We start from the raw sequence: 56,529 nt of genomic DNA on the forward strand, positions 1-56,529 counted from the left end.
TGGAAGTATGGCGACATATGGAGCGGACAAATACTAATCGATCGAGGACTTAACCTTTTAATCTGGTTTTCGTTACTTTGTAACTCAACACTTTTCTTCTCTAGTTTTGAGAGAACAACGTTCTTTCTTTCATTGTCTGGTAGTTATGGCGAGAAGGTCACACCCGTTCCCATCCCGAACACGGTAGTTAAGCTTCTCTGCGCCGATGGTAGTTGGGGGCTTCCCCCTGTGAGAGTAGGTCGCTGCCGGGCAATGATTTTGGAGGTTTAGCTCAGCTGGGAGAGCATCTGCCTTACAAGCAGAGGGTCAGCGGTTCGATCCCGTTAACCTCCACCATTTTTATGCCGGCTTAGCTCAGTTGGTAGAGCAACTGATTTGTAATCAGTAGGTCGCGAGTTCGACTCTTGCAGCCGGCACCATCTTTTTCTTAATCAGTCTTACATACATTAGTATAAAGAGCCGTTAGCTCAGTTGGTAGAGCAACTGATTTGTAATCAGTAGGTCGCGAGTTCGACTCTTGCAGCCGGCACCATCTTTTTCTTAATCAGTCTTACATACATTAGTATAAAGAGCCGTTAGCTCAGTTGGTAGAGCATCTGACTTTTAATCAGAGGGTCGCAGGTTCGAACCCTGCACGGCTCACTCTTTGCGGGTGTGGCGGAATTGGCAGACGCACCAGATTTAGGATCTGGCGCCGCGAGGCGTGGGGGTTCAAGTCCCTTCACCCGCACTTATATTTATGCGGAAGTAGTTCAGTGGTAGAACATCACCTTGCCAAGGTGGGGGTCGCGGGTTCGAACCCCGTCTTCCGCTTAAGTTTCTTTTTATGCCCTTGCCGGGGTGGCGGAACTGGCAGACGCACAGGACTTAAAATCCTGCGGGTAGTGATACCCGTACCGGTTCGATTCCGGTCCTCGGCACCATTTCTATATTGCGCCCATAGCTCAACTGGATAGAGTACCTGACTACGAATCAGGCGGTTGGAGGTTCGACTCCTTCTGGGCGCGCTTATTTTACGGGAAGTAGCTCAGCTTGGTAGAGCACTTGGTTTGGGACCAAGGGGTCGCAGGTTCAAATCCTGTCTTCCCGACCATTATTAAATTCTATAATTTGGGGCCTTAGCTCAGCTGGGAGAGCGCCTGCTTTGCACGCAGGAGGTCAGCGGTTCGATCCCGCTAGGCTCCACCAAATTTTAAATTAAATCTTTATTAATGTGGCGGCGTAGCTCAGCTGGCTAGAGCGTTCGGTTCATACCCGAGAGGTCGTGGGTTCGATTCCCTCCGCCGCTATCTTTAAAATTTGGACCTTTAGCTCAGTTGGTTAGAGCAGACGGCTCATAACCGTCCGGTCGCAGGTTCGAGTCCTGCAAGGTCCACTTAGCACTTTTTATTATTATATCGTGGAGGAATACCCAAGTCTGGCTGAAGGGATCGGTCTTGAAAACCGACAGGGGTGTAAAAGCTCGCGGGGGTTCGAATCCCTCTTCCTCCGTTTTTTATTTGTGACTAAGTGGGCCAATTTAATATTATTATCGCGGGGTGGAGCAGTCTGGTAGCTCGTCGGGCTCATAACCCGAAGGTCGCAGGTTCAAATCCTGTCCCCGCAATCGTGGTTCCGTGGTGTAGGGGTTAACATGCCTGCCTGTCACGCAGGAGATCGCGGGTTCAAATCCCGTCGGGACCGCCATTTGGCTTGGTAGCTCAGTTGGTAGAGCACTTGATTGAAGCTCAAGGTGTCGGCAGTTCGATTCTGTCCCAAGCCACTTTTATGTGTATTATGCGGGTGTAGTTTAGTGGTAAAACCACAGCCTTCCAAGCTGTTGTCGGGAGTTCGATTCTCCTCACCCGCTTTTTTGGGCCTATAGCTCAGCTGGTTAGAGCGCACGCCTGATAAGCGTGAGGTCGATGGTTCGAGTCCATTTAGGCCCATTTTATTCCACAGTAGCTCAGTTGGTAGAGCAATCGGCTGTTAACCGATCGGTCGCAGGTTCGAGTCCTGCCTGTGGAGTTTATATTTTATACTGGAGAAGTACTCAAGTGGCTGAAGAGGCGCCCCTGCTAAGGGTGTAGGTCGTTAACGCGGCGCGAGGGTTCAAATCCCTCCTTCTCCGCCAGTAAGGCCCGTTGGTCAAGCGGTTAAGACACCGCCCTTTCACGGCGGTAACACGGGTTCGAATCCCGTACGGGTCATCATTATAAGTATAAGAACAATGCAGAGGCATTGTTCTTATTTTGGTTGGAAATTGGAGGGCTGGATTGGATGCGAAATAGGAGGAAGTTTTGGATTTTGACGGTTATAGTGGCGATTTCGGGGCTGTCACAAGGGCTTTTGTTGCCGCTGATTGCGATTATTTTTGAAGGAATGGGGATTAGTTCGAGTGTGAATGGATTTCATGCGACGGGGATTTATATTGGAGTTTTGTTGGTGTCGCCATTTATTGAAGCGCCGCTACATAAATTTGGATTTAAGCCGATTATTGTGGTTGGCGGGGGATTAGTTGCGGTGGCGCTATTTTTGTTCCCGATGTGGTTTAATTTGTATTTTTGGTTTTTGCTGCGTCTTGTTATTGGTGTGGGGGATCATATGCTACATTTTTCGTCGCAAACTTGGATTGGAGCTACGACGGAACCGAGCAAACGTGGCAGGAATATGGCGATTTATGGCTTGTTTTTTTCACTTGGATTTGCGGTTGGACCGCAGCTTGTGAATTTGATGGATGTAAGTCCTAATTTGCCATTTTATATTTCCGGTGTGTTAGTTCTCTTGGCGTGGGGATTAATTTTGACGCTGAAAAATGAATTTATTTCGGAAGGGACGGAAATTCGCAAAATTTCTTTTTTCGATAGTATGAAGCGTTTTTCTGATGTGATGAAAATTGCTTGAGTAGCGATGATACCACCCTTTTTATATGGTGTTTTGGAGACGGGTTTAAACGCGACTTTCCCAATTGTGGGGCTTAGGTTTGGGATTGAAACATATATGATTACGTTTATTATTTCTGCTTTCTCGGTAGGGACGATTTTGTTTCAGGTTCCAATTGGGATTTTTAGTGATCGGATGGGGCGCGGGCGCGTGTTGCCAATTTTAACGTTTTTAGGTGGTCTCGTTTTCTTCCTAACAGCATTTGTTTCGAGTAGTGTGCTTTTTATTGTGATTTTCTTTGTGCTCGGGATACTTGTGGGATCGCTTTATTCACTTGGGCTTTCATATATGACGGATTTGACGCCGCTTGATCTTCTTCCTGCTGGAAATATTTTGGTGGGGATGTGTTTTAGTGTGGGGAGTATTTTGGGGCCGAGTGTAGCGGGGGCTTTGATTACTATGGTCGGCCCGAGGAGCTTTTATTTTACGATTGCTCTGCTTCTTATTTTGGGAGGAATTTTATTATTTTCAAAAAAAAGATTGACAGCATAGATTTATTTTTGGTATTATGATTTCAATACATTTGATATGTAAATTAAATATGAAACTCTTATAACGAGTGGTAGAGGGACTGGCCCGATGAAACCCGGCAACCTTTCAAGTTTTTTGAAAAGGTGCTAAATCCTGCAAAGCATGTTGCTTTGAAAGATAAGAGAGAACTAATTTTTCGTTTATTTTCGAATTATTTTAGCCTCTCTATCTAGGGAGGCTTTTTCGCGTCATAAAAAAGAGAGGATGAGGTAAATGGTAAAAGTACTTAGTTCAAATTTAGGGTATCCACGTCTTGGAGAGAATCGCGAATGGAAAAAATCGTTAGAAAATTTTTGGAATAACAAAATTTCAGAAGATACACTTCTTTCTGAAACAAAGGCGATTCGATTGGCTGCTTTAAACAAACAGAAAGAAAAAGGGATTGAGATTATTCCGGTCAATGATTTTACACTGTACGACCATGTGCTTGATTTGAGTGTGGCGTTTGGTGTGATTCCGAAACGTTTTGGGAATTTTACGAACGAGGTGTCGCTACGTACATATTTTGACATCGCGCGCGGGAACGATACGGCGGTTGCTTCTGAGATGACGAAATGGTTCAACACGAATTACCATTACATCGTTCCAGAGCTTGACGATGTGGAGCCGAAACTCTTAGAGAATAGGGCGCTAAAAGCTTATTTAGAAGCGAAAAAGGAGCTAGGTATTGATGGAAAGCCGGTCATCATTGGGCCAATTACTTATTTGAAACTTGGAAAAGGTGCCGATAAAAATGATTTCGCGAGTTTAGTTCAGAAGTTCTTACCGCTTTATAAAACGATTATTGAAGAGCTAGATGCGGCGGGCGCGAAATGGATTCAACTAGACGAACCAATTCTTGCGACGAGTTTAGCAAAAGAAGAAGTAGCACTTTTTGAAGAGGTGTACGCGGAATTACGCGCAGCGGCGCCACATGCGAAATTGATTTTGCAAACGTATTTTGAAAGTGTGGACGCGTATGAGGCGGTTGTAAAATTGCCGGTGGATGCGATTGGACTGGATTTCGTTCACGACCATGGTGAGACGCTTGAGAGAATTCAAAAATTTGGTTTTCCAGATAATAAATATTTGGCGGCGGGAATCATTGATGGGCGCAATGTTTGGCGGGCGGATGTTCAGGCGAAACGTGCGGAGCTTGAAATTTTAACGCGACTTGTGCAAAAGGATAAACTGATTGTACAGCCGGCGAGTTCGCTACTGCATGTTCCGGTGACGAAAAAAAGCGAGCCGAATTTGGATAAAGTGCTGTACGATGGTCTTTCTTTTGCGGATGAAAAATTGGATGAAGTCGTTCTTCTCGCGAAAGCTGTTTCAGACGGAGCGGAGGCGGTGTCTAGCGAGCTTGAAAAAGCAGAGCTTGCCGTTTCAGAATTGAATCGTTCGGAACATCGGAATAACAAGGCGGTTCAAACGGAGCTTTCAGAGCTTAGTAGCATTTCTGCTGAACGAAAAAGCCCATTTGAAACGCGGATTAAAGCCCAGCACGAATGGCTGAATTTGCCGCTTTTACCGACGACAACAATTGGGAGTTTCCCGCAGTCGCCTGAAGTTCGCAAAAAACGCGCGGCTTTCCTAAAAGGGGATATTACGAAAGCGGAGTACGAAACATACATTGAACAGGAAACGGAACGCTGGATTCGCATTCAAGAGGATCTGGACCTTGATGTTCTTGTGCACGGTGAATTTGAACGGACGGATATGGTCGAGTATTTTGGACAAAAATTAGCAGGCTTCCAGGCGACGAAATTTGGTTGGGTGCAGTCATATGGCTCGCGTGCGGTGCGTCCGCCACTTATTTACGGGGATGTGGCTTTTACGGAAAATATTACGGTGAAGGAAAGCAAATTTGCCCAGTCACTCACGAATCGTCCTGTGAAGGGGATGCTGACCGCCCCCGTAACCATCATCAATTGGAGCTTTGTGCGAGACGATATTCCAAGAAGCGATGTTTTCAACCAAGTGGGGCTTGCTCTTAGGAAGGAAGTTCTTGCATTAGAGGAAAATGGGATTCGAGTGATTCAGGTTGATGAGCCGGCGCTCCGCGAAGGGTTGCCGCTGAAGCGTTCGAGATGGGAAAAATACTTGAACGATGCGGTTTATGCTTTCAAGCTAACGACTTCCGGTGTCGCGGACGAAACGCAAATTCATACGCATATGTGCTACTCGGATTTTGATGACATTATCGATGCGATTAGTGCGCTAGACGCCGATGTTATCTCGATTGAAACGTCGCGTAGTCACGGGGAAATTATTTCCACGTTTGAAGCGTATCATTACGATAAGGAAATTGGGCTTGGTGTTTATGATATTCATAGCCCACGCGTTCCAAGTACGACTGAAATTAAAACGAATATTGAGCGCGCGCTTCGCGTGATTCCAGTTCAAAATTTCTGGATTAATCCGGATTGTGGGCTTAAAACGCGGAAGGAAGAAGAAACGGTTGCCGCGCTTCGTGATATGGTTTCCGCTACAAAGGAAATTCGCGAGGCCTATACCATTTTAGAAAAATAGAGAACGGGGGAAGCTCGATGGGAAAATTAAGTAAGCAGACGATTTCAGCACAAATTGGTAATAAAAAATGTGAGAAAACTGGTGCGGTCAACATGCCACTCTATTTCTCAACGGCTTACCGCCATACGGATATTGGGGTGGATACTGGGTACGATTATACGCGGACGGCAAACCCGACGCGCGATGTTTTACAGGAGGCGCTCGCAGAACTTGAAGACGGGAAATATGGTTTTGCTACAAGTTCTGGTATGAGCGCGGTTCAGCTTGTTTTTAAAAAGTTTAAAACGGGTGACCACATTATTAGTTTGCAAGATTTGTACGGTGGGACTTTTCGCTATTTTGGGACGCTTGAACGGCAGTATGCGATTGCATTTTCATATTGGGACGGAAAAGTGTTTGATGAGCTTGACGGGCTTTTACAGCCGAATACGAAAGCGATTTTTATTGAAACGCCGACAAATCCGCTTATGCAGGAAGTGGATATTGAAAAAGTGGCACAATTTGCGAGCGCGCATCAGCTTTTGCTCATTGTGGATAACACTTTTTATACGCCCATTTTGCAGCAGCCGTTAAATCTCGGGGCAGATATTGTCATTCACAGCGCTACGAAATATTTAGGCGGTCATAATGATGTTCTGGCGGGAGCAGTCATTGTGCGAAGTGATGAGCTCGGTGAGTTTTATGCGACGGCTTTAAATGAAACGGGCGAAGTGCTGTCACCATTTGATTCGTGGCTTTTAATTCGCGGGCTTAAAACGCTACCACTACGCATTAGAGAGCATGAAAGAAATGCTAAACGCGTCGTTCAGTTTCTCGAAAACCATGCTTTAGTCAAAGAAGTGAAGTATCCAGGGCGCGGTGGCATGATTAGCTTTTATATTGAAAATGCCGCGCTTATTTCACCGCTACTTAGAAGTGTTTCGCTTTTTACTTTTGCTGAAAGTTTAGGCGGCGTTGAAAGTTTAATTACGTATCCTGCTACGCAAACACATGCGGATATTCCGCGAGAACTGCGGGAATCATACGGCTTAACTGATGAGCTGTTGCGCATTTCAGTTGGCATTGAAGACGCGGACGATTTGGTGAACGATCTCAAAACGGCGTTCGAATGCGCTTCTAAGGAGGCGGTACGGCCATGAATTTGCGTAAAGATTTAAGTGAGAAAGTTTTAATTGCAGACGGGGCAATGGGAACTTTGCTTTATTCGTACGGTGTAGACCGTTCGTTTGAAGAATTAAATGTGACGCACCCAGATGACGTACTTGCTATTCACCGCGCTTACATTGAAGCGGGCGCGGATATTATCCAAACGAATACGTACGGCGCAAACTATATAAAGCTGAAGCGTTACGGCTTAGAAGATGAAATTAAACGGATAAATCAGGCGGCTATTAGGTTGGCGAAAAAAGCGACCAGTGGCACAGGGACTTATGTTTTTGGAACGATTGGCGGCATTAACGGGGCTAGTGATTCAAAAGTGGAACAGGCTCCACTTGAAGAAATCAAACGTAGTTTTCGGGAACAGTTGTATTGTTTTTTGCTGGAGGGCGTGGATGCGATTCTTCTTGAAACATTTTATGATCCTAACGAGCTTAAAACCGTATTAAAAATTGTACGGGAAAATACAGATTTGCCAGTTGTAGCGAATGTTTCGATGCATGAACCGGGGCTACTTCAAAACGGGGAGAAGCTACCTGATGTTTTGCAGGAATTGGCAAATCTAGGCGCAGATGTTGTAGGCGTGAATTGTCGGCTTGGTCCTTATCATATGGCACGCGCGCTTGAAACGGTGCCACTCCTAGATAACGCCTATTTGGCAGCATATCCGAATGCTAGTCTACCTGAAATGCAGGAAGGAAAAATCATTTATCAAGCGGAAACGGATTATTTTGAGGAATATGGTGAAATTTTCCGCAAGCAGGGCGCACGCATCATTGGCGGTTGTTGCGGGACGACACCAGACCATATTCGGGCGTTCCGGGCGGGACGTCGGTCAACTAAACCAGTTCGAACAAAGGAAGTTCGTCCCATCATCGAACTTGTTCCTGAAGAGCCAGACACGCATGAAGGTGTTCGTTTAGTGGATAAAGTGAAGAATGAGTGCACGGTGCTAGTCGAACTCGATCCGCCGCGGACGTTTGATACGGCGCAATTTTTTGAAGGCGCAAAGGCGCTCGATACGGCTGGAGCTGATGCGATTACGATTTCCGATAACTCGCTTGCGACGCCGCGCATTAGCAACATGGCGATTGCTTCGATCTTAAAGCACGAGCACAACATTAAGCCGCTCATTCATTTAACAACACGTGATCACAATCTCGTAGGCATGCATTCGCACATCATGGGTTTCCATAAGCTTGGCTTGCATGATGTTCTCGCTGTGACAGGCGATCCAACGAAAGTGGGCGATTTCCCGGGTGCTTCCTCTGTTTTTGATTTACGTTCGGTCGAGCTCATTCAACTCATTAAAAAGTTCAATGATGGAATTTCTTATACAGGCAAGTCGCTCAAGGAAAAGGCGCGTTTCAACGTCGCAGCTGCGTTCAACCCGAACGTTCTCAATGTGGAAAAAGCGGTCCGTTTGATTCAGCGAAAAGTGGAATACGGCGCGGACTACATCATTACACAGCCCATTTACGATGTGGAGAAGGCCGCCATCTTAAAAGAGGCGCTTGATGCGGCAGAAATCTCCGTCCCCATTTTTGTTGGCGTCATGCCACTTCTATCAAGCCGAAATGCGGAATTTTTGCACAATGAAGTTCCAGGTATCAGGCTGACAAATGAAGTCCGTGAACGAATGCGCGAAGCCGAAAAAGCGGGTCGTGGCAACGAAGAAGGCATGCTAATCTCAAAAGAAATCATTGATGCGATTCGTACGCATTTTAACGGAATTTACATTATTACGCCGTTTTTACGCTACGATTTATCGCTCGAATTATTGGAATATGCAAAATCAAAAAAACAGGTGCATGTCGTATAAATGCAGCCTGTTTTTTGCGCTAAACGAAAGGTCAGAAAATCGCGAAATGATTTTCTGAACTATTTTTAAAATAAATTCATTTGAAGCAAACTTAGTAAGTAACTAATCGCGAGTACGATACCAAAAATCGTAATGGCTTTCGATGTGGATTTCATTGCCGGTATCATAGTGATTGGTTCCGTTCTGCCGATGAAACGTCTGACGGAACGAATCGCTTCTGGAGCACTTATTAAAATGAGTAGGGTCCAGTACGGCGCACCTGCCCAGAAAATAAGCGAGATTTCAAAAGCATAAGCGAAAACATAGGCGAGGGCGAACAAAATTGTGGCGTTTCTTCTTCCAAGTAAGATGGCAAGTGTCAAGCGCCCATTTGCTTTATCTGGGTCTAAATCACGGATGCTGTTTGCGAGTAATAAATTGCCTACGAGAACCATGATTGGAATGGAGATATAAACGATTTGTGTGCCAATAAATTCCGCCTGAATGTAAAATGATATGAAAGTTATGACGCCACCCATGAAAAATCCGGCCATAATTTCACCAAAAGGGGTGTAAGCGATTGGATATGGGCCGCCAGTGTATAAGTAGCCAACGAGCATGCAAATTGCGCCGAGCAAGCCAACATACCAGTTTAGTTCCATCGATAAATAAACGCCGCCTAGAATGGAAAGTATGTAAAGGGTAATCGCTAGAAAAAGAATGAATCCCGGGCGTATACCATTTCTTACGATGGCTCCGCCGTTTCCAACCGAGTGTTCATCATCGTGCCCTTTTTTATAGTCGTAATATTCATTGAACAAGTTTGCTGATGTTTGAATGAAAAAGCATGCAACAAGCATCACGAGAAAACGTGTGAAATGAAGATTTGAGTAGAGCATTGCAACGGATGTACCTAAAAATACGGGCACAAAAGAGGCAACTAGAGTGTGGGGCCGAAGTAGCGTCCACCATTTTTTAAAACCAGATTGTCTGGCTAGAACTTGTCTTTCCTGCGCTGCCATTTTATTCGCTCCTTTTTTAAAATATCCTTTCTTCATTTTAGGGAAAATAGTGAGTTTCGTCAATGAATAAAGCCAAAATCGCAAAATGAGCAGGAAGATTTTATTTTTGATATAATAGAAGGAGTGTTAGTAAAGGAGCGATGAAAAAAATGGGAATTACATTACCTCTTGCTTTATTTGAACAAGCGAAACGTCATGCAACAAAAGATAAACCTGCTCTTCTGAGTTGGGTAACTGAATACTCACAAGATTTGGCGCCTCATATTTTGTATCAAAAAGCAAAAGATGCCTTTTCTGGCGAGCGTTTCTTTTGGCAAAATCCTGAGATGACGCTAACACTGGCTGGCTTTGGTGTAACCGAACAATATTTAGCTGCGGATAAAGCAAAGGATGCTTTTTCTGGTTTAGAAGATAAACTAAAGGCTTTAAAATTAAGAACGGTGACCAACGCGACTGAAAAAGAGACAGGGCCGCTTTATTTTGGTGGGTTCAAATTTGATCCAGAACGCGAAACAGATAAAGAATGGCAAGCTTTTAAAGATGGATTATTTTACTTGCCACTGTTTATGTTGACGAAAAAGAGCGAGAAAGTTTTTTTGACGGTTAACTTAGTCGTTTATCCTGACGATGAGCTTAAAAAATTGGAAGCCGTAAAAGGTCAGTGGGAAAAAATTATGGAAGCGAAACGTCCAGATATGGAAGTGAATTCGCTCATTACAGCTAAGGAATTAGAAACGGATGAATTTTTGGAAAATGCGCGTGATATTATTGCGCTGCTAAAAGATTCGGAAGACTTACATAAAGTGGTGTTATCCAGAAGAATGGGCTTGCGTTTTAGCAAACAAATTGATAGTGGTGCAGTTCTTCAAAAAATGATGGATACACAAGAAAATAGCTACTTTTTTGTGATGGAAAAAGGTGCTGCATTGTTCTTTGGTGCTACGCCAGAACGATTAGTAGCGGTTTCTGATGATAAAATCCACTCTTCTTGTGTAGCAGGGTCGGCCAAACGCGGCGAAACGGCAGAACAAGATGATAAACTCGGGAATGCTTTATTGAAAGATGCGAAAAATTTACGAGAACATCATTATGTTGTGGAAATGATTGAAGAAACCTTACAACAATTTGCAGATGACTTAACGATTTCCAGTGAACCGGTTCTTTTAAAAAATCGGGATATCCAACATCTTTATATGAATGTTCATGCGAAAAAGCGTGATGATGTAAATATTCTGCAAATTTTGCGGGCGCTGCATCCGACGCCGGCGCTTGGCGGTTCACCTAAAAATTTAGCGCGGGCGATTATTCGTATGAAGGAAACAAGTGACCGTGGTTTTTACGGTGGACCAATTGGGTTTATTGACACGGATTTTGATGGCGAATTCGCTGTAGCAATTCGTTCAGCGCTAGTCATTGACTCGCTTGGCGTGCTTTACGCAGGTTGCGGGATTGTGTCTGATTCCGTTCCAGAAGAAGAATTACAAGAAACAAAAGTCAAATTTCAACCGATGTTACGTGTTTTAGGAGGCAATGTCGAATGAGTCACCAAGAAACAATGACCGCATATTTAACTGCTTTTATCGAAGAATTAATTCAAGCAGGTGTCAAAGAAGCTGTTATTAGCCCAGGATCAAGATCAACTCCAATTGCGCTTTTAATGGCGGAACACCCGACGCTTAAAATTCATGTTCATGTGGACGAACGTTCGGCTGGTTTTTTCGCTCTTGGCATCGCAAAAGCTTCGAAAAATCCGGTTGTCCTACTCTGCACAAGTGGAACGGCTGCGGCCAATTATTTTCCGGCAGTGGCAGAAGCGAATTTATCCCAAATTCCGCTCATTGTTTTAACGGCAGATAGACCGCATGAACTGCGAAATGTTGGGGCGCCGCAAGCAATGGATCAAATTCAGTTGTTTGGCACCCACGTGAAAGATATGGTCGATATGGCGATACCAGAAGGAACAGATGAGATGCTACGCTATGCGAAATGGCACGGTAGTCGTTCAGTTGATATTGCGCTCAAAACGCCGCGGGGACCAGTACATTTGAACTTCCCACTACGGGAACCATTAACGCCGATTTTAGATCCTTCGCCGTTTACACAGACGGGTAAGAAGAAACATCACGTGCGGATTTATTATACGCATGAAGTTTTAGAGCAGGAAGCGCTAGATAAAATGTTCGCAGATTGTTCTGGGAAAAAAGGGGTCATCATTGCGGGACCGCTTGATAAGAAGAATTTGGAAGGAAAATTAGTTCAGGCGGCGCGAAAATTGGGTTGGCCAATCTTGGCGGACCCGCTGTCTGGTCTTCGGTCATACGGCGAAAAAGATACGGTTGTGGTGGATCAATATGATGCACTGCTAAAAAACGAGGCGTTTTGTTCGGCGATGGCACCTGAAATGGTCGTTCGTTTTGGGGCGATGCCAGTATCGAAGTCACTGAAAATTTGGCTAGAATCATTCGATGTGCGGACTTTCGTTGTTGATCCTGGGGCGGCTTGGCGGGACCCGGTGAAGGGTGTAACGGATATGATTCATTGCGATGAGCGTTTCCTACTTGAGGAGATGACTCAGGCGGAGTTTGCGGCTCCGGAGAATTGGCTTTCTGTGTGGCACAAACTAAACGCGTCTGCGCAAAACGTGCTTTCTTCCCATATAAAAGAAACAGCTGGCTTGGAGGAAGGGCAAATTGTGAGTGTGCTGCGGGAGCATCTGCCGGATCAGTCGGGTTTGTTTATTGGGAACAGCATGCCGATTCGGGATGTGGACACGTATTTCATGCAGACGGATAAGCGGGTGAAGATGCTTGCAAACCGCGGAGCAAACGGCATTGATGGTGTTGTTTCGGCCGCCCTTGGTGCGAGTACGATTGTTCAACCGATGTATTTGCTTATCGGCGATTTATCTTTTTATCATGATATGAACGGCCTACTGATGGCCAAAAAATACAACTTGAACTTGACGATTATTGTGGTGAACAACGATGGCGGCGGGATTTTCTCGTTTCTTCCTCAGGCGAAGACGCCGAAATATTTTGAGTCGCTATTTGGCACATCCACAAACCTTGATTTTCGCTATACGGCAGCACTTTATGGCGCGGGCTATGATGAAATTACACGATTATGTGATTTGGAAGATGCACTCGACAAAGCCGCTTATAACAAAGGGTTAGACATCATTGAAGTGCGCACAAATCGCCATGAAAATGTGGCACATCACCAAGCTCTTTTTGAGAAAATAGCGGTCCAAGTGGAGCGTGACCTGAAAAAATGAAGCTCTTTTTAAGTTTTATAAATCGTCATGCCAAGCTTGATATGATGTTGCTACACGGTTTTACGGGGACACATAAAACATTTGGACAGCTGGAACTAGGCGGGGCGAATTTAATTTTGCCGGATTTGCCTGGGCACGGCGCATCTTATTCGGCTGTTCCAGATGATTATTCGCTTGAGGCGACGGAAGCCGCATTAAACGCGCTTGTTAGAGCGGACAAGCCTACGGTTTTAGTTGGCTATTCGATGGGCGCACGAATTGCACTGGCGCTTACTATGCGGAACAAGGCAAAATACGGCGGGCTTGTTATGATAAGTGGTTCGCCGGGACTCAAGACGGATGAGGAGCGCGCAACTCGGCGGCACCGTGACGCGGACTTGGCGCAATTTATTACCGAAAAAGGTGTGCCGGAATTTGTGGCTTACTGGGAAAATTTGCCTTTGTTTGCTTCGCAAAAGTCGTTAGCTGCGGATAAGCAAGAACAAATTCGTGACGAGCGTTTGAGTCAAGCGGGAACAGGGCTTATATACAGTTTAGCTGGTGTTGGGACAGGTGAATTGCCTTCTTACTGGGCAGATTTGGTAGAGCTTGATATACCGGTTTTGCTTATAGCGGGTGAACTTGATGAAAAGTTTTGCCGTATTGCCAAGGAAGTGCAGAGTTTACTGCCTAATGCGACGTACGTTTCCGTGAAAGATGCGGGGCATGCGGTTCATCTTGAGGCACCCGAAGAAGTATCGAAAATGATAAATAACTGGTTAAATGACCATTTTTAGGAGGTTTTTTCTATGATTGAATGGAAAACGGAGAAAGTGTTTGAGGAAATTAAATATGAGTCGCACAACGGAATTGCGAAAGTAACGATTAATCGTCCGCATGTACATAATGCATTTACGCCTAAAACGGTGATGGAAATGATTGATGCGTTTAATTTGGCTCGCGATGATGAAAAAATTGGTGTCATCATTTTAACTGGTGAAGGCGACAAAGCGTTTTGTTCTGGGGGAGATCAGAAAGTGCGCGGGCACGGCGGTTATGTTGGCGATGACCAAATTCCACGTTTAAACGTGCTCGACTTACAGCGTCTCATTCGTATCATTCCAAAACCAGTTATTGCAATGGTTGCAGGCTGGTCAATTGGCGGCGGAAATGTGTTGCAACTTGTTTGTGACATTACAATTGCTGCTGACAATGCGAAGTTTGGTCAAACTGGACCGAACGTAGGAAGTTTTGACGCGGGGTATGGCTCTGGGTACTTGGCGCGCGTTATCGGGCATAAAAAAGCTAAGGAAGTTTGGTTTATGTGCCGCCAATATACGGCCGAGGAAGCGCTTGAAATGGGCTGGATTAATACGGTCGTACCCGTTTCTGAACTGGAAAATGAAACGGTCGCTTGGGCAGAAGAAATGCTTAAGAAAAGTCCGACAGCTTTGCGCTTTATTAAAGCGGCATTTAATGCCGATACAGATGGTTTGGCGGGAATTCAACAACTCGCAGGGGACGCAACACTTCTTTACTATACGACAGATGAAGCGAAAGAAGGCCGCGACGCCTTCAAGGAAAAACGCGACCCTGACTTCGATCAATTCCCGAAATTCCCATGATGAACTGGTTATTACAACGAGCGCAGGTTTCGCCACATGAAACTGCGCTTGTTTTCCGCGGAGAAAAATATTCGTTTGAAGAGGTGGCAGGGGACGCATTTTGTAACGCTGGAAAACTGGCCAGCCTGAACATTAAACCGGGCGATTTTGTGGCGCTTCTTGGAAAAAACAACAAGGAAACTTTTTTGATGATTCACGCTCTCCAATTGCTTGGCGCCATTCCGGTTTTTTTGAACAATCGGTTGACGGCTTCTGAAATGAATTTTGAGATTTTGGATAGCGGCGCCATTTGTACGCTTTTTGATGATGCCTTTGCTGATTTTTCGGTGGATTTAGACGGTGCGCGTCACGCATTTTCGGAAGTGGCTGCGCAAATCGCACGAGATTTTTCTGCCACAAAAAATGATTTTGATGACGTAGCATCGGTTATGTACACCTCTGGCACGACGGGAAACCCGAAAGGCGTTCTGCAAACTTACGGGAACCATTTCTTCAGCGCGACAGCTTCAGCACTAAATTTTGGCGTGAACCCACGTTCGGACGCGTGGCTTTGTGTGGTGCCAATTTTTCACATTAGCGGCCTGTCGATTTTGATGCGCTCGGTCATTTACGGGATTCCGGTTTTTTTGGAAGAAAAATTTGATGTGGTGCGCGTCACGAAACTACTAATGAGCGGGGACGTGACGCATGCTTCAGTCGTTCTGACAATGATTGAACGGCTACTTGCCCACAGTTCGGCGGCTTTCCACGAAAACGTGCGTGTTGTTTTGCTCGGCGGAAGTGCCGTTCGAAAAGACATGCTAGAAACCTGTTTTGCGCGCCGCATTCCAATTGTTCAGTCATATGGCATGACCGAAACGGCGTCACAAATTGTTGCGCTAAACCCGGCCGATGCGAAACGTAAAATCGGCTCCTCAGGCCGCATCTTGTTCCCCTCGGAATTGCATATTGAAAAGGCTAATGAGGCGGACGTTGACGGAGAAATCTGGCTGCGTGGGCCAACTGTTTTCAAGGGCTATCTGAACAACCCGGCTGCGACAGACGAAGCCACACAAAACGAATTCTTTCGTACCGGAGATATCGGCCACGTGGACGAAGAAGGCTTCCTATTTGTAGCAGAGCGCAAGGGTGACTTGATTATATCCGGCGGCGAAAACATCTACCCAACAGAAGTTGAACACGCCATTTTGAGTGATAAACACGTCTTAGAAGCCGCTGTTGTTGGAAAAAAAGACGCCAAATGGGGCGAAGTGCCAGTCGCACACCTCGTCGTCTTACCCACGTTCAGCGAGCCGCACCTAGTAGAAGCATTAAAGACCAAACTGGCCGCCTATAAAATTCCGAAAGCCTTCCACATCACGCCCGAGCTACCCAAAACCGCATCTGGCAAAATCAAGCGCCATCAACTAAAATAGCGGCTGAAAGGTGGAAAACCAATGTTCAAACATCAAATTGATGAGAAACTTACCATTCGCGTTTTAACTAAAAATGATGTAGACGACTATTTTGAACTGATTAAATCGGCCAAAAGTTATTTAAGAAACTGGCTGACGGTCAGCGATAAAGCTGAAACAAAAAGCGATACCGCGCGTAATATAGCGTATCAAATGAACGTTAATGAAGAAGTGCCAACTTTATTTATGATGGAATACGAAGGAAAACTCGTCGGCTCTATCAGTTTTCATACAATGGATAAAGTCAACCAGAGTGGCGAAATAGGTTATTGGTTAGCTGAACCGTTTCAAGGCCAAGGCCTGATGATTAAGTCGCTACGCTTTTTAATTGATTATGGCTTCCACACGCTTAAGTTACATAGAATTGAAATGAAAATTGCATCTAATAATGAGAAGAGCCAGTCCTTACCTGAAAAATTAGGCTTTAGAAAAGAAGGAATTTTGAAAGAGGCAAAATTTATCAATGGTCGCTTTGTTGATTATGTTGTGTACGGTTTATTGCTGGAAGAATACGAAAAAAAGTAGAAAATATTTTCTACTTTTTTTAATTCTTTAAAACTCTATTATAGAGTAAATAGATTAAGAAAGATTCATATATTCTCTGTAAATGTCATAAAATATACATATTTTTCGTTTAAAAAACTATTTTACTAGCCTATTTGTATATTTTTTGATGTTATTATGAGTATAACTGTTTATATTTTAGTTTAAATAAACAGTTATACTTTATAGCAAAGGAGGGACAACTGCGCGAATTTTTAGCTGTTCAGAAAAAGGCAATCAAGAAAAAACAAAATAATCTAAACGGTTCGTCAGAGTATGTAAAACTTATGAATAATCAATGGGGGACTTCTTGAGTACTACCCAACCTCACTTTAAATCAAAGTGAACTTACATATTTTCTAGATTGTAAAAAGGCGATTAGTTATGTTAATTTGGAAGATTGTCTTAACTAAGAAAAAGGGAGAGTGCAAACATGACTAGCAAAAAATCTAAGTTAAGGAAATTGAGCATTAGTGCCGTTTTGTCCACTGTTATTGCGTCAACTATTCTAACGACAGTACCTTATAATGCGGTAGCGATTGAAGCGAATCAGGAAGTAGTGGGTAATCAAGTTGTTAAAAATGTAAACGCTGCCATCGGAACTACAACAATTTGGGGAGGTGCCACTACAAAATCAACAATCGCTAAAGGTTTTGCAGAACCTGGTTCAGCCATTACGGTTACTAACAATGGTGTCCAAATTGGGACAGGACGCGCAGATTTTGAAGGCGGATATAGAATTAGCATTGCGGAACAAGCAGCTAATACGGTCATGACAGTGACAGCAACTAAAGATGGCAATACTTCGAGTGCTGATGCAACGGTCGTTTATACTGACCGTATTCCATTTGAAACGTATCCTGTTACCCCAAACTCAAACGTAATAAGTGGGACAGCGACGCCAGGAGCAGATATTGTTATTTCAGTGAATGATTCCGAGAACCAAATTGCGAGTGGTACAGTCAATACTAACGGTACATTTGCGTTTGTTATTCCAAAACAAGCAGCAGGTACTAAAATAAAAATATCATTAGCTTATCGCGAAATAGTAAATAATCAATCAACCATTGCTCTTAGTGTAGATTCTATCATTGTGAAAGAGGCAGATCTTGCTTTTACTACAATTAATAAGCTTACAACTGATTCGACGAGGGTGGAAGGAACAGCTGAACCTAACACTATAATTAGCATTAAAAATCAAAGCGGGACGCAACTGGCAGTTGGAAGCGTAGGTTCTGACGGTAGGTATAATTTAGCGATTCCCAAACAATTAGAAGGAACAATTATCACAGCTACTGTGACGGCAAAGGGACAAACCGAAAGTGCGTCCACAACAGTTGTGCGAGAGCGTATGGCACCCACAACCATTGAAGCAATAACAACGGATTCAGTAAGGGCAGAAGGAACCGCGGAACCAAATGCAGATATTGAATTGAAAAACCAAAGTGGTATTATCCTTGCGAGAGGCAAAGTTGCGACAGATGGCTACTACAGTTTGACCATTCCAAAGCAACCTGAGGGAACAATTATTACAGCTACAGCGACGGTAAGTGGTAAAACCGAAAGTGCATCCACAACGGTTAAACGCGAAAGTATTGCACCAACAACCATTAAGTCATTAACAACAGATTCAGTAAGGGCAGAAGGGACAGCAGAGCCAAATGCAGATATTGAATTGAAAAATCAAAGTGGTGTGGTGTTAGCAAGAGGTCGAGTGGCTTCTGATGGTGTGTATGTATTAACGATACAAAAACAAGCTGCGAATACGGTTATTATTGCAACGGCAACAGCAAATGGTAAAACGTCAAGTGCAAGCACAACTGTAGTACAAACTCAGACATCTACTGGTACAGTCAGCGTCAAAAAGGATTATCTTGTTGGCGTGGATAGCCGAATTCAAGCGGAAGTTACAGGAGATGTGACAAAAGTTTATCTAGAAGTAGATGGTGTGAGAAAATCAACTATTCCTGTGGCAAGTAGCTTTGAGTACTATGCCAAGAATGTCATTACTCACGTAAATCAAGATGTCTATTTAGTTGGACTTAATGCTTCTAATGAGCAGTTAGCACGCACAAAAGTGACCTTAAAAGATGGACAAATAAGAACAGGTACAGTTTCTCCTAAGAATTTTATTGTTGGGGCGGATGCTTATGTGAAAGGAACGTATACAGGAGATATCAAAAAAGTAGGTCTTTCAGTGAACGGCACGGTTCTTTACAGTATTCCAGTTGCAACAGATGGTAGTTTCCAGTACTATGCGCGGCCAAATATTACGAATGCCAATACGGATCAAGTATATGTTATTGGCTATAACTCAGAAGGCAATGAAGTTTCAAGAGTCAAAGTGACATTGTCCGGGACGAATAGTGAACTAGATGGCACTATTACAGCATATAACTACATATTAAATCAAGATAAATATGTGGTTGGAACGTATACAGGGAATGTAAAATACATTACTTTGAGAGTGAACGGAACGATTTTAAGTAGAATTCCGGTTGTAGACGGGAACTATACGTATTATGCACGTCCACAAATCACTTCGACAACAGATGTAGTTTCAGTCCTTGCATATAATAATGCAGGCAGTCTTATTGCTGAATCACCAGTCGCGGTAAGATAATCACGCAACAAAAAAGCATAGAACCAGTGAACTCCATTTTAAAAATGGGATTATGTCTGGTTTTATGCTTTTATTTTTTTGGTCCCATTTCACAATTAACAAAGTCTTCTTTTTCCGAAAAAGAAGCTAAAGGAAATTTTCTGTTTTCCGCTGGCTTGATTACATAAATAATATACTTTTTAAAAAATAAACGTAACATTTTATACATAAAATATGCAAAGAAAACTATTTTAGTATCCATTTCGTGTGTTTCTTTGATGGTATCATGATTATGTGTATTTTGATATTTCAAAACACATTCGTCATAATTCCCATCAAAGGAGGAGCATCCAAACGAATTTTTAATTATTTAGAAAAGATAATCATAAATAACAAGCGAGGCTAAACGGTGTGCTAAAGCATATAAAATCAATAACGGTATACTGTGAAAAGTTTTTTTTAAGATATACATGTTTTTAGATTTAAAGGCAGCTGTTAAATGACTATCTTAAACAAGGGAGAAGATAAATATGAAGAACAAAAAAGCTAAGTTAAGAAAGTTAAGTGTTAGTATTATTGCAGCTACAGTGTTTGTTGCAACAGTTATGACTACTTTACCACACGATGTGTTAGCGACAGAAACTAATCAAGAGGTTGTAAACGTTGACACGGAAACAAATACGAATGCTGCAGGCACAATCATTGTCAACCAAGACTTTTATGTTGGTACAGATAGTCGTATTCAAGCAGAGGCTACAGGTGCTGTGACAAGGGTTTATTTAGAAGTAGATGGTCTTAGAAAAGCGACTATTCCCATGGCTGGAAGCTTTGAATATTATGCGCGGCCTGAGATTACTGACGTAAACCAAGACGTGTATCTAGTTGGGCTTGATTCTTCTAATCAACAATTAGCACGCACGAAAGTCACGTTACGCAGCACAGATACTGTGACAGGAGGGGCTATTACAGTAAATCCTTATACAGTAGACCAAGATAGATACATAACAGGGACGTATACGGGCGATATAAAGTATGTTGCATTAGAAGTAAAGGGCATTGAACGAAGTAAAATGCCAGTTACAGGTGGCAGCTATGAATACTATGCCAGACTAACGGAGTCAGATGTAAATACAAATCAAGTGTACATCATTGCTTATGACTCGAAAAATGCCCAAATTGCAAGAGAGAAAGTTACATTACTTGGCACAGAAACAGGTAGTGACATAACGAGTACCCTTACAGTAAATCCCTTTACAGTAAACCAAGATAGAATCATAACAGGGACGTATACAGGTGATGTAAGATATGTTGCATTAGAAGTAAAGGGTGTTGAACGAAGTAAAGTTCCAGTTACAGGTGGTAGCTTTGAATGCTATGCCAGACTAACGGAGACAGATGTAAATACAGATCAAGTGTACATCGTTGCTTATGACTCGAAAATTGTCCGAACTACAAGAGAGAAAGTTACATTACTTGGCACAGAAACAGGTAGTGACATAACGAGTACCCTTACAGTAAATCCTTATATGATAAACCAAGATAGATATGTAACAGGAACGTATACAGGTGATGTAAAGTATGTGGCATTAGAAGTAAAAGGAGTTAAACGAAGTAAAGTTCCAGTTACAGGCGGTAGCTATCAGTACTATGCCAGATTAACGGAGACAGATGCAAATACAGATCAAATGTACATGATTGGTTATGATTCAAGTGGTGCTGAAGTTTCGAAAACAAAAGTTGCATTAAACGATACAAATAGTTCAACAGGTAGCATTAGCGCATATGATTATACGGTAAACCAAGATAAATATGTATCTGGAACGTATACGGGTGATGTGCAATATGTTTCTTTAGAGGTAAACGGAGCTACGCTAAGTAAAGTTCCAGTTGCAACAGATGGGAAGTATCGATATTACGCACGACCAAATATTACGAATGGAACTACAGATAAAGTGTATGTCATTGGTTATGACTCAAAAGGTACTGTCATTGCGAGAGAGGAAGTAAAATTATACAATTCTGGGAGTACAACTTGCACCATTACAGCAAACGATTATACAATAGACCAAGATAAATATGTATCTGGAACATATACGGGCAATGTAAGGTATGTGGCGTTAAAAGTAAATGGAGTTACTTTAAGCAAAGTTCCAGTTACAGCAGGAAACTATTCATATTACGCTCGCCCGCAAATTACTTCGATGACAGATATCGTTTCCATCATTGCGTATGATAGTGCAAGTATTAAAGTTTCTGAATCGACTGTTGCTATTCTAGTAAGGTAGTTTAGAAAGTTGTAGAAATACGCAATATGAGTTTTAAAAAGTAAAATCGATAAAGAAATAGTTTGTGCAATAACTTTTATGATGGTTGTTGCAACATTTTCAAATTATACACATAAAAAAATCAGGTAGTCGTCAGCTTTTAAACATGACGTGCTACCTGATTTTTAATAGTTTTCCTCGTTATCGGTCGTTTCTTTCCGGTCCCATTTCACAATTAGGAGCGCCTCTTTTTTCCGCGCGTTGATTTCATCGTAAGCTTCTGCGTAGAAGCCTCGCTGACTTTGAATTTGTTCCGCTAAAAACCCTGCTTCTAGTTTAAAAGTAGGATTTCCTTCCGCTAAAAAGCGCTTTTCGACCTGCTCACCGCTTAAAGTAATCCGTAACTCGTCTTTTTTCTCTTTCGTAAGCGTAAGTTCGCCGAAAGAAGCCTTTTTAAAAAATGCGCTTATTTCATCAAGAGAAGCTAAAGGAAATTTTCTTGCTAAATCTTTTCCGGCCCAGTAGAGGATATGTGGTGTTTCCTCGCCTAGTAGTTCAGGAATAAGATGGTCTCGCAACAATTCAAGGCCGAAGCTTGGAATTTGCGACTGAACGTCTTCATGAATTTCTTCTGTCATTGTGAATACCCCACTTTCTTCTTCACTATTATAACTAAAAGTAGCCCCAATTGGAAAGAGAGAAGGATAATTTTTGTAAAATACTTGCTAAAAGTGGGAAAAAATAAGAAAATGGAAACGTATAGATTTAAAATAGAAATTGAGGCGAGACCGTGAAACGAGCAATAGGATTTATTGATTCGGGGGTTGGGGGCTTAACCGTAGTAAAAGAAGTGTTAAAGCAACTTCCTCATGAAAACATTTATTATTTAGGTGATACAGCACGTTGTCCGTATGGTCCGCGTGATACAGAAGAAGTATTAAAATTCACTTGGGAAATGACGAATTTTTTAGTGGAGCGAAAGATCAAAATGTTAGTGATTGCTTGTAATACGGCAACTGCTGCGGCGTTAAAAGATATTCGCATGAAATTAGATATACCTGTCATTGGTGTTATTCAGCCTGGTTCTAGGGCGGCGCTTAAAGCATCGCGCAACAATCATATTGGTGTACTCGGGACGGTTGGAACCGTTCAAAGCATGGCGTATCCAAACGCTTTGAAGGGACTGAATAATCAAGTCAAAGTGGATTCACTTGCATGTCCAAAATTTGTTTCGATTGTGGAATCGGGCGAATATAAAAGCGCTATCGCGAAAAAAATTGTTGCAGAGTCACTTTTGCCGCTAAAAAGCACAAAAATTGATTCGCTTATTTTGGGCTGCACGCATTATCCGCTTTTAAAGCCGCTTATTGAAAACGTGATGGGCGAAGGCGTTGCGGTCATTAATTCTGGTGAGGAAACGGCCAGCGAAGTGAGCGCACTGCTCGATTATCATGATTTGCTCGAACGAAGAGGCGGCGAAACCGATCACCGTTTTTATACAACAGGTTCGGTCAAAATTTTCCATAATATCGCAAACGACTGGCTAAAACTACCTCAAATGGATGTCGAACACATCACTCTTGGGGAAAAATAAGGAAATCAGGTGTAAAAATGAGATTTGATGGTAGAAATAATGAAGAATTGCGTGAGATTAAGATAGAAAAAGACTACATCATGCATCCGGAAGGTTCGGTTTTAATTTCAGCTGGAAATACGAAGGTCATTTGTAACGCGAGCATTGAAGAAAAAGTTCCGCCGTTTATGCGTGGTGAAGGAAAAGGTTGGATTTCAGCTGAATACGCCATGCTGCCACGGGCGACAGGTTCAAGAAACATTCGCGAATCATCCAAAGGAAAAGTGAGCGGACGGACGATGGAAATCCAACGCCTGATCGGCCGCGCATTACGTGCTGTTGTCAATTTGGACGCGCTAGGGGAGCGAACAATTTGGCTCGACTGCGATGTGATCCAAGCGGACGGAGGTACGCGTACGGCTTCTATTACTGGCGCTTTTATCGCGATGACGCTTGCGGTTTATCGGTTACATACGGAGAAATCATTTGACTTATTTCCGATTCAAGATTTTCTTGCCGCTACAAGTGTGGGCATTTTAGATGAAGGGGAAGCGGTTTTAGACTTAAATTATGTGGAGGATAGCGCTGCAAACGTTGATATGAACGTGATTATGACGGGTGCAGGGCGGTTTGTTGAGCTACAAGGAACTGGCGAGGAGGCGACTTTTTCTGACGAGGAACTAAGTGAACTTCTTCGCTTAGGGCGGAAAGGGATTGCGGAGCTTGTTGAGCTACAAAAAGAACAATTAGGTGCGGATATTACGGCGCTTATAAAAGGGGAGTAAAGAGATGCGAAAATTAGTAATTGCAACGGGAAATGTTGGAAAAGCACAGGAATTTCGTGGGATTTTAGAAAAATATGATGTGGAAATTTTAACGCTGAAAGATTTTCCAGAAATTGGTGAAATCGAAGAAACGGGTACGACTTTTGCGGAAAATGCTGCTTTAAAGGCGACGACGGTAGCGAAAATTTTAAATCAAACGGTGCTAGCTGATGATTCGGGGTTAATTGTAGATGCACTAGACGGCGCCCCGGGCGTCTATTCTGCGCGTTATGCTGGCGAGGCACATAATGATGCCAAGAATAATGAAAAGCTCTTACGCGAGCTCGGAGACACGCCAGATGAAAAGCGTACGGCAAGATTCCACTGCACACTAGCTCTTGCCACACCAGACGGCGAGGTTGATTATTATGAAGGTGATTGCCAAGGGAAAATTGCACAAGCGCTTTCTGGAAAAAACGGGTTTGGCTATGATCCGTTGTTTTTCCTACCTGAACGCGGTGTGACGATGGCAAATTTAACGCCTGCTGAAAAGAACCAAATTAGCCATCGTGCGAATGCAATTAAAAATCTTGGTGCGAATATTGAAAAAGTACTAGAAAAAATTGATAAAAAGTGAGAAAATAGAAAGCAGTAGCACATGGGGAGGATATACATTTTATGAAATTAGTAGTAGTTAGCGACAGTCATCATGAACATGACTGCCTGCTTCGTTTAAAGGAAAAATATGAAAACAAAGTGGATGCTATGATTCATTGTGGTGACTCTGAACTTGAAAAGGATGATCCTGCTATTCAAGGCTTTCAGACGGTACGTGGAAACTGCGATTTTGGCGCTGACTTTCCTAATGACCTCGTTATCGAGGTCGGCGAGTACCGTATTTTTGTGACGCACGGTCATTTATACAATATTAAAATGACGTTAATGAACTTACGCTACCGGGCGCGTGAGCTTGATGCTGACTTTGTCTTTTTTGGCCACTCACACGAGTTGGGCGCCGAACTCATTGATCAGACGCTCATTTTAAACCCTGGCAGTATTTCTTTGCCGCGAGGTCAAATTCGCGTGAAAACCTATGCTTTAATCGAAAGTGTTCCTGAAGGGATTTGCGTAAAATTCATGGACGAAGATGATCAGGAGCTGACGGAGCTGACGCAAGTTTTTCCGCTTTTGAAGGCTTGAAAAAGTTCTCTTTTTGCAAAAATATAAGCGAACTTGCATAAAACCATTGACAAACGAATGAAATCGAAATAAAATGGTACTTGGCTGTTGAAAAATTAGCCATTTGTCCTGATAGCTCAGCTGGATAGAGCAACGGCCTTCTAAGCCGTCGGTCGGGGGTTCGAATCCCTCTCAGGACGTTATATTGAATTTTAGTGATACCAAGCTTTTCGGAGTTTGGTGTCTTTTTTGTTACTTTATGCAACGATTCAATATAAAAAACTTTTTTAATAGATAAATGCAAAAAAACTCAAAAAGTTAGGCTTTTAGTCTAACTCTTTGAGGCATAACATTTGTGGGCCAATTTTTTAGATTTTCGAAATATAAAGTGTATCTACTTTTCCATCATCGTCGGTGTCTGCTTGTAAAATTGTAAAATGCATGTCGCCGCTTTGGCATTCGTAGCCTGTCGAGCCGGAGCCATCTTGCATGTCAGTTAAAACAGTTGTTTCTTTTGGAATATAAGGCGATGCAAGGTCTAGCAATTTATCTTGAGATGCTGGAAAGTCTACATTTTTGTCTGTTACATCTGCTTGGATAAAAATAATTTTATTGTTTGCATCTACTGTATAAAATTCCGTTTCATACATGTTGGTCCAATTATCGGTAGTTTCGTGTAAGCCTTCTGTTTGTAAAGTTTGCCCGATAATGTTTTTCGGTTGGGTGTTTTCTTTGCTAGTCTCTTCTTTTTTGGAAGTATTTCCTGAGCAGCCAGATAGGATAATACCAAATATAAGGAGGAAGCCAAATAGTAAGGCCATTTTCTTCAAAATCATCATTCCCTTAATTATTTTTCACATTTCATTATAGCATTATTAAGATGCGATTTAAAAATTTTCAATATTAAAAGAATACGCCTTATTATGTATATTCTTTTATTTTTCTTTTGCGATTATTAGCAGTATAATCGCTAATGTGAAAAAAATAACATACGGGAGATGAAAGGATGAAAAGGTTAAACTCGGAAGATTACCGGGTCTTAATTTACCTCCATGAAGCGCATAAAGAAGATGATTCAGGTTACTTAAAGGCACATTATCACAACCTCAAACGTCTTAATCGTCACGGATTTTTGACGGTTGTTTATAATGAGAAACGCTTGCCTTATCTTATCATTTTTACGAAAAGAGCGAGCGATTTATTTAGAAATCGACATCGGCAAAGATATGAACACGAAAAAATTATGCTAGAATATAATATTTGACTTTAAGCCTTGTGATTTTTCGCAAGGTTCTTTTTTATCTAGTTACTTCGTTCCAGTATATTTTTAAAAGATGACTTTCGGACTGTATACTTTTGTTGATTAATTTAATACAATTTAAACGAACGTATGTTCTTTTTTAGGGAGGGGGCGAAATAAAATGAATTTACCTGGCGAAGAATTTGACCGAGGTATCCAAAAATGGGGTGGCTTCATTTTAAGTGAACATTCAGAGCAAATTGAACATGAGAAGAAGCATTTAAATTGGAAAGAGGCAATGAGTGCGAAAAACATTGAAATGATATTAAGCGAAGCATTGCTGCATCAGCAAACTGTCATTATTCAGCAGAAATTGCCAGTGTATAACCCGGATGGTTTTCCGGAAGCAGACTTAATTGGACGAATTGTTGGCATTCAAGATGGCGATATTTGGCTTAGAAGCGGGGAGAAAAACGTAAAAGTATTTTTTGATAGTATTCATCATGTGGCATGTAAAGAAGGCGAATCTAAATGGTACACGTAATGGATTATCAGCATGTGCCGCGAAAAGATATTTTATGCATTGATGTAAAATCATTTTTTGCGAGTGTGGAATGTGTTTCAAGGGGACTTAATCCGCTTACTTCATTTTTAGTTGTCATGAGCCACCCGGAAAATAGTGGGGGATTAGTTCTTGCTGCGACACCGCTCATGAAAAAAGTGTTTGGCATTCAAACGGGAGCGAGAAGATATGAGCTTCCAAACGATCCACGCATTATTGTTGCGCCGCCTCGTATGAAACATTATCTGGCTGTTAACTCACAAATACGGGCGGTTTTTTTACGATATGTGCCTAAAGAGTATTTTTTGCCTTATTCGATTGACGAAGTGTTTTTAGATGTGACTGGTTCGCATCGCCTTTTTGGGACGACTACAAGGATTGCGGAACAAATTCAAGCGGATATTTTAAAGGAAACAGGGCTTTATGTCACTTGTGGCATTGGCGATAACCTGCTTTTGGCTAAATTGGCACTTGATATTGAGTCGAAACATAGTTTTACGAGACGAGCGGAATGGCGGTATGAGAACGTTCCTGAGAAGGTGTGGCGCATTAAAAAGCTCACGGATTTCTGGGGCATAGGGGAGCGAATGGGGCGGAAGCTTAGGGATATTGGCATAAATAGCATTTATGAGCTTAGCCAAACAGAGCCAGGGCTGCTCAAGAAACATTTTGGGGTAATTGGGCAGCAGCTTTACTATCATGCGCACGGTCTCGATTATAGCCGTATCAATGAAACTTATAAACCTATCGAAAAATCTTTTGGGAAAAATCAAATTTTGGAACGCGACTACAAAGATGCAAAAGAAGTTGTGATTGTCATAAAAGAAATGGCCGAAGAGATGGCGTCGCGCCTTCGCAAAAATTTTGTGGACACCAATCGGGTGTTTTTGAGTATTGGTTACAGCAAATATAGTCCAATTCGAGGCTTTAGACATCAAATTAAAATCCAGCCGACAGATTCGAGTGTGCGGCTTAAAGCCATTTTAGAAATGCTGTTTTGGAAATATTATCAGCAGCAATCTGTTCGCGTCATCGCCATTTCATTTGGTGGCATCGCACTAAAAAAGGGCTTGCAGCTTAATTTGTTTGAGAATCCTATTAAAACGCTGCAAATGGAACAATTAGAGCGAACAATTGACAAGATTCGCGCGCGCTATGGCTATAAAGCCTTAATGCATGCGAGCAGCCTTTCAAGCGGGGCCACTGGAATGAAGCGGTCGACGTACATTGGCGGGCATCAAGGGTAAAAACCGCTAAAATTTTTAGCGGTTTTTATTAGACATCTTTCAACTCTTGCTTTTTTGCGAATAACGTGCTTTTTTGAGCGATCTTTTTCCGGAAGCGATAGGTAAGATAAATGGAACGTAGCAGTAAATCGAGTCCAATCGAAAGCCAAATGCCGGCAATATCCATCTGAAGCCATAAGCTGAAAATAATCACGCCGATAATCCGGACGCCCCACATGCCAATAACCGTGCTATATAAAGGCGATTTCGTATCACCCAAACCTTGAAGAGCGCCTGTAAGGATTAAACTAATCGCTAAAATAGGCTGAATAAAAGCATCGATGCGCAGAGCGATTATAATTTTATGCAGCGCTTCTGGGTCTTGTGTAAACCAACTGCCAAATACAGGAGCGAAAAAGAAGAGAACGGCGCCAAAAGCACTCATAATTATCAGCCCAATTTTAGCAGACAAAAATCCCAATTGTTTCGCTTCCTGATAGTTTTTAGCACCCACACTCATACCGACAAGTGTTGTCGCCGCAATGGCAAAACCATAACCAGGCATATAAGTGAAGCTTTCAATAGTCCCAGCAATCGAGTGAGCGGCGTATGTTTTAATCCCTACAGCTACAATTAAGCTGAAATAAAGTACTTGTCCTAGACGCATGACAAGCCGCTCCAAAGCTGCGGGAATAGAGAGGCGAATAAGCGCCGAATAATTGGATTTTCGGAATAATTTGCGGAAAGAAAGATGAAAATCAGTTTGTTGAATTTTCATGTATAGTAATAAACAGCCAATGAGCCTAGCGATAACAGTCCCAATTGCACTGCCGACTACGCCAAATGCGGGGATAAATCCGATACCAAAAATCAAGATGTAGTTTAAAAGAACGTTCAAAATATTAATGACGAAACTAATTTTCATAGGTGTTTTTGTATCTCCGGCAGCGCGTAATACGCTTCCCCATACAGTCATCAAAGAAATGAAAACGGAGCTTCCGCCAACTATAGAAAGAAAAGGGACTGCATAAACTAGAACGGAATCCTTAGCGCCCATTAACTGCAGGAGTGGAGAGGCAAAAAGGAGTGTAAGGACACTAAATAAAGCTCCAACTAAAATCGCAATAAATGTAGATTGAGAAACGATTTCTTTGGCAGCGGTTACTTTTTTATCGCCTAGATAGCGCGCAATTAGTGAGGCAGTTCCAATCCCTAATGCGAGAAATATGGCAAGGTAGACGGCAAGAATGGTGTTAGCAAGCCCTACGGCAGTGACGGCAAGCAAACCGATTCGAGCAACCATTAGCCCATCAACAAACCCCATCATAGTTTGAAGGAGGTTCTCAATCGTAGCGGGGATAGCCAAATTTAAGATTTTTCTAGTGGGGGATAGCGCTTTATGATGCATAGATACACGTCCTTAAGTTAAAGTATGTTCACTATTCATTCAGAAAATTGTACCATGTTCTTTTATGAAAACGCAATCCCATTTCACAAGATGTTTGTCTAAAAAAAGAAGGGGAAAATGATTTAAAATAGGAGGAAGGGAAGTTAACGACGTGAATCCATATATTAAAGAAACGAATTTAAAACGTGAGATTTATCCTTTGCCTGAAGATATTCATCAGTTGTTGAAAGAACATCAAGTTTTAGAAGCCTATAAAAAGCGCCCAGATTTTCAAAAAAATGATTATATTGGGTGGATTGGACGCGCAAAACGTGAGGAAACTCGCCATAAAAGAATCGAACAAATGATTACAGAGCTAAAAGGTGGCAAAAAATATATGAATATGGATTATGAAGGGAAATAGGAGGAAGCAATACTAGTAAACCCCACCGAAAATCAATTCGGCGGGGTTTACACGTGTTATTTCTTAGTCGTTGCGTCCCTTTTTAATGAGTTTATAACGTAAATGGTAACATGCAATTCCTAGAAAAAGTAAAAATAGTCCTAAAAGCAAATTTTCAATGTTACTAAAATCCCATGAGAGGGAGATACCAATATTTATGACCCCTAAAATACTAAATAATAAGCTAACAACAAGGAGGAAACGAAAGGGAATAGTAGAAAACTTCATAAAATCGCCTCACTTGTTTATTGAATCGAACTTATTTTAGCATAAAAAATCAATTTATTCACTTGTTATTTGTTTTGTAAACCCTTCACCAACAACACTTTGGGCATCATTAATAATGAAAAAGGCTTTTTCATCATGTTTGTTAACAATTTTGGTAAGTGGCAAAAGTTGCTGTCTGCTAATGACGATATAAAGAATTTTCTTATCTTCTTTTTTATAATAGCCTTGTCCGTCAAACAGAGTCATGCCACGACCGATTTTTAAATCAATTTCACGAGCGATATCTTCATATTTATCTGAAATGATAGTAACGGATTTTTTAGGATTAAAGCCTTCTAAAATTAAGTCGAGTACTTTTGTAGAAACATAGAGTGAAACAATTGTGAAAAGCATGTTTTGTAAGCCAATAATAAAAGTTGAGGGAATGACAACGATGAGGTCAAAAAAGAGGAGCGCATAACTTGTATTCCAGCCAAGATATTTATTCGCAATTTTAGCTAAAATGGCACTTCCTGCTGTTGTTCCACCACCGTGCATAATAAGTCCCATACCAAATCCCATTAACACGCCAGCAAAAATAGCTGCGATAATCGTTTGGTCAGTTACAAAGGTTATATTTTCGGTTAGACGTAAAAAAAGTGATGTAAAAATAATGGCTATAATTGTAAGAATAATCGTCAACCGATCCAAAAATTTATATCCGATAATAAGCAAAATCCCATTGAAAATTAAAGTAGTAATAGCCGGTGCAATTCCAAGTGTGTAGTATAAAATCATCGTAAGTCCCGTAACACCACCTTCACCGAGATGGTTTGGAATCGCAAAAACGTTTACTGCTAGCGAAAAAATAAGCGCCCCTATAATAATTTTCGCAAAATTAAAAGCCCATTTTTTATTCATAGTATAACCCCTCTCTTTTCCTAGTGAGCAGAAAAAGACCCCGAGCATCCCAAAAGGGTGTCGGAGTCTTTTTGTAAAAAAGCATTAAGGCAATCGCCGTTAACTGTCTCACCATAAAAACATAAATTCTATTACTAAATTAGCATAAAATTTTTAAAATGGCAACTCAATTTTTTTAAGAAAATATCGCTAGAATAGGCATAAGATTAAGTAAAACAAGCCCTAACAAAACAGAGATGACAATTTTTATAACAAGTGGCTTTTCACTTTCTGCTTTTTTCATGTGGAAATCCTCCTTTGATGATTACTTTTTCCAATGAACAAATTCATTTTTTAGCGGCATATAAGTGGCCGTCTTTTTCTTGTAAACTTGAAGCGCTACAATAGCTCCTAAAGTTGCAGGAAAAACGATTGCCATCACAATCAGCAATGTTTGCTTCATGAAAATCGCCCCCTAGGTAGTGAATTATTATAGTATTAGTGTACCACATGCTTTGCCTAAGTAGCTATTTTTATAAATATTTTTCAACAATGGGTGTGATTTTTTCTTTATAGTTAAAAATATCTGTGACATTCACTAGCTCAAGTTCAGTTTTCTTTTCATCATTTAAAATAATAAACTTACGGGAGTTATTAATATAAAGTCTAAGAATCCATTTACGAATATTATCATCAATGAGAATGTTGAAATATGATTTGTTATCTCTGTAGTAAAGTCGTTCCAAATCGATTGAATCTTTTAATACTAGTTTCGTTGTAGCAAAAGCTTCAATTTCTTCTTCGGTTGTTATAGTTTCTTTTTCGTTTGTTTCATGTAGACTAGTTTCTTCATCTTCTTTGCTTAAGTTTACAGAATTATTTAGGGCAGCATTTAACTTACTATTCACTTGTTCAGAAATAAATTGTCTAAATCCTTTTTTGATAACTGGTGTGAATTTATCAATTACAGCTTTTGACTTTTTCCCCTCATAAATTTCGGTCATAATAAATTTTACAAACTCTTCACTAGGGTCATTTAATTGTTTGGTTAGAAATTCTTTTATAGCTCCAAGATATTTAAGATCAGAAGCTGCTTTCGAGATATTGATTAGGTCAAATTGTTCTTTATGAAACTTGAAAATTTCAGCTTCTTGTCCATCTTTTAATTCGGTTAAGTGAAACGAGAAGAAAGGTTTACTATCCATTTTATTCGTTTCATCTAAATCAGTATAAAAACGATATTCGTTACCATTTGTCAATATTCCGATTTTAGCAGAGGTTGTCCCAAAATATCGAAACAGTTGAGAATCGTGGTTGTTCAATTTTTCATTGATTGATTTAGCTTCAATTAAAATAAGTGGTTTCCCATCTTCTAATATGGCGTAATCTACTTTTTCTCCCTTTTTTATACCTACATCAGCAATGTATTCTGGTGAAAACTCTAAGGGATTGAAAATATCATAACCTAGAGTTTGAAAGAAGGGCATAATTAATGATGTTTTTGTGGCTTCCTCTGTAGTAATATTTTCCTCTAATTGCTCTACACGTGCGCTTACAGAAAAAAGTGTCTTAGAAAACTGTTCAAAATCCAATATCCTTCATCTCCTATTATTATAATGTGATTATTTTGATAGTCAAAAGCATGTTTAGGATGTATTGCTTTTCCCGAGTAAATAATCTGTACTTACGTCATATAAATCAGAAAGTTTTACAATCATTTGGGCATCAGGTTCACGTGTCCCGTATTCCCAGTTAGCATAAGTACCTAAATTTTTCAAACCAAGCTTATGTATAACCAGCGTTTTTGTCCAACCTCTGTCTTCGCGTAAGCTTGTGAGTCGTTCACTTAAAATGGTCATACTGGTACCTCCCTCATAGTTAGAATTATACAATATATAAACAGAAAATATAGTTTGTTAAACGAAAAGTGTAACATCTTAAATTGTATTAAAATATTACATGACACTAAAAAAACCGGTTATGCTAGATTTAAGCATGACCGGTTTTTTTAGTTGCCTTTTTCTTAGGCGTATTTGATTTTCTTTTAATGAGTGAAATAAGGCTGATGATGAGGGAAATGACGTATTCGCCAAAGCTTGCTAAGAATAATGCAATTGCAATTTCGGTTTGTTTCATACCACCACCATAAAAGCTGATAAAAAATATGATGCCACTGGCTACTAAACCTACCGTCGCCAAAAAGTACTTAAACCAGCGCCATTTCACAATGAATTCAAATAAAAGCAGAGCCGCAACAAAGCCTGCAAAAATAATTAAAGTTAGTGGAATTAATGTCATGTTTCTTCTCCTTATCGTTAATTTCGAATATATTTTTCTAATTTTAACCATTCTATCATACCACAGGTTTAAAAATATGATAAGGGGAAAGAAAAATACTAGGAGGTTTTGTCGATGAAAGATATCGTTTTTTATGATGGAAATTGCGAATTTTGCAAGGAAGTCAAACGAATAATGATGAAATTAGACAAAAAAGGCCAGCTAAAATGGCAGCCGCTTCAAACATACAAAGGGAGCTATTTTTCAGCAAGTGAACTACACGAACAGTTGCATGTTATAAGCGAAAATGGGCGTATTTATCGCGGCTTTTATGCCGTACGCAAAATCCTCATGCGCTTACCTTATTGGAAATGGCTAGCTGTAGCCTTATATCTTCCGGGAATTCCTTTTTTTGGCAGAAAAATATATCGCTTAATTGCGCGAAAACGTGGTAGAATAATGTATTATATTAGAAAATATCTGCCGCATAAAAATGTGAAGTGTTTGAAGAGGGAAGCGTGAATAGTTTGGAAATGCCATTTAATTTAGCCTTTAAAATTATTGAAAACGTCTATAAAAGTGAATCGAACATTCATGAACTTGTCAACGATCGTTCAAAATCAGGTAGGATGAATTTGCCAAGTAAAACGGATTTTTTATGGACGATTTACCAACTAGAAGAAGCCGGATATGTTTTTCGCTACCACAGCAACCACGGCATCCGTTACAGCAGAACAGAAAAAGGCGATTTATTATATGAAAAGTACAAGGATGTGCCACCAAATGAATGGCCGGAATTTTTAACAGTAAATTAGGGTTGCAACGGTATGTTCCGTATGTTATTCTAAAAAAGAACGAAATCAACTCTTATCCAGAGCGGTAGAGGGACTGGCCCTTTGAAGCCCAGCAACCTACACTTTTTGTTGTAAGGTGCTAACCTGAGCAGGAGAAATCCTGACCGATGAGAGCGAAGGTACGAACTTTCAAGCCTTTTCTCTATGCCTGTCTATGTAGAGAATAGGGCTTTTTTTCTTGCCATACGCGGATGGAAGAGATTAAAAGGAGGAACTATCAAATGACTGAAAATCGTCATTTATTCACGTCAGAATCTGTTTCTGACGGGCACCCAGATAAAATTGCAGACCAAATTTCTGATGCAATTTTAGACGCTATTATCGCAAAAGATCCAGATGCGCGTGTCGCTTGTGAAACGACCGTGACAACTGGACTCGTTCTTGTAGCAGGTGAGATTACAACATCTGTTTATGTGGACATCCCGAAAATTGTTAGACAAACGATTAAGGAAATCGGCTATACGCGTGCTAAATATGGTTTTGATGCAGAAACATGTGCCGTTTTAACAGCAATTGATGAGCAGTCGCCTGACATTGCGCAGGGCGTTGATGAATCTTTGGAATCGCGAAACGGAGAAAAGGAAACAGATTTACTTGCGACTGGTGCCGGCGATCAAGGCTTGATGTTCGGTTTTGCGACGGATGAAACAGAGGATTTAATGCCGCTACCGATTCATTTAGCGCATGCGTTATCACGAAAAATTGCTGAGTTAAGGAAATCCAAAACGCTTGATTATTTGCGCCCTGATGCCAAAACACAGGTGACTGTAGAATATGATGAAAACAACCAGCCTGTGCGCATCGACACGATTGTCATTTCTACGCAACATCATCCTGAGATTTCAAATGACACGATACGTGAGGACATGCTTAAAAAAGTCATTCATGCGGTCATCGAGGAAAACTTGTTAGACGCGGAAACAAAATATTTCATTAACCCGACAGGTCGGTTTGTTATTGGCGGCCCGCAAGGCGATGCGGGGCTCACTGGGCGGAAAATTATCGTAGACACTTACGGCGGTTATGCAAGGCACGGCGGCGGCGCTTTCTCCGGTAAAGATCCGACCAAAGTTGACCGTTCCGGTGCCTATGCAGCCCGTTATGTGGCTAAAAATATTGTAGCAGCTGGACTGGCGAAAAAGGTAGAAGTACAGTTAGCCTACGCAATTGGCGTCGCACACCCAGTTTCGATTTCTATTGAGACCTACGGAACAAGTGACTATTCTGAAAAAGATTTAATTGCAGCTGTACGTGCCAATTTTGATTTGCGTCCCGCGGGGATTATTAAAATGCTTGACTTGCAACGCCCAATTTACCGGCAGACAGCAGCATTTGGACATTTTGGACGTTCTGATTTAAACTTGCCGTGGGAGGAAACAAATAAAGTAACCGACTTAAAGGCTTTCTTAAATCAACTTGCAAGTAAACTATAATTTCGAAACGCTGCTTCTTTTAGCGGCGTTTTTTTATTATTGAAACTGTGCAAATCGTCGTGCTTTATGATATGATAGACGTTGTGTAATTGAGAAATCAAATGAAATTTAAAATAGAGGAGAATGTCAGAATGTGTGGATTTGTAGGATGCGTTCATGACCGCATTGCTGAAATTACTGGTGAAGAAAAACAAACGTTTATAGAAATGAATGATATGATTACCCATCGTGGACCTGATGATGAAGGATACTATACCGATGAGCACGTTCAGTTCGGGTTTAGACGTTTAAGTATTATTGATGTGGAAAACGGTCACCAACCGTTAACGTACGAAAACGAACGTTATTGGATTATCTTTAACGGAGAAGTTTATAATTATGTGGAACTTCGTGCATCACTTAAAGCAGACGGCTTATCGTTTGAAACCGAAAGTGATACAGAAGTTATCATCGCTACATATGCGAAATATAAAGAGAAGACTGCCGAAAAACTGCGCGGAATGTTTGGCTTTGTCATTTGGGATAAAGTGGAAAATACCGTTTACGGCGCGCGTGATCCATTCGGAATTAAGCCATTCTTTTATGCAGAAGAAAACGGCAAACTTTATATGGGTTCGGAGAAAAAATCGATTTTACACGCACTGAAAAATAAAAAATTAGATGAAGTTTCCTTACAAAATTATATGACGTATCAATTTGTGCCAGAACCTGACACACTTACGACGGAAGTCAAACGTCTACTACCAGGACATTATTTTACTAAAAAAATAGGGGAAGAAATGCAGTTTACGCAGTATTTCAAACCTGAATTTGCAGCCGTTTCTAAGTCCGAGGACACGTTTATTAAAGAAATCCGCGATGTCATGTACGACTCTGTCAAAATGCACATGCGCTCTGATGTGCCCGTCGGTTCATTTCTTTCTGGTGGAATTGACTCCTCGATTATTGCGGCGATTGCGAAAGAATACCACCCAGCGATTAAAACATTCTCGGTCGGATTTGAACGAGATGGCTTTAGCGAAATTGATGTTGCAAAGGAAACAGCAGATAAACTTGGCGTAGAAAACATTAGCTATGTGATTACACCGCAAGAATACATGGACGAACTGCCGAAAATTGTTTGGCATATGGATGACCCACTTGCCGATCCAGCGGCGATTCCGCTTTACTTCTTATCACGTGAAGCGCGCAAACAAGTAACCGTAGCACTTTCAGGCGAAGGCGCAGACGAATTGTTCGGCGGTTATAACATTTACAACGAACCGAATTCACTTTCCATGTTCAACAAAATGCCCGGCGTTTTCAAATCGATGCTTGGCGGCGTTGCTAAAGTGATGCCAGAAGGAATGCGAGGTAAAAGCTTCCTAGAACGCGGCACAACGCCAATGGAAGAACGTTATATCGGCAATGCGAAGATGTTTACCGAAGCTGAAAAACGCATTTTACTGCCCGGCTACATCGAAGGCCACGATTATACGAACATCACTAAACCGTTCTATGATGAAACGAAACACTACGGACCAGTCGAACGGATGCAATACATCGACATGCACACATGGCTTCGCGGCGATATTTTGCTAAAAGCTGACCGCATGACGATGGCGAATTCACTTGAAGTGCGCGTTCCTTTCTTGGATAAAGAAGTGTTTAACGTTGCGAAACAAATTCCCGCATCGCTTAAGACGACAAACGGAACGACGAAATATATTTTACGTAAAGCGGCAGAGACTTTTGTTCCCGCACACGTTTTAAATCGTCGTAAACTAGGATTCCCGGTTCCAATTCGCCACTGGCTAAAAGAGGAAATGAATGAGTGGGTTAAAACGATTATTCATGAATCGGGAACGGGGCATTTAATTAACAAAGAGTACGTGTTACAACTGCTTGATGATCATTGCGCAGGGAAACATGATTACAGCCGTAAAATTTGGACGGTCATCATCTTCATGATTTGGTATTCCATTTATATTGAAGAAAAGTATGATTTTAATAAATAAATGAAAAAGAGAGTGGAAATTAATTTTTCCGCTCTCTTTTTTCAATCGCAACAACAAATGGTGGATTGTTTTGTTGATTGATGAAACCGTATCTGAGAACGTGGAAGTCCTTTTGTGGCAAAGATTCAGCGTAATTTAGAACGGCTTTTTTTTCGGTTTTTCCAGCGTCATGACCGCGGTAGATGACTAAAATGACAATGCCACCGGGAAGAAGTTTCGCTAGCGCTTGCTCGATGCTTGAGATTGTTGTTTCGCTTAGCGTTGTAATGGACTTGTTGCCACCTGGTAGGTAGCCAAGATTATAGATAGCAGCTTTAATTGGTACGGGGACGCAATTTTCGATTTCCGCATGGCTTTTTTGAAATAGTTTTACTTGCGCGGAACAATTTGCTTCGGTGAGTCTAGTAGCAGTATTTTGGACGGCTTCGTTTTGAATATCAAACGCGTACACGCACCCATTTGTGCCGACTAATTCAGCGAGGAAAAGTGTGTCGTGCCCGTTGCCGCAAGTCGCGTCAATCACTGCGTCACCGGGGAAAATAATCTTTTTCAGTAAACCGTGACTGAAGGGAAGAATCCCGTCTAAATTCATGCTTTTACCCCCGAAAAATGTTTTCCTTGATAGCTGTTTCGAAAGACGAGCTCTTGATCAATGGCGTTTAACACCTCAAACTTGTTCAGACTCCACATGGGGCCAATCAAATCGCTAACGCCGCCGTCACCCGTGATGCGGTGAATAACCATCTCTTTTGGCAAAAGCTCAAGTTGGTCACAAACGAGCTTTACATAGTCTTCTTGCGACAAAAATTTCAAGTCGCCACGCTTATAATCCAGAACCATCGGCGTGCCTTTTAGAAGGTGGAGGAGGTGGATTTTAATACCTTCAACGCCGCTTTCCGCTACTTTTTGTGCAGTTTCAAGCATCATTTCTGGTGTTTCTTTTGGAAGCCCATTAATGATGTGCGTACAAACGCGAATGCCTTTTGCGTGTAGTTTGGCGACACCTTCCAAATAAGTCTCATAATCATGAGCGCGATTGATGAGTTTCCCCGTTTCATCGTGCGCCGACTGAAGACCAAGCTCAACCCATAAATAGGTGCGTTCATTTAATTCCGCCAAATATTCCACCACATCGTCTGGCAAACAGTCTGGGCGCGTCGCAATCGAAAGCCCAACAACACCTTCCTCGTTCATAACCGTTTCATACTTTTCGCGTAAAACGGAGACGGGCGCATGGGTATTTGTAAAGGCTTGGAAGAAAGCAATATATTTGCCGTCTTTCCATTTATGATGCATTTTACTCCGCACCTCATTGAATTGTGTTTTCAAGTCAAAATTGCGGTCGCCAGCAAAATCGCCAGAACCAGCAGCGCTACAAAATGTGCAACCACCGCGCGCGACTGTGCCATCACGATTCGGGCAATCGAAGCCACCGTCAAGTGCTACTTTAAAAATTTTCATGCCAAATTGTTCGCGGAGACAATAATTCCACGTATGGTACCGCTTGTTGTCGCGGCTATAAGGAAAGGGATTTACTTGTGTCACAATACTTCTACTCCTTTTTGTTCAATGTGTTTAGTTTACCACAAATAGTTGACGCATAAAATAAAGTTTGCTATATTTAGTTATACTTTCTCTTGGTAACGTGATAATAGGTTAAATTGAAAAAGGAGTTACAAATATGTCGCAAAAAAAGAAAATGGGCTTTTTTATTTTAACAGCCCTCGTCATCGGAAATATGATTGGTTCAGGCATCTTTATGCTTCCACGCCAAATGGCAGAAGTCGCAAGTCCGCTCGCAATTTTGCTGGCGTGGTCGATTACGGGACTTGGCGTTTTAATGATCGCCCTTGTCTTCGGAAATTTAGCGGTCAGAAGACCAGACTTAACAAGCGGGGCGCAGAGCCATGCCTACGCCTTATTTAAAAATCAAAACGCGAAACAAATGGCCGGCTTCATCGCCGTTTGGAGTTATTGGGTAGCAAACTGGGCAGGGAACGTGTCGATTATCACTTCATTTGCCGGCTACTTATCCGTGTTTTTTCCAATATTAAACAGCACTGATACTTTGGTTCAAATCGGAGGCTTCAAGCTAGCAGAAGGTCAGCTCGTGACATTTTTCGTATGTTCCGTCTTACTTTGGGGCGTAGCATTCATCATTTCACGCGGCGTAAGTGCAGCTGGAAAAATCAATTTAATCGCCACCATCGCCAAAGTCATTGGCTTCTTTTTATTCATCATCGTTGCCGTCTTCGCCTTCCAGTCCGCCAAAATGGGCGCATTTTATCACCCCGTTTATGATGCAAATGGCCTTGAAAACGGACTTCTATCACAAGTTAACAAAGCCGCAATTGTGACGCTCTGGGCGTTTATCGGCATTGAATCCGCGATGATGTTTGCAGGTCGTGCCAAATCAGGCCGTACTATTCAAGCAGCGACGATTTCAGGTTTGGTGATTTCCGTCTTGCTGTATATCTCCATCTCGGTTTTAACTCTCGGACTCATTCCAAAAGAGCAGTTACTCGGGAGCGCGAGCCCGCTTGCAGATGCGCTCAATTCGGTCATTGGCAGTGGTGGTTCCGCCGTCATGGCTGTTCTAGCGCTCATTTGCCTGTTCGGCTCCACAATTGGCTGGATTATGCTTAGTTCCGAAGCCCCGCATCAGGCTGCAAAAAATGGACTTTTCCTCCCTTATTTGAAAAAGGTAAATCAAAACGGCACACCAGTGCGCGCGCTCGTTTTAACGTGTTTAGCGTCACAATTATTCATTTTATCAACGCTATCAGGCAGCATCGCCGTCGCGTACGATTTCGTCGTAAAAGTTTCCACGCTGGCCTTTCTCGTGCAGTATTTCATTTCACCGATTTTCCAATTGAAACTCGTGTTAACCGGTTCAGGCTACGAGCATTCGGCGCGCACAAAACGTGTCACAGATGGTGTAATCGCGCTACTCGCTCTAATTTATAGCGCATGGATCATTAAAAGCGGCACGGAAAATCTAATCGTATTCGGCCTCAGTCTGAGCTTGTTCCTACTCGGCTTCATACTTTATCCTTTAATGAAAAAAGGGCAAACTAGATAAATCTTTTGAGAATATAAGAAATAGGCTATTTTGTATAAAAATATACACAATTTGCTTAATTTCATTCTTTGTGGTATGGTAACGAAGTAGGGCTAATTGCTTATACTATAAAAAAAGGGGTACTAGAATGAAAAATAAAATAACAACAATGATTTTTTTAACAACACTATTAATTGCGTTAATAGCCCCAACCACAGCAAAAGCTGCTACTGACGCAACGTCTTATTCTATTCCAGGGAAGAAAGGGAAAATAACATCTAATGTTTGGCGTAGTAATTACCCAAGTACTTCTGGAAATACGGGAAAGTATAGTTATCAAGTTTCCGCTGTTTATAGTGGTTCAAAAAAGGTGACTGAAATTAAAACGACTTTTAGAACAGGGGCATCACTTCGAAATAGTGCGAGTCTAAATATTGGGACATCTTCTGGAGGAGCAAGTGCTGGCGCTAGTAGTAGTTGGCAAACTGTTTCGAAAACAGCCTACTGGATAAATAAAAATGGATCGAAAACATCTAGTTGGAGGTCGAATGCTACTTTTGCACCATATAGAGATTACAGAAAGAATACGGTTTTTGTTATGAATACAGCTCGTGTCAAACTATCTGGTGATCAAAAACCTTATGAGATAACAGCTTCTATTTAAAAGTATTAGCCCTACAAAAAAACAACAAATATAGGAGAACATAATGTTAAAGAAAATAGCTTTTTTAATGTTTCTACTTGCAGTTTTGACCATCTCTGGATGTTCTAAAAACCAAAATGATGAAGTAAACAACAGTAATGAGGTCAATAAAAATATTAAACTCGTATACGACGGAGCGAAGCTAATTAAATTTGATATGTCTGAAGAGTCAGCTTTAGAACCATGGGATTTGCGTAGTAATCAGTTTCAATATACGTTCTTTAAATCAGCTAAATATATCACTTCAGGAAATTCAATATCAAATAATTTTGAAATCCTAAAAAAAGCTGGTGATTCTTACAGTAGTATATATCATTTAAAGAGTGATAAAGAAGCTCTTTTTCCTTTAGCAAGCATCGGGGATGAGCACTTATTTATTGTTGTTAAATATTTGGATGATACAAATGAGCTTGTTGATTTACTGGAAATTGATCGGTCCGGGAAAATTAAAAAAATGAATTTAGAATTAAGTGATAAGGCTAAAAAAGTTTTTTCGGGAATTTCGACCGATAACGGGGATATTTATACACTACTTCATGAAAATAAAATGGCAAATCTATACAAAACAAATAAAATGTTATCTGAATTTAATTTAATTGCAACTGATGTAGATGAGAATTCCCTTAGTACAAATAAAGAAGAAATTGTTTATACGAAAAAGAATTATTTGTATAGTGGTACAAAACAAATAAAAAAATTAGCCGAAGGAACAACCACAGCAAAGATTATTTCAGATACATATCTCTTGCAAGTAATGGCAGATGGAGAATTTATAGTAGAAGACTTATCTACAAACAACATTTTATTGAGCTACAATGACTATTTAGGCTATCAAGAAAATAATGATAAAATAAGTTTTTTTACATCAGATAATGTATATGAATTAGGCGGGAGACAGAACAAATGATAAAATTAGTGGATGTCAAAAAAAAGTTTCGTGAATCTGGTTTAGAAAACGTGTCATTTAAGCTACCTAATCAAGGTTTGTATATTTTATATGGCAAAAGTGGCAGTGGAAAAACGACTATATTGAATTTACTAGCATCGCTTGATAAACCAGATTCAGGTGATGTTATTATGAGTAATCATAAGTCTACATATATGATGCAAACAGATATGCTTTTCTATAATTTGACTGTAAAAGAAAATCTACTTATTAAACTTAATGTAACAACAATAGATAAGAAAAATTATGAGCATGACTTATTAAATTTGTGCATACTGCTGGGAATTGAAAGTCTACTAAACGAGCAAGTAGCGGTTCTCTCAGGAGGAGAAAAACAAAGAGTAGCATTTGCACGAACAATGTTAGGTGAATCCGATGTAATACTTTTAGATGAACCAACTTCTGAACTTGATTTGAGTAACAAGAATCAAATTATGGAATATCTTAAAAAAATATCTCAAAAAAAATTAGTTATTATTGCTAGCCATGATAATGAAATTAAAAACTTTGCGGATAAAGTAATCCTCATGAAGGACGGTCGAGTAGATGAATAGAAAACTAGTTGTGCGTTTATTTAGAAAGAAAACGTATCAATCTTTAAAATTATCACAAATTGTATTTGTTTTTTCTCTCTTGATTATAAGCTGTATATTGCTGTACTTAGCGAACCAATATTTTCAAATCAATAGAGATTATTTAAAGAATAACAATGTTAAGGTTATTGAAATCTTGAGTAAGAATCAAAACAATATTACTGAAGAAGCTGTAAGAAGCGATGTAGACGAAATAAATGAAGTTTTCAAAGAGAAAAAAATAAAACAAAAAGGTACTGCCTATCCGGTATATGGTTTGAAAATAGGAATAGATGTATCAGGAGATGAAAAACCTGTTTTTGTAACTGGGATAGATGAAAAATTGGATTTCTTAATTGGCAAAAAAATTGATTTGAAAAATGGTACTATGGCTGTTGAAAAGGCGGAAAATGCAACGCTAGAGTTACAAGTGCCAATCATTGAAGAAAAAAATGGTGGCCTAAGTTCTAATGATTCTCGAGCACTAAAATACAAAGCTCTTCAGGGAGCTAAATCTGATAATTCTTTATTCATTAACTCGACTCCCTTTAATCGGTCATATGTTAATTTGGATGAATTTGATAGGCTATTAAAAGTTATCTATGCTAAAAGTGAAAATGATATGGCCTATAATAAAGAACAAAATTTAGAAAAAATTATTGTTTATGTAAATGATGCAACAGACGTAGATCAAATGGGAGAAGTCCTAAAAAACATGGGTTATAATACAAGTTATGCGTTTAGTAATTTTTCTAACTTTACAAACAATCTAAGGGCAGGAGAAATATTATTGTTCATTATAGGCAGCATTATTTTGATAGCTTCAATTGTGAGTATCATTTTCCTAACTTTTAACTTTTTAAATTCGAATAAAAAAGAAATGTCTATCTTGAAACTAATGGAATATAAGAATAATATTATTTCGCATATCTACTTAGATATTATTAGTCGAAATTATGGAATTGGCTTGATTGTGAGCTCTGTCATATTTATTATGCTGTCACTATTACCACTTTTTGTAGTGCCAAGCTTCGTTGTAATAAGTATTATTGCAGTTGATATTTATATATATGGATTGATAATTATGATTGTGTATTGGGGTAAAATTAAGAGATTAGCTAATACAGACTTACTTGTTTTGATGAAGAAGGATAGAGAATTTGATTGAAAAGGAGCCTTGCCAAAAGCGTGAAAATCAGCTACAATGAAGCTAACTTCAAAATGAGATGCGATAAAAGGAGTAGTAGTCCAAGTTTCTTTTGCTTAGAGAGTCAGCGGTTGGTGTGAGCTGAACAAGAGGACGGGTGAACTTGCCTTTACAAAAATTCGCACGTTATCCGCGTTAAGGATGATAAAGTTGAGTGAATGTCACTAATTTGGGTGGTACCGCGGAAGCAATAGTCTTTCGTCCCATAGCAAGTATGCTATTGGGGCGGAAGGCTTTTTATTTTGTGCATCTCAAAAAATAGGTAGAGAGAGGGAGAAAAAATGAGTTTTAATCACAAAGTAGTTGAACCAAAATGGCAAAAATATTGGGACGAAAAGAAAACATTCCGTACGATGGAAGATGCGAATAAGAAAAACTTTTATGCGCTTGATATGTTCCCATACCCGTCTGGAGCAGGTCTGCATGTTGGGCACCCAGAAGGTTACACGGCGACGGATATTTTGTCGCGCATGAAACGGGCGCAAGGCTACAACGTGCTTCATCCGATGGGCTGGGATGCGTTTGGTTTGCCCGCCGAACAGTATGCGATTGATACGGGGAATGACCCGGCTGAATTTACAGCGCACAATATTGAAAACTTTACGCGTCAAATTAAATCGCTAGGTTTTTCTTATGACTGGGAACGCGAAATTAATACGACAGACCCAGAATACTATAAATGGACGCAGTGGATTTTTGAAAAATTGTTTGAAAAAGGCTTGGCATATGAAGCAGAAGTGGCAGTAAACTGGTGCCCGGCGCTTGGAACGGTGCTAGCGAATGAAGAAGTCATTGACGGAAAAAGTGAACGCGGTGGACATCCAGTCTTTCGTAAACCAATGCGTCAGTGGATGCTTAAAATTACCGCTTATGCTGATCGCTTGCTAGACGATTTGGAGCTTGTCGACTGGCCGGAAAACATTAAGGACATGCAGCGCAACTGGATTGGGAAATCGGTTGGTGCGGAAGTTAATTTCGCGATTGATGGCACGGACCAATCATTTGCTGTCTTCACAACACGTCCAGATACACTTTTTGGATCGACTTATGCGGTGCTTGCTCCTGAGCATGATTTGGTAGACGTCATTACGACACCCGAACAGAAAGAGGCTGTCATTTCGTATCGCAAAAAGGTGGAACTAAAAAGTGAACTAGAACGTACGGATTTAGCCAAAGAAAAAACAGGTGTCTTTACAGGAGCGTATGCGATAAATCCAGTTAATGGCGCAAAAATGCCGATTTGGATTGCGGATTACGTGCTCATTCAATACGGCACGGGTGCTGTGATGGCGGTTCCGGGGCATGATGAGCGCGACCATGAATTTGCCAAGCAGTTTAATCTTGCGATTGTGGAAGTTGTGAAGGGTGGCGACGTTTCAAACGCGGCTTATAGCGGCGACGGTGAACATGTGAACTCCGATTTCTTGAACGGTTTGAATCAAGCAGATGCTATTTCGAAAATTTGTGACTGGCTAGAGGCAGATGGTTCGGGTACGAGAAAAACAACGTATCGTTTGCGCGACTGGCTCTTTAGCCGCCAGCGTTATTGGGGCGAACCAATTCCAGTTATCCACTGGGAAGACGGCGAATCGACACTTGTACCTGAAAATGAATTGCCCCTTCTTTTGCCAAAAGCAACAGAAATTAAGCCATCTGGTACAGGCGAATCACCACTTGCCAATCTGACGGATTGGGTAAATGTGGTCGATGAAAATGGTCGGAAAGGGCGTCGTGAAACGAATACGATGCCGCAATGGGCTGGTTCCAGCTGGTATTTCTTGCGTTATATCGATCCGAAAAATGCGGACAAAATCGCGGACCCTGAAAAACTAAAAGCGTGGCTTCCCGTTGATGTATATATCGGCGGCGCAGAGCATGCCGTTCTTCACTTGCTATACGCGCGCTTCTGGCACAAATTCCTGTATGACATTGGGGTTGTTCCTACGAAAGAGCCATTCCAAAAACTTTTTAACCAAGGAATGATTTTGGGCGAAAACAACGAGAAAATGTCGAAATCTCGCGGCAATGTTGTAAATCCTGATGAAGTCGTTGAAAAATACGGGGCGGACACGCTGCGCTTGTATGAAATGTTCATGGGACCGCTTGAAGCTTCTATCGCTTGGAGTGAAAACGGGCTTGAAGGTGCGCGGAAGTTCCTCGACCGGGCATACCGACTTTTTGTTTCTGACGCAGGCAATTTGCAAGCAAAAGTGACAAAAGCGAACGATGGCAAGCTTGAACGTGCGTACCATCAAATGGTGAAAAGTGTGACGAATGATTACGAAAATCTGCGCTTTAACACCGGTATTTCGGCGCTAATGATTTTTGTGAACGAAGCATATAAAGCAGAAACGGTGCCAACAGAATATGCAGAAGGCTTCGTAAAACTCCTTGCCCCAATTGCACCGCATGTAGGGGAAGAACTTTGGTCCATTCTTGGGCATAACGAATCTATCGCATACGCGGTGTGGCCAACGTTTGATGAGTCAAAACTAATTGAAGACGAAGTGGAAATTGTGCTTCAAGTGAACGGCAAAGTGAAAGCAAAAGCAATTGTTGCAAAAGCAATGCCAAAAGAAGAATTAGAGGAATTTGCTAAACAACATGAACGCATCCAAGCGGAACTAGAGGGCAAAACTATTCGTAAAGTGATTGCTGTTCCTGGAAAGTTGGTCAATATTGTAGCAAATTAATGCTGAGGAGGGGAGTTTTCCCCTTCTTTTTTTGTGTAAACAAGTATTTTTTTACGAACAGTTGGAATCGGCTATTTACTTTCCTATACGAGTTCGCTACTATTATGAATAAACATAAAAAATAAATCAGCAAAAGAAGGTGGACACATGCATAATGGAATTGGTATTTATTTTGGCACATTTGCCCCCTGTCATATTGGGCATTATGAGCTAGTCATTCGTGCAAAACGCGAATGTGAGGAGGGTGTTGTTGTCGTTGTGTCAGGCTACGACGGAGATCGTGGTGGCAGTAGCGGCATGGGTTTAACCGATAGATTTAGAGCCATGAGAGAGCTATTTAAAGATGACGAAATGGTACAAGTTATTAAACTAGATGAAAAGGATATTCCGGCGTATATTTCCGCTGATGTGAATGGTTGGGAAGAATGGTGGGCGCTCTTGCAAACAATACTGGCAAAAGAGCTACTCACAAATAGCCCGCGAAACTATTATGTAGGGGAACCAGAATATCAGCAAGAACTCCAAAAGCGGGTAGCTAGAGAAGATGTGATAACGTTTCTGGAACGCAAGAAAACAGGGCTTTCCGGCACTTTATGTCGCGAAAATCCGGTCAAATATTGGGACTACATCATGAAACCTTTTCGAAAATTTTATGTTAAAAAGGTGCTAATTTACGGGACTGCCTCAACAGGGAAAACGACCTTAACGCGTGATTTGGCCCGGCATTATGCAACGTCTTTCTCATTAGAGTACGCGCGCGAATATGAAGAAACTTACAATGTTCGCGATGACGAATTAAGTTTTAGAGATCTTCTAAACATTGGAATTGGGCAATTTGAAAATAATAAAAAACATATACATAGCCCAGCGAACAGTGGCGTGTTTATTGCGGATACCGACACGATGACCACGCTAAACTACATTCAATATTATTGCACAGAAGAAGAAGTGGAGAATGCGCGCGTTGTGTTTAAACATTATATTGAGAAACAGGAGTGGGACTTAATTATTACGTTGCCACCTGCAACGAGATATGTAGATGATGGTTTCCGCGACATGAGTTACAGCGATGATGCCACACGCGAAAGAATGCATCAAAACTTTTTAAACACGCTAACCGAATATAACCTTTCTGACAAAGTAGCGGTTTTAGAAGGTAGTTTTTATGAACAGTATCAAGCGGCAATCAAGCTAATTGACAACTTGATTGAGCCAGAAGGAGAATTTGCATGATTGAAGCTTTAAAAAAGGAGTTGTTTTACGGCTGGACAACTTTTGAAAAAATATGGATTACGATTTTTCTTGCCGTACAAATTGTGGTATACATCTTATACCCAGATTCCGTTATCGGATTAATCGCTGGGATAAGCGGGATACTTTGCGTTGTTTTTGTTGGAAAAGGGAAAATAAGCAATTATTTCTTCGGACTCATTAATGTTCTCGCTTACGCCTGGGTTTCCTACACGTTCAAATTATACGGCGAAGTGCAGCTGCAACTCATTTTATATCTTCCAGTCCAAATTGTCGGATTCATCATGTGGAAAAGACACTACTCGGCTAAACATGCAATTAATAAGGCAAAAGTAAAAGAAGTTGAGGCGAAATCTTTAACCCTAGTCCAGTGGCTAATCTGTATCGTCTTAGTGGCTGTTTTAACCATCCTGTACAGTATTTACTTGCGAAGCATCGGAAGCGCCCTGCCCGGTTGGGACGGAGCGACCACGATAATTTCTGTAGTGGCGCAAATCCTAATGATTTTGCGTTTTCGTGAACAATGGCTTTTATGGATTGTGGTAAATATTTTAACGATTACATTATGGGTGCTGATGCTGTCGCATTCAGGTGAAACAAACATGTCCGTGCTCGTCATGTATATCATGTATTTGTTCAACTCGGTTTATAGCTGGTATAACTGGACGAAAATGGTGCGGAGTAATAAGGAATGATATTGACTAATAGCATCAATTTGTGGTATAGTAATAAACGGTGTTAAATCACACACGCAACGTGACAAATGAGAAGGTGCTTGATTTTTCAAGTCTTTCATTTGGTTGACCGATTGCGGAGGGCGACTTGTCGCAAAAATAAAACCATAGGAGGGAATAACATGCCTGTTATTTCAATGAAACAATTATTAGAAGCTGGTGTACACTTTGGACACCAAACACGCCGTTGGAACCCGAAAATGAAGAAATATATCTTCACGGAACGTAACGGAATTTACATTATCGATTTACAAAAAACGGTTAAAAAAGTTGACGAAGCTTTCAACTTCATGCGTGAAGTAGCTGCTGACGGAGGTACTATCCTTTTCGTTGGTACTAAAAAACAAGCACAAGATTCTGTTAAAGAAGAAGCGGAACGTTCTGGTCAATACTTTGTAAACCATCGTTGGTTAGGTGGAACACTTACAAACTTTGAAACGATTCAAAAGCGTATTAAACACCTTAAAAAAATCGAAAAAATGGAAGAAGATGGCACTTTCGAAGTTTTACCTAAGAAAGAAGTTGTCCTTCTGAAAAAAGAAAAAGAAAAATTAGAGCGCTTCTTAGGCGGTATTAAAGATATGAAAGGTCTTCCTGATGCAATGTTCATCGTTGACCCTCGTAAAGAGCGTATCGCAGTAGCAGAAGCTCGTAAATTAAATATTCCTATCATCGGTATTGTAGATACTAACTGTGATCCTGATGAAATTGATTATGTAATCCCTGCAAACGATGACGCGATTCGTGCGGTTAAACTATTAACTGCTAAAATGGCTGATGCTATCATCGAAGTCAACCAAGGCGAAGAAAACGTTGAAGCTCCTGTAGAAGAAGTACAATCTACTGAAGAAGTGAAAGCGGAAGAGTCTACTGAAGCTTAATTTTTGATGAAACATTTCTGAGGTGATAAGAGATTTAACTTATCACCTTTTTTAAAAGTTAACTATTGGAGGGAAAATAAAATGGCAAACATTACTGCTCAAATGGTAAAAGAATTACGTGAAAAAACTGGCGCAGGTATGATGGACTGTAAAAAAGCGTTAGTAGAAACTGATGGCGATATGGATAAAGCAATCGACTATCTTCGTGAAAAAGGAATCGCGAAAGCGGCTAAAAAAGGTGACCGTATTGCTTCTGAAGGTATGACTCACGTTGTAAGTAACGAGAAACATGCTGTTGTTTTAGAAGTAAACGCTGAAACTGACTTTGTTGCTAAAAACGATAACTTCATCGCATTAGTAGATAAATTAGCGAATCATTTGTTAGCTGTTAAACCAGATAACTTAGATGACGCTTTAAAAACTGAAATCGAAAGCGGCGTAACAGTTCAAGATTACATCACTGAACAAATTACAAAAATCGGTGAAAAAATTTCACTTCGTCGTTTTGAAATCAAAGAAAAAGCTGATAACCATGCGTTCGGCGAATACATTCACATGGGTGGACGTATCGGCGTTTTAACTTTACTTGAAGGTACTGACAAGGAAGAAGTAGCAAAAGATGTTGCGATGCACATTGCCGCTATTAATCCGAAGTACATTTCTCGTGACGATGTAGACGCTGCTGAAATCGCACACGAAAAAGAAATTTTAACACAACAAGCTTTAAACGAAGGTAAACCTGAAAAAATCGTTGAAAAAATGGTGGAAGGTCGCTTAACAAAATGGTTGAGTGAAATCTCCCTTTTAGACCAACCTTTCGTTAAAAATCCTGACATCACAGTTGGCGAATACGTGAAACAAAACGGTGCAACTGTTGCATCATTCGTACGCTTTGAAGTCGGCGAAGGCTTAGAGAAAAAAGAAGATAACTTTGTTGAAGAAGTTATGAATCAAGTGAAGAAAGACTAATTGTAAATATAAGTTTAAACCCCTGTTATTCATTTAGAATAACAGGGGTTTTTATGTTATTAATTATTTAGTGCTAAAATAAAAATTCTCGTACTTTATAAGCGGCGCCGCATCATCTTTATTAATCGTTCCTTGAATATATCCTTCTGCTGTTCCTTCATTATATAATGTAGCTGATAATTCATTGGGAATAACAACACTTTCTCCGTCATAAAGCGTTCCTGTTGATGAAAGATATTCAAATTCCATATCATTAATCATAAATTTATTTTCTGGTGAAGCGATGCCATATGCCTTAACTTTGACTTTATTTAAAATGTATTCTTTTCCATCAGGGGCAGGCTCATTAAATTGATTTTCAGCTTGAATTATTTGTGCGGCCTCATTTCCTCGTATTGTTTCAGTAATCGTAATATCCATATTTGCTTTAAAGTTATCATAAGTATCCACATCCATCATTGAACCGCTAAGTGATAATGTCGAATTTAAAGGAGTAGGGTTAGCTCTAGATCCTTCTTCTGACTCAGTGTCAGTGTATTCTTCAGTTGATTCGTCTTCTAAGGAAGTGTCTGCCGAATCATCGCTTGAGTTAGTGGAAGTAGAGTTAGTAGAGGCAGCTTCATTTACCGCCTTTGCTCCCTCATTGACTATGCCCACGACAAACACGATTGAAAATACTATCCCACATGCAATAGATGAAATAGTAGTTATAACACCTGCTTTTCTAGTTTTCTTGTTGATGATTAGAATAATGCCCACAACTAGACCGATAAAACCTAAAACAAGCATTAAAATTGAAACTCCTACCATAAATATGTTCTCTCCTTTTTGTGTTTTTATATTAGCGCTTATGCGTTAACATCAATTGATGAGTTATATTTTGAACTTTTGTGTTGAAAATAACTTGGATTACTAATGATTTTCCACATCTCATAAAGTTGTTGGACTCGTTCTTCCTCTGATTCAGGAAGTTCTCTCCAAAATGCAGCTAATTCAGGATTATTTTCAAAAGCTATGTATTCAGGGGAGTTGAGGTATCCGTCTTCATTGTCTGTGTTACCTACCAAGTAATCAATGGATACATCATATGACTTGGCAATCTTGTTGAGTGTTGCTAAATCAGGTTCTCGGTTCCCTTGCTCATACATAGCATAAGTTGTGCGACCAACATCTATTTTTCTCGCAACGTCTTTTTGTAGTAAGTTATTTTTTTCTCTTAAGTTTTTTAATCGATTTTTTAACATCTAATCGACCTCGATTCATTCGTGATAATAGCTATTATACTACACAAATAATCTACTCAAGATTAATTTCGCGAAAAGTGTACTACCCTTCCAACTCGGTACACATTTTGTGACTTTTCGATTGAGAAATAAAGAATAGCAGACAGGATTTATCAAATGATTTGAAAGCAGCAGCGTGTTTTTGTGCTATAATGGAACAATAAAAACAGCTTAGATTAGAGGACTGGAGAAAGAGGACAATTGGGGATTTATTTTGAAGAGTTGGGGACATATCTTACCTTTTTTTGTATTTATATGGTATCAATTATAATTTTAAAGCTATGTTGGAAAAAAAGCTGGGGATTTCTATTATGTTACTCTATTTTTTATCTTTACATAACCGAAGTGATTCGGATTACGCAATTTCCGCTTTACTTTATTGATAGGGCAGAACAGAATCTATCTATTTGGCAAGGCGTGTCTTTAGTACCTTTCGTAAGTATCGATCCAAAAGGCTATTTATTAAATACACTTTTAACGATACCGTTTGGATTTGGATTACCATTTTTATTACGAATGTCTTGGAAAAGAATGATGATAGTAGGATTTACTTTTACACTTTTAATAGAAGTAACACAGTTTTTAATAGGGTATCGGATTGCTGATATAGATGATATTATCTTTAATTTTTTAGGAAGTATGATAAGTTATGCTTTATTCAAAGGTTTAAAATTTGTGCTACTTAAATTGTTTCGCGGGGATACTGAGAAAATGCCAGCAATTTTTGATTAAAGAAGGCAGGTCGCTTTAAGGTGACCTGCCTAGTTTTTTACCTCGGTAATGTTTCTTTTTGATAATTAAGTTGCCAGTGAACACCGTATTTGTCCGTTAGATTCGCGTAAATCGCGCCCCAAAAAGTTTCTTGGAGTTCCATGTGGATATCTTTGGCTTCACTTTTTAGTTTGTCATACGCTCTTTTTAAAGAAGCTTCGTCTTGGAACATGAAGGCGATGGTTACAGTATCACCTTCAGCAAGTGGCATGCCCTCGGGTGCGTCAGAAAAAAGTAAGAAATCCACACCGTCCTTTGCCAGCCAGCCGTGAATTAATCGTTTGGCGGATAAATCGGTGCCAGAGAAATCTTCCATATCACCATAACGCTGAACGCCGCTGTTATCAGCTTCAAAAACATCTTTATAGTATTCTAAGACGTCATTTGCCGTGCCATCGAAAATTAAATAGGGTACAGTCCAAACCATCATCATTCCTCCTTTTATTTGCTCTTAGTATAGCACGTTTTTTGAAAATTAGGAGAATAAAAACGCTCCAAATTACACAAAAAGGCAAAGCGCAAACATTTTTTCTATTTTTATATAAAAAAGCTTTTGTAATGACGGGTTTTCTAGTAAAATAGATGATGGTGGATAAAGAAACAACTTATCTCGAAATAGAATGAATAGCGGAGGTTTTTATGGATACCCCAGAATATAAACGTGTAGTACTAAAACTAAGTGGTGAAGCATTAGCTGGAACAGACGGATTTGGGATTAAGCCAAACGTTGTTAATGCGATTTCTAAACAAGTAAAAGAAGTAGTAGAGTTAGGTGTCGAAGTGGCCATCGTTGTTGGTGGTGGAAATATTTGGCGCGGGAAACTTGGGAGTGAGATGGGCATGGACCGTGCGGCAGCTGATTATATGGGCATGCTTGCGACTGTCATGAATTCTCTTTCCTTACAAGATTCTTTAGAAAACGTTGGTGTGGCAACACGCGTACAAACTTCGATTGATATGCGTCAAATTGCTGAACCATACATTCGTCGTAAAGCGATTCGTCACCTTGAAAAAGGGCGCGTTGTCATTTTTGCTGGCGGAACTGGAAACCCGTACTTCTCTACAGATACAACAGCGGCTCTTCGTGCAGCTGAAATTGAAGCGGATGTCATTTTAATGGCGAAAAACAATGTCGATGGCGTGTATAGCGCGGATCCAAAAGTCGATGAAACAGCGAAAAAATATGACGAACTTTCTTACTTAGACGTTATTAAAGAAGGCCTGCAAGTGATGGACTCCACAGCCTCATCGTTAAGTATGGATAACGATATTCCGTTAATCGTATTCTCGTTTGCGGAAGATGAAAATAATATTAAGCGAGTTATTCTCGGTGAAAAAATCGGGACAACTGTTAGGGGGAAAAACTAAATGAGTAAAGAAGTCTTGCAAAATTCAAAAGAAAAAATGGAAAAAGCAGAACAAGCTTTAGTACGTACACTTGGACAAATCCGCGCTGGTCGCGCGAATGCTTCAATTTTGGATCGTGTTCAAGTTGAATATTACGGGGCGCCGACTCCACTTAATCAAATGGCTAGTATCTCCGTTCCAGAAGCGCGCATGCTTTTGATTACACCTTTCGATAAAAATATCATTGGTGACATCGAAAAAGCACTTTTAAAATCCGACTTAGGTTTAACGCCAAACAATGACGGATCCGTGTTGCGTTTGACGATTCCGCAATTGACGGAAGAACGCCGCCGTGAGCTCGCAAAAGAAGTGAAAAAAGAAGCAGAAGAAGCAAAAGTAGCTGTAAGAAATGTTCGCCGCGATGCAAATGATGAGCTTAAAAAAATTGAAAAAGCTGGCGATATTACAGAAGATGACTTGCGTGGTTACACAGAAGATGTACAAAAACTAACGGATGCAAGCATTAAAAATATCGATGAAATTGCGAAAAACAAAGAAGCTGAAATCTTAGAAGTGTAATGTTGAGAGTGGAAAGCGTTCCTTTTCTTCTAATTTGATAAGGGGAGGAATGCTTTTTCTTATTATTTATTCTCATGAAAATCTCATGTTCCACATGAAAATTTTAGTACATAAATGGCGAGATTTTTGATATTATAAGTATAGATATGCGCATAAAAATGGCATCTCTATTGGAGGATTTAAAATGTTTAAGAAGCTATTTGGACAAAACGAAAATTTTATAGATAGCGAGCTTTCAACAGAAATTCCTCTTCCAAAGCATGTAGCAATCATTATGGATGGCAACGGAAGATGGGCAAAGAGACGTTTTTTACCACGTATAGCTGGTCATAAGGAAGGTATGAATGTCGTTAAGAAAATCACGAAATATGCGAGCAGTCTTGGCATTGACGTGTTGACATTATATGCGTTTTCAACTGAAAATTGGAAAAGACCAACAGATGAAGTGGATTTTTTAATGAAGCTACCAGTGGAGTTTTTTGATACGTTTGTACCTGAACTGGTAGAAGAAAATGTCCGCGTAAATATTATGGGCTACCGGGAAAACTTACCAGCTCATACGCTTAAATCAGTTGAAGGAGCTATCGAAGCGACGAAACACTGTACAGGGCTTGTGCTTAATTTTGCGCTCAATTACGGGGGAAGAGCGGAAATTATATCGGCGACAAAGGCAGCCATTGCAGAGCTAGTAGCAGCAGGTGAAAATCCGGCTGATATTACAGAGACGGATATTGATAATCATTTGATGAGCCGGGGACTAGGCGATCCGGATTTATTGATACGAACAAGTGGCGAACTTCGACTTAGTAATTTTATGCTTTGGCAACTTGCTTATAGCGAATTTTATTTTACGGAAGTTCATTGGCCTGATTTTAAAGAAGAAGATTTCCTTCAAGCGATGATTGATTATCAAAATCGGTCACGCCGGTACGGAGGTCTGTAGGGAGGACAAGATAAGTGAAGACAAGAATAATTACGGCAATTGTGGCGCTCATAGTTTTTATTCCGTTTGTAATCATCGGGGGGATTCCTTTTGAGCTAATGAGTTTGTTGTTAGCGACAATTGCTGTATATGAAATTTTAGTCATGGTAAAACAACCTGTTTTTTCTGTGAGCGGGATTATCACGATTTTACTGACATGGATTGTGACTGTTCCAGACCGTTATTTAACTTTTTTTGAAGAAATAGGTCTTTCAAAAATGGAACTTCTTTTCATTGGAATTGCAATTTTATTAGCTTATACGGTATTTTCGCGGAATAAGTTCCATTTTGATCAAGCGGGCGTGGCGCTACTTTCAGCGATTTACGTTGGATTTGGCTTTCACTATTTATCTTTGACGCGTGACGCGGGTTTATACTATGTCATTTTCGCATTACTCATCGTTTGGTCGACTGATACAGGTGCGTATTTCATCGGGCGGCAATTTGGGAAACATAAACTAGCGCCGCATGTTAGTCCGAATAAAACGGTTGAAGGCTTTATAGGCGGTATTATTTGCGCATTAGTCATTGCAGGCGGCTTTTATTATTTCGCCGATTTACCACTTTCCATGGTCGTTATTTTAGTAGGGCTTGTTGTTCTATCCATTTTTGGACAGCTAGGCGATCTTGTTGAATCTGCCTTAAAACGCTATTACGGCGTGAAAGATTCCGGCAAAATTTTACCAGGACATGGCGGGATTTTAGACCGTTTTGATAGCCTGCTCTTTGTATTGCCACTTCTACATATACTTCAAATTATTTAAATGGAGATGTGACTATGAAAAAAATTATTTTACTAGGT

53 protein-coding genes, 22 tRNA genes, 1 rRNA gene, 1 pseudogene and 2 riboswitches (1 of these 79 only partly in view) are annotated in these 56,529 nt (G+C 40.6%); of the genes and pseudogenes, 63 read left to right on the top strand and 14 right to left on the bottom strand.

What is annotated here, in order from left to right:
- The first annotated feature begins 135 nt into the window (after positions 1-135).
- The 26 genes and pseudogenes from rrf (at position 136) to CFS60_RS12480 (ending at position 8,944) form a co-directional block, all read left to right on the top strand.
- Positions 136-251 (top strand): 5S ribosomal RNA (gene rrf / locus CFS60_RS12355).
- Between the two features lie 9 nt (positions 252-260).
- Positions 261-336 (top strand) — tRNA-Val (locus CFS60_RS12360).
- 7 nt (positions 337-343) lie between these two features.
- Positions 344-419 (top strand) — tRNA-Thr (locus tag CFS60_RS12365).
- Positions 420-458: 39 nt separating this feature from the next.
- Positions 459-532 (top strand) — tRNA-Thr (locus CFS60_RS12370).
- Between the two features lie 37 nt (positions 533-569).
- Positions 570-642, top strand: a tRNA-Lys gene (locus CFS60_RS12375).
- 6 nt (positions 643-648) lie between these two features.
- Positions 649-730 (top strand) — tRNA-Leu (locus CFS60_RS12380).
- 11 nt (positions 731-741) lie between these two features.
- Positions 742-813 (top strand) — tRNA-Gly (locus tag CFS60_RS12385).
- A gap of 21 nt (positions 814-834) precedes the next feature.
- A tRNA-Leu gene (locus CFS60_RS12390) sits at positions 835-923 on the top strand.
- A gap of 10 nt (positions 924-933) precedes the next feature.
- Positions 934-1,007 (top strand) — tRNA-Arg (locus CFS60_RS12395).
- Positions 1,008-1,016: 9 nt separating this feature from the next.
- Positions 1,017-1,093, top strand: a tRNA-Pro gene (locus tag CFS60_RS12400).
- Between the two features lie 19 nt (positions 1,094-1,112).
- A tRNA-Ala gene (locus CFS60_RS12405) sits at positions 1,113-1,188 on the top strand.
- Between the two features lie 27 nt (positions 1,189-1,215).
- Positions 1,216-1,289, top strand: a tRNA-Met gene (locus CFS60_RS12410).
- Between the two features lie 12 nt (positions 1,290-1,301).
- Positions 1,302-1,375, top strand: a tRNA-Ile gene (locus tag CFS60_RS12415).
- Positions 1,376-1,401: 26 nt separating this feature from the next.
- Positions 1,402-1,491: transfer RNA gene (locus CFS60_RS12420), tRNA-Ser, on the top strand.
- A 41-nt stretch (positions 1,492-1,532) separates the two neighbouring features.
- Positions 1,533-1,606, top strand: a tRNA-Met gene (locus CFS60_RS12425).
- 4 nt (positions 1,607-1,610) lie between these two features.
- A tRNA-Asp gene (locus tag CFS60_RS12430) sits at positions 1,611-1,686 on the top strand.
- A 3-nt stretch (positions 1,687-1,689) separates the two neighbouring features.
- Positions 1,690-1,762, top strand: a tRNA-Phe gene (locus tag CFS60_RS12435).
- A 16-nt stretch (positions 1,763-1,778) separates the two neighbouring features.
- Positions 1,779-1,849, top strand: a tRNA-Gly gene (locus CFS60_RS12440).
- A 5-nt stretch (positions 1,850-1,854) separates the two neighbouring features.
- Positions 1,855-1,928, top strand: a tRNA-Ile gene (locus CFS60_RS12445).
- 6 nt (positions 1,929-1,934) lie between these two features.
- Positions 1,935-2,007, top strand: a tRNA-Asn gene (locus tag CFS60_RS12450).
- Between the two features lie 15 nt (positions 2,008-2,022).
- Positions 2,023-2,113, top strand: a tRNA-Ser gene (locus CFS60_RS12455).
- A gap of 4 nt (positions 2,114-2,117) precedes the next feature.
- A tRNA-Glu gene (locus CFS60_RS12460) sits at positions 2,118-2,189 on the top strand.
- A 70-nt stretch (positions 2,190-2,259) separates the two neighbouring features.
- Positions 2,260-3,414 (top strand): annotated as a pseudogene (locus tag CFS60_RS12465) (MFS transporter).
- 55 nt (positions 3,415-3,469) lie between these two features.
- Positions 3,470-3,577: riboswitch (SAM riboswitch) on the top strand.
- 89 nt (positions 3,578-3,666) lie between these two features.
- Positions 3,667-5,964, top strand: a complete 2,298-nt coding sequence (metE, locus tag CFS60_RS12470; protein ID WP_088839319.1) for a 5-methyltetrahydropteroyltriglutamate--homocysteine S-methyltransferase — start codon at positions 3,667-3,669, stop codon at positions 5,962-5,964.
- Positions 5,965-5,981: 17 nt separating this feature from the next.
- Positions 5,982-7,103, top strand: a complete 1,122-nt coding sequence (locus CFS60_RS12475; RefSeq protein ID WP_088839320.1) for a PLP-dependent transferase — start codon at positions 5,982-5,984, stop codon at positions 7,101-7,103.
- Positions 7,100-8,944: a bifunctional homocysteine S-methyltransferase/methylenetetrahydrofolate reductase gene (locus tag CFS60_RS12480; protein WP_088839321.1), complete on the top strand. Its 1,845-nt coding sequence runs from the start codon at positions 7,100-7,102 to the stop codon at positions 8,942-8,944. Before CFS60_RS12475 ends, CFS60_RS12480 begins: the two co-directional genes overlap by 4 nt.
- Positions 8,945-9,009: 65 nt before the next feature.
- Here CFS60_RS12480 and CFS60_RS12485 read toward each other — a convergent pair whose 3' ends face one another.
- Positions 9,010-9,945, bottom strand: coding sequence for a 1,4-dihydroxy-2-naphthoate polyprenyltransferase (locus CFS60_RS12485; RefSeq protein WP_088809853.1), 936 nt, complete (start codon positions 9,943-9,945; stop codon positions 9,010-9,012).
- 149 nt (positions 9,946-10,094) lie between these two features.
- On the opposite strand from CFS60_RS12485, the gene CFS60_RS12490 reads away from it, so the two are divergent.
- The 8 genes from CFS60_RS12490 to CFS60_RS12525 all read left to right on the top strand — a co-directional run bounded on the left by CFS60_RS12490 (position 10,095) and on the right by CFS60_RS12525 (position 21,707).
- The gene (locus CFS60_RS12490; protein WP_088809854.1) at positions 10,095-11,486 is read left to right on the top strand and encodes an isochorismate synthase MenF; all 1,392 of its coding nucleotides are present in this window, start codon (positions 10,095-10,097) and stop codon (positions 11,484-11,486) included.
- Positions 11,483-13,219, top strand: a complete 1,737-nt coding sequence (menD, locus tag CFS60_RS12495) for a 2-succinyl-5-enolpyruvyl-6-hydroxy-3-cyclohexene-1-carboxylic-acid synthase (protein ID WP_088809855.1) — start codon at positions 11,483-11,485, stop codon at positions 13,217-13,219. The genes CFS60_RS12490 and menD overlap by 4 nt, the downstream gene beginning before the upstream one ends.
- Positions 13,216-13,995: a 2-succinyl-6-hydroxy-2,4-cyclohexadiene-1-carboxylate synthase gene (gene menH / locus CFS60_RS12500; RefSeq protein ID WP_088809856.1), complete on the top strand. Its 780-nt coding sequence runs from the start codon at positions 13,216-13,218 to the stop codon at positions 13,993-13,995. The genes menD and menH overlap by 4 nt, the downstream gene beginning before the upstream one ends.
- Before the next feature lie 12 nt (positions 13,996-14,007).
- Positions 14,008-14,823, top strand: a complete 816-nt coding sequence (gene menB / locus CFS60_RS12505) for a 1,4-dihydroxy-2-naphthoyl-CoA synthase (protein WP_088809857.1) — start codon at positions 14,008-14,010, stop codon at positions 14,821-14,823.
- Positions 14,820-16,238: an o-succinylbenzoate--CoA ligase gene (locus tag CFS60_RS12510; RefSeq protein ID WP_088839322.1), complete on the top strand. Its 1,419-nt coding sequence runs from the start codon at positions 14,820-14,822 to the stop codon at positions 16,236-16,238. Before menB ends, CFS60_RS12510 begins: the two co-directional genes overlap by 4 nt.
- Positions 16,239-16,259: 21 nt before the next feature.
- Positions 16,260-16,802, top strand: coding sequence for a GNAT family N-acetyltransferase (locus CFS60_RS12515; RefSeq protein ID WP_088809859.1), 543 nt, complete (start codon positions 16,260-16,262; stop codon positions 16,800-16,802).
- A gap of 451 nt (positions 16,803-17,253) precedes the next feature.
- Positions 17,254-19,443, top strand: a complete 2,190-nt coding sequence (locus tag CFS60_RS12520) for an immunoglobulin-like domain-containing protein (RefSeq protein WP_088809860.1) — start codon at positions 17,254-17,256, stop codon at positions 19,441-19,443.
- 509 nt (positions 19,444-19,952) lie between these two features.
- The gene (locus tag CFS60_RS12525) at positions 19,953-21,707 is read left to right on the top strand and encodes an immunoglobulin-like domain-containing protein (RefSeq protein WP_088839323.1); all 1,755 of its coding nucleotides are present in this window, start codon (positions 19,953-19,955) and stop codon (positions 21,705-21,707) included.
- A 164-nt stretch (positions 21,708-21,871) separates the two neighbouring features.
- Here CFS60_RS12525 and CFS60_RS12530 read toward each other — a convergent pair whose 3' ends face one another.
- Positions 21,872-22,324: a YslB family protein gene (locus tag CFS60_RS12530; protein ID WP_088809863.1), complete on the bottom strand. Its 453-nt coding sequence runs from the start codon at positions 22,322-22,324 to the stop codon at positions 21,872-21,874.
- A gap of 152 nt (positions 22,325-22,476) precedes the next feature.
- Between CFS60_RS12530 and racE the strand changes: the two genes are divergently transcribed.
- The 5 genes from racE to CFS60_RS12555 all read left to right on the top strand — a co-directional run bounded on the left by racE (position 22,477) and on the right by CFS60_RS12555 (position 25,402).
- Entirely contained in the window at positions 22,477-23,280 is an 804-nt protein-coding gene (gene racE / locus CFS60_RS12535; protein ID WP_088809864.1) for a glutamate racemase, read from the top strand.
- Between the two features lie 17 nt (positions 23,281-23,297).
- Positions 23,298-24,044, top strand: coding sequence for a ribonuclease PH (rph, locus tag CFS60_RS12540; protein WP_088839324.1), 747 nt, complete (start codon positions 23,298-23,300; stop codon positions 24,042-24,044).
- A gap of 4 nt (positions 24,045-24,048) precedes the next feature.
- On the top strand, positions 24,049-24,660 hold the full coding sequence (locus CFS60_RS12545; RefSeq protein ID WP_088809866.1) for an XTP/dITP diphosphatase: 612 nt from the start codon (positions 24,049-24,051) through the stop codon (positions 24,658-24,660).
- Positions 24,661-24,701: 41 nt separating this feature from the next.
- Entirely contained in the window at positions 24,702-25,223 is a 522-nt protein-coding gene (locus tag CFS60_RS12550; RefSeq protein ID WP_088809867.1) for a metallophosphoesterase, read from the top strand.
- 105 nt (positions 25,224-25,328) lie between these two features.
- A tRNA-Arg gene (locus CFS60_RS12555) sits at positions 25,329-25,402 on the top strand.
- Between the two features lie 168 nt (positions 25,403-25,570).
- Here the strand turns inward: CFS60_RS12555 and CFS60_RS12560 are convergent.
- Positions 25,571-26,023, bottom strand: a complete 453-nt coding sequence (locus tag CFS60_RS12560) for a hypothetical protein (protein WP_255377779.1) — start codon at positions 26,021-26,023, stop codon at positions 25,571-25,573.
- A 185-nt stretch (positions 26,024-26,208) separates the two neighbouring features.
- On the opposite strand from CFS60_RS12560, the gene CFS60_RS12565 reads away from it, so the two are divergent.
- The 3 genes from CFS60_RS12565 to CFS60_RS12575 all read left to right on the top strand — a co-directional run bounded on the left by CFS60_RS12565 (position 26,209) and on the right by CFS60_RS12575 (position 28,251).
- On the top strand, positions 26,209-26,466 hold the full coding sequence (locus CFS60_RS12565; protein ID WP_088809868.1) for a hypothetical protein: 258 nt from the start codon (positions 26,209-26,211) through the stop codon (positions 26,464-26,466).
- A gap of 157 nt (positions 26,467-26,623) precedes the next feature.
- Entirely contained in the window at positions 26,624-26,986 is a 363-nt protein-coding gene (locus CFS60_RS12570) for a hypothetical protein (RefSeq protein ID WP_088809869.1), read from the top strand.
- Entirely contained in the window at positions 26,974-28,251 is a 1,278-nt protein-coding gene (locus CFS60_RS12575; RefSeq protein ID WP_088815887.1) for a Y-family DNA polymerase, read from the top strand. The genes CFS60_RS12570 and CFS60_RS12575 overlap by 13 nt, the downstream gene beginning before the upstream one ends.
- Before the next feature lie 28 nt (positions 28,252-28,279).
- On the opposite strand, the gene CFS60_RS12580 is transcribed toward CFS60_RS12575, so the two are convergent.
- Positions 28,280-29,638, bottom strand: coding sequence for an MATE family efflux transporter (locus CFS60_RS12580; protein WP_088809871.1), 1,359 nt, complete (start codon positions 29,636-29,638; stop codon positions 28,280-28,282).
- Between the two features lie 151 nt (positions 29,639-29,789).
- Here CFS60_RS12580 and CFS60_RS12585 point away from each other — a divergent pair, with 151 nt between their 5' ends.
- Positions 29,790-30,041 carry a YdeI/OmpD-associated family protein gene (locus CFS60_RS12585; RefSeq protein WP_088809872.1) on the top strand — a complete coding sequence of 84 codons (252 nt, stop codon included), beginning with the start codon at positions 29,790-29,792 and terminating at the stop codon, positions 30,039-30,041.
- Positions 30,042-30,362: 321 nt separating this feature from the next.
- Here the strand turns inward: CFS60_RS12585 and CFS60_RS12595 are convergent, their stop codons facing one another.
- The 5 genes from CFS60_RS12595 to CFS60_RS12610 form a co-directional block, all read right to left on the bottom strand.
- On the bottom strand, positions 30,363-31,208 hold the full coding sequence (locus CFS60_RS12595; protein ID WP_088809874.1) for a YitT family protein: 846 nt from the start codon (positions 31,206-31,208) through the stop codon (positions 30,363-30,365).
- Positions 31,209-31,512: 304 nt separating this feature from the next.
- Entirely contained in the window at positions 31,513-31,650 is a 138-nt protein-coding gene (locus CFS60_RS13945) for a hypothetical protein (protein ID WP_162859614.1), read from the bottom strand.
- A gap of 70 nt (positions 31,651-31,720) precedes the next feature.
- A complete protein-coding gene (locus tag CFS60_RS12600; RefSeq protein ID WP_088809875.1) occupies positions 31,721-32,779 on the bottom strand; it encodes a type I restriction endonuclease in 1,059 nt (352 codons plus the stop codon).
- 54 nt (positions 32,780-32,833) lie between these two features.
- Positions 32,834-33,046 (bottom strand): helix-turn-helix domain-containing protein, encoded by a 213-nt coding sequence (locus CFS60_RS12605; RefSeq protein ID WP_088809876.1) that lies wholly within the window; start codon positions 33,044-33,046, stop codon positions 32,834-32,836.
- Between the two features lie 130 nt (positions 33,047-33,176).
- Positions 33,177-33,485, bottom strand: coding sequence for a hypothetical protein (locus CFS60_RS12610; protein WP_088809877.1), 309 nt, complete (start codon positions 33,483-33,485; stop codon positions 33,177-33,179).
- A 114-nt stretch (positions 33,486-33,599) separates the two neighbouring features.
- Here CFS60_RS12610 and CFS60_RS12615 point away from each other — a divergent pair, with 114 nt between their 5' ends.
- The 4 genes from CFS60_RS12615 to asnB all read left to right on the top strand — a co-directional run bounded on the left by CFS60_RS12615 (position 33,600) and on the right by asnB (position 37,748).
- Positions 33,600-33,986, top strand: coding sequence for a thiol-disulfide oxidoreductase DCC family protein (locus CFS60_RS12615; protein ID WP_088809878.1), 387 nt, complete (start codon positions 33,600-33,602; stop codon positions 33,984-33,986).
- Positions 33,983-34,279 (top strand): DUF3116 family protein, encoded by a 297-nt coding sequence (locus tag CFS60_RS12620; protein ID WP_244169947.1) that lies wholly within the window; start codon positions 33,983-33,985, stop codon positions 34,277-34,279. Before CFS60_RS12615 ends, CFS60_RS12620 begins: the two co-directional genes overlap by 4 nt.
- Before the next feature lie 49 nt (positions 34,280-34,328).
- A riboswitch (SAM riboswitch) is annotated at positions 34,329-34,432 on the top strand.
- Between the two features lie 107 nt (positions 34,433-34,539).
- Complete coding sequence (gene metK / locus CFS60_RS12625; RefSeq protein WP_088809879.1) at positions 34,540-35,751, top strand: methionine adenosyltransferase; 1,212 nt, start codon at positions 34,540-34,542, stop codon at positions 35,749-35,751.
- 131 nt (positions 35,752-35,882) lie between these two features.
- Entirely contained in the window at positions 35,883-37,748 is a 1,866-nt protein-coding gene (gene asnB / locus CFS60_RS12630; RefSeq protein ID WP_088839325.1) for an asparagine synthase (glutamine-hydrolyzing), read from the top strand.
- A 19-nt stretch (positions 37,749-37,767) separates the two neighbouring features.
- On the opposite strand, the gene CFS60_RS12635 is transcribed toward asnB, so the two are convergent.
- Positions 37,768-38,340 (bottom strand): class I SAM-dependent methyltransferase, encoded by a 573-nt coding sequence (locus tag CFS60_RS12635; protein WP_088809881.1) that lies wholly within the window; start codon positions 38,338-38,340, stop codon positions 37,768-37,770.
- Positions 38,337-39,293, bottom strand: a complete 957-nt coding sequence (locus CFS60_RS12640) for a TIGR01212 family radical SAM protein (protein ID WP_088839326.1) — start codon at positions 39,291-39,293, stop codon at positions 38,337-38,339. Before CFS60_RS12640 ends, CFS60_RS12635 begins: the two co-directional genes overlap by 4 nt.
- 136 nt (positions 39,294-39,429) lie before the next feature.
- Here CFS60_RS12640 and CFS60_RS12645 point away from each other — a divergent pair, with 136 nt between their 5' ends.
- The 10 genes from CFS60_RS12645 (at position 39,430) to tsf (ending at position 50,765) form a co-directional block, all read left to right on the top strand.
- Positions 39,430-40,830, top strand: coding sequence for an amino acid permease (locus tag CFS60_RS12645; protein ID WP_088839327.1), 1,401 nt, complete (start codon positions 39,430-39,432; stop codon positions 40,828-40,830).
- 127 nt (positions 40,831-40,957) lie between these two features.
- Positions 40,958-41,473: a hypothetical protein gene (locus CFS60_RS12650; RefSeq protein ID WP_088839328.1), complete on the top strand. Its 516-nt coding sequence runs from the start codon at positions 40,958-40,960 to the stop codon at positions 41,471-41,473.
- A gap of 43 nt (positions 41,474-41,516) precedes the next feature.
- Entirely contained in the window at positions 41,517-42,419 is a 903-nt protein-coding gene (locus tag CFS60_RS12655) for a hypothetical protein (protein ID WP_088839329.1), read from the top strand.
- Positions 42,416-43,012, top strand: coding sequence for an ATP-binding cassette domain-containing protein (locus tag CFS60_RS12660; protein WP_088839330.1), 597 nt, complete (start codon positions 42,416-42,418; stop codon positions 43,010-43,012). Before CFS60_RS12655 ends, CFS60_RS12660 begins: the two co-directional genes overlap by 4 nt.
- Positions 43,005-44,198, top strand: coding sequence for an ABC transporter permease (locus tag CFS60_RS12665; protein ID WP_088839331.1), 1,194 nt, complete (start codon positions 43,005-43,007; stop codon positions 44,196-44,198). Before CFS60_RS12660 ends, CFS60_RS12665 begins: the two co-directional genes overlap by 8 nt.
- Before the next feature lie 320 nt (positions 44,199-44,518).
- The gene (gene leuS / locus CFS60_RS12670; RefSeq protein WP_088839332.1) at positions 44,519-46,930 is read left to right on the top strand and encodes a leucine--tRNA ligase; all 2,412 of its coding nucleotides are present in this window, start codon (positions 44,519-44,521) and stop codon (positions 46,928-46,930) included.
- A gap of 147 nt (positions 46,931-47,077) precedes the next feature.
- Positions 47,078-48,163 (top strand): AAA family ATPase, encoded by a 1,086-nt coding sequence (locus CFS60_RS12675; RefSeq protein WP_088809886.1) that lies wholly within the window; start codon positions 47,078-47,080, stop codon positions 48,161-48,163.
- The gene (gene pnuC, locus CFS60_RS12680) at positions 48,160-48,876 is read left to right on the top strand and encodes a nicotinamide riboside transporter PnuC (protein ID WP_088809887.1); all 717 of its coding nucleotides are present in this window, start codon (positions 48,160-48,162) and stop codon (positions 48,874-48,876) included. Before CFS60_RS12675 ends, pnuC begins: the two co-directional genes overlap by 4 nt.
- Positions 48,877-49,037: 161 nt before the next feature.
- A complete protein-coding gene (gene rpsB, locus CFS60_RS12685) occupies positions 49,038-49,796 on the top strand; it encodes a 30S ribosomal protein S2 (protein WP_088809888.1) in 759 nt (252 codons plus the stop codon).
- Between the two features lie 81 nt (positions 49,797-49,877).
- A complete protein-coding gene (gene tsf, locus CFS60_RS12690) occupies positions 49,878-50,765 on the top strand; it encodes a translation elongation factor Ts (RefSeq protein ID WP_088809889.1) in 888 nt (295 codons plus the stop codon).
- Between the two features lie 63 nt (positions 50,766-50,828).
- Here tsf and CFS60_RS12695 read toward each other — a convergent pair whose 3' ends face one another.
- Together CFS60_RS12695 and CFS60_RS12700 are read right to left on the bottom strand one after the other, a co-directional pair.
- Positions 50,829-51,575, bottom strand: coding sequence for a hypothetical protein (locus tag CFS60_RS12695; protein WP_088815879.1), 747 nt, complete (start codon positions 51,573-51,575; stop codon positions 50,829-50,831).
- 38 nt (positions 51,576-51,613) lie between these two features.
- Positions 51,614-52,009, bottom strand: coding sequence for a helix-turn-helix domain-containing protein (locus CFS60_RS12700; RefSeq protein WP_088809891.1), 396 nt, complete (start codon positions 52,007-52,009; stop codon positions 51,614-51,616).
- Positions 52,010-52,249: 240 nt separating this feature from the next.
- Between CFS60_RS12700 and CFS60_RS12705 the strand changes: the two genes are divergently transcribed.
- On the top strand, positions 52,250-52,780 hold the full coding sequence (locus CFS60_RS12705; RefSeq protein WP_088839333.1) for a VanZ family protein: 531 nt from the start codon (positions 52,250-52,252) through the stop codon (positions 52,778-52,780).
- A gap of 37 nt (positions 52,781-52,817) precedes the next feature.
- Here the strand turns inward: CFS60_RS12705 and CFS60_RS12710 are convergent, their stop codons facing one another.
- Positions 52,818-53,246, bottom strand: coding sequence for a VOC family protein (locus CFS60_RS12710; protein ID WP_088809893.1), 429 nt, complete (start codon positions 53,244-53,246; stop codon positions 52,818-52,820).
- Positions 53,247-53,458: 212 nt separating this feature from the next.
- Here CFS60_RS12710 and pyrH point away from each other — a divergent pair, with 212 nt between their 5' ends.
- From pyrH to dxr, 5 genes are all read left to right on the top strand, one after another.
- A complete protein-coding gene (gene pyrH / locus CFS60_RS12715; RefSeq protein ID WP_088809894.1) occupies positions 53,459-54,187 on the top strand; it encodes a UMP kinase in 729 nt (242 codons plus the stop codon).
- Entirely contained in the window at positions 54,188-54,745 is a 558-nt protein-coding gene (gene frr, locus CFS60_RS12720) for a ribosome recycling factor (protein WP_088809895.1), read from the top strand.
- Positions 54,746-54,929: 184 nt separating this feature from the next.
- The gene (locus tag CFS60_RS12725; protein ID WP_088839334.1) at positions 54,930-55,688 is read left to right on the top strand and encodes an isoprenyl transferase; all 759 of its coding nucleotides are present in this window, start codon (positions 54,930-54,932) and stop codon (positions 55,686-55,688) included.
- Between the two features lie 14 nt (positions 55,689-55,702).
- Entirely contained in the window at positions 55,703-56,491 is a 789-nt protein-coding gene (locus CFS60_RS12730) for a phosphatidate cytidylyltransferase (RefSeq protein ID WP_088809897.1), read from the top strand.
- Between the two features lie 14 nt (positions 56,492-56,505).
- Positions 56,506-56,529, top strand: the start of a protein-coding gene (gene dxr, locus CFS60_RS12735) for a 1-deoxy-D-xylulose-5-phosphate reductoisomerase (protein WP_088839335.1). It continues 1,119 nt past the right edge of the window; the window shows 24 of its 1,143 coding nt (coding positions 1-24); its start codon is at positions 56,506-56,508; its stop codon lies off the right edge, out of view.

It is taken from the genome of Listeria sp. ILCC792 (assembly GCF_900186135.1).
GTDB classification, from domain to species: domain Bacteria; phylum Bacillota; class Bacilli; order Lactobacillales; family Listeriaceae; genus Listeria; species Listeria goaensis.

Coding starts and splice junctions, on each gene's coding strand:
- metE (WP_088839319.1), top strand. CDS start 3,667: ATGGTAAAAGTACTTAGTTCAAATTTAGGGTATCCACGTCTTGGAGAG.
- CFS60_RS12475 (WP_088839320.1), top strand. CDS start 5,982: ATGGGAAAATTAAGTAAGCAGACGATTTCAGCACAAATTGGTAATAAA.
- CFS60_RS12480 (WP_088839321.1), top strand. CDS start 7,100: ATGAATTTGCGTAAAGATTTAAGTGAGAAAGTTTTAATTGCAGACGGG.
- CFS60_RS12485 (WP_088809853.1), bottom strand. CDS start 9,945: ATGGCAGCGCAGGAAAGACAAGTTCTAGCCAGACAATCTGGTTTTAAA.
- CFS60_RS12490 (WP_088809854.1), top strand. CDS start 10,095: ATGGGAATTACATTACCTCTTGCTTTATTTGAACAAGCGAAACGTCAT.
- menD (WP_088809855.1), top strand. CDS start 11,483: ATGAGTCACCAAGAAACAATGACCGCATATTTAACTGCTTTTATCGAA.
- menH (WP_088809856.1), top strand. CDS start 13,216: ATGAAGCTCTTTTTAAGTTTTATAAATCGTCATGCCAAGCTTGATATG.
- menB (WP_088809857.1), top strand. CDS start 14,008: ATGATTGAATGGAAAACGGAGAAAGTGTTTGAGGAAATTAAATATGAG.
- CFS60_RS12510 (WP_088839322.1), top strand. CDS start 14,820: ATGATGAACTGGTTATTACAACGAGCGCAGGTTTCGCCACATGAAACT.
- CFS60_RS12515 (WP_088809859.1), top strand. CDS start 16,260: ATGTTCAAACATCAAATTGATGAGAAACTTACCATTCGCGTTTTAACT.
- CFS60_RS12520 (WP_088809860.1), top strand. CDS start 17,254: ATGACTAGCAAAAAATCTAAGTTAAGGAAATTGAGCATTAGTGCCGTT.
- CFS60_RS12525 (WP_088839323.1), top strand. CDS start 19,953: ATGAAGAACAAAAAAGCTAAGTTAAGAAAGTTAAGTGTTAGTATTATT.
- CFS60_RS12530 (WP_088809863.1), bottom strand. CDS start 22,324: ATGACAGAAGAAATTCATGAAGACGTTCAGTCGCAAATTCCAAGCTTC.
- rph (WP_088839324.1), top strand. CDS start 23,298: ATGAGATTTGATGGTAGAAATAATGAAGAATTGCGTGAGATTAAGATA.
- CFS60_RS12545 (WP_088809866.1), top strand. CDS start 24,049: ATGCGAAAATTAGTAATTGCAACGGGAAATGTTGGAAAAGCACAGGAA.
- CFS60_RS12550 (WP_088809867.1), top strand. CDS start 24,702: ATGAAATTAGTAGTAGTTAGCGACAGTCATCATGAACATGACTGCCTG.
- CFS60_RS12560 (WP_255377779.1), bottom strand. CDS start 26,023: ATGGCCTTACTATTTGGCTTCCTCCTTATATTTGGTATTATCCTATCT.
- CFS60_RS12565 (WP_088809868.1), top strand. CDS start 26,209: ATGAAAAGGTTAAACTCGGAAGATTACCGGGTCTTAATTTACCTCCAT.
- CFS60_RS12570 (WP_088809869.1), top strand. CDS start 26,624: ATGAATTTACCTGGCGAAGAATTTGACCGAGGTATCCAAAAATGGGGT.
- CFS60_RS12575 (WP_088815887.1), top strand. CDS start 26,974: ATGGTACACGTAATGGATTATCAGCATGTGCCGCGAAAAGATATTTTA.
- CFS60_RS12580 (WP_088809871.1), bottom strand. CDS start 29,638: ATGCATCATAAAGCGCTATCCCCCACTAGAAAAATCTTAAATTTGGCT.
- CFS60_RS12595 (WP_088809874.1), bottom strand. CDS start 31,208: ATGAATAAAAAATGGGCTTTTAATTTTGCGAAAATTATTATAGGGGCG.
- CFS60_RS13945 (WP_162859614.1), bottom strand. CDS start 31,650: ATGAAGCAAACATTGCTGATTGTGATGGCAATCGTTTTTCCTGCAACT.
- CFS60_RS12605 (WP_088809876.1), bottom strand. CDS start 33,046: ATGACCATTTTAAGTGAACGACTCACAAGCTTACGCGAAGACAGAGGT.
- CFS60_RS12610 (WP_088809877.1), bottom strand. CDS start 33,485: ATGACATTAATTCCACTAACTTTAATTATTTTTGCAGGCTTTGTTGCG.
- CFS60_RS12615 (WP_088809878.1), top strand. CDS start 33,600: ATGAAAGATATCGTTTTTTATGATGGAAATTGCGAATTTTGCAAGGAA.
- metK (WP_088809879.1), top strand. CDS start 34,540: ATGACTGAAAATCGTCATTTATTCACGTCAGAATCTGTTTCTGACGGG.
- asnB (WP_088839325.1), top strand. CDS start 35,883: ATGTGTGGATTTGTAGGATGCGTTCATGACCGCATTGCTGAAATTACT.
- CFS60_RS12635 (WP_088809881.1), bottom strand. CDS start 38,340: ATGAATTTAGACGGGATTCTTCCCTTCAGTCACGGTTTACTGAAAAAG.
- CFS60_RS12645 (WP_088839327.1), top strand. CDS start 39,430: ATGTCGCAAAAAAAGAAAATGGGCTTTTTTATTTTAACAGCCCTCGTC.
- CFS60_RS12650 (WP_088839328.1), top strand. CDS start 40,958: ATGAAAAATAAAATAACAACAATGATTTTTTTAACAACACTATTAATT.
- CFS60_RS12655 (WP_088839329.1), top strand. CDS start 41,517: ATGTTAAAGAAAATAGCTTTTTTAATGTTTCTACTTGCAGTTTTGACC.
- CFS60_RS12660 (WP_088839330.1), top strand. CDS start 42,416: ATGATAAAATTAGTGGATGTCAAAAAAAAGTTTCGTGAATCTGGTTTA.
- CFS60_RS12665 (WP_088839331.1), top strand. CDS start 43,005: ATGAATAGAAAACTAGTTGTGCGTTTATTTAGAAAGAAAACGTATCAA.
- leuS (WP_088839332.1), top strand. CDS start 44,519: ATGAGTTTTAATCACAAAGTAGTTGAACCAAAATGGCAAAAATATTGG.
- CFS60_RS12675 (WP_088809886.1), top strand. CDS start 47,078: ATGCATAATGGAATTGGTATTTATTTTGGCACATTTGCCCCCTGTCAT.
- pnuC (WP_088809887.1), top strand. CDS start 48,160: ATGATTGAAGCTTTAAAAAAGGAGTTGTTTTACGGCTGGACAACTTTT.
- rpsB (WP_088809888.1), top strand. CDS start 49,038: ATGCCTGTTATTTCAATGAAACAATTATTAGAAGCTGGTGTACACTTT.
- tsf (WP_088809889.1), top strand. CDS start 49,878: ATGGCAAACATTACTGCTCAAATGGTAAAAGAATTACGTGAAAAAACT.
- CFS60_RS12695 (WP_088815879.1), bottom strand. CDS start 51,575: ATGGTAGGAGTTTCAATTTTAATGCTTGTTTTAGGTTTTATCGGTCTA.
- CFS60_RS12700 (WP_088809891.1), bottom strand. CDS start 52,009: ATGTTAAAAAATCGATTAAAAAACTTAAGAGAAAAAAATAACTTACTA.
- CFS60_RS12710 (WP_088809893.1), bottom strand. CDS start 53,246: ATGGTTTGGACTGTACCCTATTTAATTTTCGATGGCACGGCAAATGAC.
- pyrH (WP_088809894.1), top strand. CDS start 53,459: ATGGATACCCCAGAATATAAACGTGTAGTACTAAAACTAAGTGGTGAA.
- frr (WP_088809895.1), top strand. CDS start 54,188: ATGAGTAAAGAAGTCTTGCAAAATTCAAAAGAAAAAATGGAAAAAGCA.
- CFS60_RS12725 (WP_088839334.1), top strand. CDS start 54,930: ATGTTTAAGAAGCTATTTGGACAAAACGAAAATTTTATAGATAGCGAG.